41 protein-coding genes are annotated in these 50,428 nt (G+C 47.2%); 24 read left to right on the forward strand and 17 right to left on the reverse strand.

Annotated elements, in window-relative coordinates:
- Positions 1-98: 98 nt before the first annotated feature.
- On the forward strand, positions 99-890 hold the full coding sequence (locus KDK16_RS03560; RefSeq protein WP_257274709.1) for a hypothetical protein: 792 nt from the start codon (positions 99-101) through the stop codon (positions 888-890).
- A 143-nt stretch (positions 891-1,033) separates the two neighbouring features.
- Here the strand turns inward: KDK16_RS03560 and fabB are convergent, their stop codons facing one another.
- Both fabB and fabA read right to left on the reverse strand, forming a co-directional pair.
- Complete coding sequence (gene fabB, locus KDK16_RS03565; protein ID WP_257274710.1) at positions 1,034-2,251, reverse strand: beta-ketoacyl-ACP synthase I; 1,218 nt, start codon at positions 2,249-2,251, stop codon at positions 1,034-1,036.
- 27 nt (positions 2,252-2,278) lie between these two features.
- A complete protein-coding gene (fabA, locus tag KDK16_RS03570; RefSeq protein WP_257274732.1) occupies positions 2,279-2,791 on the reverse strand; it encodes a 3-hydroxyacyl-[acyl-carrier-protein] dehydratase FabA in 513 nt (170 codons plus the stop codon).
- Positions 2,792-3,139: 348 nt separating this feature from the next.
- On the opposite strand from fabA, the gene KDK16_RS03575 reads away from it, so the two are divergent.
- From KDK16_RS03575 to KDK16_RS03600, 6 genes are all read left to right on the forward strand, one after another.
- Positions 3,140-3,298 (forward strand): hypothetical protein, encoded by a 159-nt coding sequence (locus KDK16_RS03575; RefSeq protein ID WP_257274711.1) that lies wholly within the window; start codon positions 3,140-3,142, stop codon positions 3,296-3,298.
- A gap of 28 nt (positions 3,299-3,326) precedes the next feature.
- Positions 3,327-4,361 carry an NAD(P)H-dependent glycerol-3-phosphate dehydrogenase gene (locus KDK16_RS03580; protein ID WP_257274712.1) on the forward strand — a complete coding sequence of 345 codons (1,035 nt, stop codon included), beginning with the start codon at positions 3,327-3,329 and terminating at the stop codon, positions 4,359-4,361.
- A gap of 77 nt (positions 4,362-4,438) precedes the next feature.
- Entirely contained in the window at positions 4,439-4,744 is a 306-nt protein-coding gene (locus KDK16_RS03585) for a DUF4389 domain-containing protein (RefSeq protein WP_257252630.1), read from the forward strand.
- Between the two features lie 86 nt (positions 4,745-4,830).
- Positions 4,831-5,274 carry a phosphohistidine phosphatase SixA gene (gene sixA, locus KDK16_RS03590; protein WP_257252631.1) on the forward strand — a complete coding sequence of 148 codons (444 nt, stop codon included), beginning with the start codon at positions 4,831-4,833 and terminating at the stop codon, positions 5,272-5,274.
- Between the two features lie 237 nt (positions 5,275-5,511).
- Positions 5,512-7,407 carry an ATP-binding cassette domain-containing protein gene (locus KDK16_RS03595; protein ID WP_257274713.1) on the forward strand — a complete coding sequence of 632 codons (1,896 nt, stop codon included), beginning with the start codon at positions 5,512-5,514 and terminating at the stop codon, positions 7,405-7,407.
- A 444-nt stretch (positions 7,408-7,851) separates the two neighbouring features.
- A complete protein-coding gene (locus tag KDK16_RS03600; RefSeq protein ID WP_257274714.1) occupies positions 7,852-9,648 on the forward strand; it encodes a hypothetical protein in 1,797 nt (598 codons plus the stop codon).
- A 298-nt stretch (positions 9,649-9,946) separates the two neighbouring features.
- Here the strand turns inward: KDK16_RS03600 and KDK16_RS03605 are convergent, their stop codons facing one another.
- On the reverse strand, positions 9,947-10,150 hold the full coding sequence (locus KDK16_RS03605) for a hypothetical protein (protein WP_257274715.1): 204 nt from the start codon (positions 10,148-10,150) through the stop codon (positions 9,947-9,949).
- Between the two features lie 64 nt (positions 10,151-10,214).
- On the opposite strand from KDK16_RS03605, the gene KDK16_RS03610 reads away from it, so the two are divergent.
- Entirely contained in the window at positions 10,215-10,430 is a 216-nt protein-coding gene (locus KDK16_RS03610) for a hypothetical protein (protein ID WP_257274716.1), read from the forward strand.
- Between the two features lie 19 nt (positions 10,431-10,449).
- Positions 10,450-11,769 carry a hypothetical protein gene (locus tag KDK16_RS03615; RefSeq protein WP_257274717.1) on the forward strand — a complete coding sequence of 440 codons (1,320 nt, stop codon included), beginning with the start codon at positions 10,450-10,452 and terminating at the stop codon, positions 11,767-11,769.
- 337 nt (positions 11,770-12,106) lie between these two features.
- On the opposite strand, the gene KDK16_RS03620 is transcribed toward KDK16_RS03615, so the two are convergent.
- The gene (locus tag KDK16_RS03620; RefSeq protein ID WP_257254061.1) at positions 12,107-12,553 is read right to left on the reverse strand and encodes a universal stress protein; all 447 of its coding nucleotides are present in this window, start codon (positions 12,551-12,553) and stop codon (positions 12,107-12,109) included.
- A gap of 565 nt (positions 12,554-13,118) precedes the next feature.
- On the opposite strand from KDK16_RS03620, the gene fadB reads away from it, so the two are divergent.
- The 5 genes from fadB (at position 13,119) to KDK16_RS03645 (ending at position 20,786) form a co-directional block, all read left to right on the forward strand.
- Positions 13,119-15,272, forward strand: coding sequence for a fatty acid oxidation complex subunit alpha FadB (gene fadB, locus KDK16_RS03625; protein WP_257274718.1), 2,154 nt, complete (start codon positions 13,119-13,121; stop codon positions 15,270-15,272).
- A gap of 62 nt (positions 15,273-15,334) precedes the next feature.
- Positions 15,335-16,507 (forward strand): acetyl-CoA C-acyltransferase FadA, encoded by a 1,173-nt coding sequence (gene fadA, locus KDK16_RS03630; protein ID WP_257255010.1) that lies wholly within the window; start codon positions 15,335-15,337, stop codon positions 16,505-16,507.
- A 504-nt stretch (positions 16,508-17,011) separates the two neighbouring features.
- On the forward strand, positions 17,012-19,654 hold the full coding sequence (gene topA / locus KDK16_RS03635; RefSeq protein ID WP_257274719.1) for a type I DNA topoisomerase: 2,643 nt from the start codon (positions 17,012-17,014) through the stop codon (positions 19,652-19,654).
- Between the two features lie 67 nt (positions 19,655-19,721).
- Entirely contained in the window at positions 19,722-20,216 is a 495-nt protein-coding gene (locus KDK16_RS03640; protein ID WP_257255008.1) for a DUF6586 family protein, read from the forward strand.
- A gap of 177 nt (positions 20,217-20,393) precedes the next feature.
- Positions 20,394-20,786: a hypothetical protein gene (locus KDK16_RS03645; RefSeq protein WP_257255007.1), complete on the forward strand. Its 393-nt coding sequence runs from the start codon at positions 20,394-20,396 to the stop codon at positions 20,784-20,786.
- 27 nt (positions 20,787-20,813) lie between these two features.
- Here the strand turns inward: KDK16_RS03645 and KDK16_RS03650 are convergent, their stop codons facing one another.
- The 3 genes from KDK16_RS03650 to KDK16_RS03660 form a co-directional block, all read right to left on the reverse strand.
- Positions 20,814-21,308, reverse strand: a complete 495-nt coding sequence (locus tag KDK16_RS03650; protein WP_257255006.1) for a SulA-like leucine-rich domain-containing protein — start codon at positions 21,306-21,308, stop codon at positions 20,814-20,816.
- Positions 21,309-21,386: 78 nt separating this feature from the next.
- The gene (gene lexA, locus KDK16_RS03655; protein WP_306670710.1) at positions 21,387-21,989 is read right to left on the reverse strand and encodes a transcriptional repressor LexA; all 603 of its coding nucleotides are present in this window, start codon (positions 21,987-21,989) and stop codon (positions 21,387-21,389) included.
- Between the two features lie 262 nt (positions 21,990-22,251).
- Positions 22,252-24,639, reverse strand: a complete 2,388-nt coding sequence (locus KDK16_RS03660) for a serpin family protein (RefSeq protein WP_257274720.1) — start codon at positions 24,637-24,639, stop codon at positions 22,252-22,254.
- 112 nt (positions 24,640-24,751) lie between these two features.
- Here KDK16_RS03660 and KDK16_RS03665 point away from each other — a divergent pair, with 112 nt between their 5' ends.
- The 4 genes from KDK16_RS03665 to KDK16_RS03680 all read left to right on the forward strand — a co-directional run bounded on the left by KDK16_RS03665 (position 24,752) and on the right by KDK16_RS03680 (position 28,358).
- A complete protein-coding gene (locus tag KDK16_RS03665) occupies positions 24,752-25,399 on the forward strand; it encodes a TetR/AcrR family transcriptional regulator (protein WP_257274721.1) in 648 nt (215 codons plus the stop codon).
- Between the two features lie 66 nt (positions 25,400-25,465).
- Positions 25,466-25,948 carry a L,D-transpeptidase gene (locus KDK16_RS03670; RefSeq protein ID WP_257255003.1) on the forward strand — a complete coding sequence of 161 codons (483 nt, stop codon included), beginning with the start codon at positions 25,466-25,468 and terminating at the stop codon, positions 25,946-25,948.
- Positions 25,949-25,987: 39 nt separating this feature from the next.
- A complete protein-coding gene (gene nagZ, locus KDK16_RS03675) occupies positions 25,988-27,034 on the forward strand; it encodes a beta-N-acetylhexosaminidase (protein ID WP_257274722.1) in 1,047 nt (348 codons plus the stop codon).
- A 403-nt stretch (positions 27,035-27,437) separates the two neighbouring features.
- Positions 27,438-28,358: a WD40 repeat domain-containing protein gene (locus KDK16_RS03680; protein ID WP_257274723.1), complete on the forward strand. Its 921-nt coding sequence runs from the start codon at positions 27,438-27,440 to the stop codon at positions 28,356-28,358.
- A gap of 20 nt (positions 28,359-28,378) precedes the next feature.
- Here KDK16_RS03680 and KDK16_RS03685 read toward each other — a convergent pair whose 3' ends face one another.
- Positions 28,379-28,525 carry a hypothetical protein gene (locus tag KDK16_RS03685; protein WP_257274724.1) on the reverse strand — a complete coding sequence of 49 codons (147 nt, stop codon included), beginning with the start codon at positions 28,523-28,525 and terminating at the stop codon, positions 28,379-28,381.
- Between the two features lie 233 nt (positions 28,526-28,758).
- On the opposite strand from KDK16_RS03685, the gene KDK16_RS03690 reads away from it, so the two are divergent.
- The 5 genes from KDK16_RS03690 to KDK16_RS03710 all read left to right on the forward strand — a co-directional run bounded on the left by KDK16_RS03690 (position 28,759) and on the right by KDK16_RS03710 (position 33,127).
- Positions 28,759-29,868: a mechanosensitive ion channel family protein gene (locus KDK16_RS03690; RefSeq protein WP_257274725.1), complete on the forward strand. Its 1,110-nt coding sequence runs from the start codon at positions 28,759-28,761 to the stop codon at positions 29,866-29,868.
- Positions 29,869-30,039: 171 nt separating this feature from the next.
- A complete protein-coding gene (locus KDK16_RS03695; protein ID WP_257274726.1) occupies positions 30,040-31,116 on the forward strand; it encodes a mechanosensitive ion channel family protein in 1,077 nt (358 codons plus the stop codon).
- A 35-nt stretch (positions 31,117-31,151) separates the two neighbouring features.
- Complete coding sequence (locus tag KDK16_RS03700) at positions 31,152-32,345, forward strand: PP2C family protein-serine/threonine phosphatase (protein WP_257255240.1); 1,194 nt, start codon at positions 31,152-31,154, stop codon at positions 32,343-32,345.
- Positions 32,346-32,361: 16 nt separating this feature from the next.
- On the forward strand, positions 32,362-32,694 hold the full coding sequence (locus tag KDK16_RS03705) for an STAS domain-containing protein (RefSeq protein ID WP_257255239.1): 333 nt from the start codon (positions 32,362-32,364) through the stop codon (positions 32,692-32,694).
- A 1-nt stretch (position 32,695) separates the two neighbouring features.
- Positions 32,696-33,127 carry an ATP-binding protein gene (locus KDK16_RS03710; RefSeq protein ID WP_257255238.1) on the forward strand — a complete coding sequence of 144 codons (432 nt, stop codon included), beginning with the start codon at positions 32,696-32,698 and terminating at the stop codon, positions 33,125-33,127.
- A 20-nt stretch (positions 33,128-33,147) separates the two neighbouring features.
- Here the strand turns inward: KDK16_RS03710 and KDK16_RS03715 are convergent, their stop codons facing one another.
- Positions 33,148-34,065 (reverse strand): peptidoglycan binding protein CsiV, encoded by a 918-nt coding sequence (locus tag KDK16_RS03715; RefSeq protein ID WP_257274727.1) that lies wholly within the window; start codon positions 34,063-34,065, stop codon positions 33,148-33,150.
- Between the two features lie 185 nt (positions 34,066-34,250).
- On the reverse strand, positions 34,251-37,709 hold the full coding sequence (gene mfd, locus KDK16_RS03720) for a transcription-repair coupling factor (RefSeq protein ID WP_257255236.1): 3,459 nt from the start codon (positions 37,707-37,709) through the stop codon (positions 34,251-34,253).
- Between the two features lie 309 nt (positions 37,710-38,018).
- Between mfd and KDK16_RS03725 the strand changes: the two genes are divergently transcribed.
- Positions 38,019-39,455: a glyceraldehyde-3-phosphate dehydrogenase gene (locus KDK16_RS03725; protein ID WP_257255235.1), complete on the forward strand. Its 1,437-nt coding sequence runs from the start codon at positions 38,019-38,021 to the stop codon at positions 39,453-39,455.
- A gap of 79 nt (positions 39,456-39,534) precedes the next feature.
- Here KDK16_RS03725 and KDK16_RS03730 read toward each other — a convergent pair whose 3' ends face one another.
- From KDK16_RS03730 to KDK16_RS03760, 7 genes are all read right to left on the reverse strand, one after another.
- Positions 39,535-41,043, reverse strand: coding sequence for a SpoVR family protein (locus KDK16_RS03730; RefSeq protein WP_257255234.1), 1,509 nt, complete (start codon positions 41,041-41,043; stop codon positions 39,535-39,537).
- Between the two features lie 50 nt (positions 41,044-41,093).
- Positions 41,094-43,016: a PrkA family serine protein kinase gene (locus KDK16_RS03735; protein WP_257274729.1), complete on the reverse strand. Its 1,923-nt coding sequence runs from the start codon at positions 43,014-43,016 to the stop codon at positions 41,094-41,096.
- A gap of 164 nt (positions 43,017-43,180) precedes the next feature.
- Positions 43,181-44,773: an ABC transporter ATP-binding protein gene (locus KDK16_RS03740; RefSeq protein ID WP_257274730.1), complete on the reverse strand. Its 1,593-nt coding sequence runs from the start codon at positions 44,771-44,773 to the stop codon at positions 43,181-43,183.
- Between the two features lie 3 nt (positions 44,774-44,776).
- Entirely contained in the window at positions 44,777-45,829 is a 1,053-nt protein-coding gene (locus KDK16_RS03745) for an ABC transporter permease (protein ID WP_257255231.1), read from the reverse strand.
- Position 45,830: 1 nt separating this feature from the next.
- Positions 45,831-46,919: a microcin C ABC transporter permease YejB gene (locus KDK16_RS03750; protein WP_257255230.1), complete on the reverse strand. Its 1,089-nt coding sequence runs from the start codon at positions 46,917-46,919 to the stop codon at positions 45,831-45,833.
- A 2-nt stretch (positions 46,920-46,921) separates the two neighbouring features.
- Entirely contained in the window at positions 46,922-48,913 is a 1,992-nt protein-coding gene (locus tag KDK16_RS03755; protein ID WP_257255229.1) for an extracellular solute-binding protein, read from the reverse strand.
- A gap of 262 nt (positions 48,914-49,175) precedes the next feature.
- Positions 49,176-50,428 (reverse strand): ABC transporter substrate-binding protein (locus tag KDK16_RS03760; protein WP_257274731.1); only part of this gene is annotated, 1,253 nt, incomplete at its 5' end.

A 50,428-nucleotide genomic window follows, 5' to 3' on the forward strand; every position in this document is an offset into this window, starting at 1 on the left:
ATGTTGTTATGCCTTCTTACCCCTTAGTTAGAATTAGCTTCAATGAATTTATATTTTTACAGTCTAAATAGATATATAAATTCAGGGGCTGATATTTTATGAATTCAAGTATCAATCAAATAGCTCAAATTCAAAGAGCTGAATCAGGAGTGTTTTTTTCAATAACCGAAAAAGAAGTAGGCGTTTCTGCTTCCTGTCCTTCAGACTTAAATAGCTTATTTAATGAAAAGCTGCATGATGGAAAGTTATTGGCAAAAATGCTTGTCAATTCTATAGACGATGAAGGCTTTTCGAGATTAGATCGGGAGCTTGTTCAGCTTACTTCCCGTGATAAAGTTGTGAGGTGTGCTGCAACCTCACTTTTGGCCCCCTGCCCAAAGCAGAAGCTATATCGAAATATTGGCTTTCTCGTTGATGCAGAGAAAACGAAAATTCATGTCATCGCCGACAGTGATGTCGGTTCAATGCCTGTTGATAGTCAAGGTTATTGGTTGTTATGGGATAAAACAAAACAGGACTATGAGAAAATATCTATTCGAAAAGGTGAAATTGTCAATCCCGATTCTACTGGTCGATTCGTTTTGGACTGTGATCCTGAATGCAATAAATTATTTAAAACAACTAAACAACTAAAAGACTATATGGTTGAAAAAGCTCATTTAATTAAATCCAGATTAAATCATAATGAAGTCGTATGCGAATATACTACTGATTCAGTATTGGCTGTATTAATTACTTTTAATCGAACTGAGAAGCTTTACTATGAAAGAAACCAGATCATTCACGATGGATTTGTGTTTAAACAGAAAGCGGAGCAGTCATTAGGCTCGAAACTGCCAATATTCATTTTTGACTGTGAAGAAGGCACTCTCTATCAGCAGGAAGCGTAACCGTCGTTTATCTGAATTTGATACGAGCATTTAGCTTCGAAGCGGCTTTCCTGTTTCCCCGGGGTGATGGGAAGTAACCACAAAGCTACACCCCATCCCGCTTGTATTTTTCTGAAGCACCCGGAAATTTGAATCCCTTTCTATCAGTCTTCGTAGTTTTGGAATACCAGACAAGCGTTGGTGCCACCAAAACCGAAGCTGTTGGACATGATGCGGTTTAGCTTTTGTTCACGAGCTTCACCGACCAGAATCGGCAGATCCCGGGCTTCATCGTCCAGGGTTTCTACGTTGGCTGAAGCTGTAATGAAGCTGTGTTTCATCATCAGTAGGCAGTAGATAGCTTCCTGAACGCCAGCCGCTCCCAGTGAGTGACCGGAGAGGGACTTGGTCGAGCTGACAGTAGGCATCTTGTCGCCAAACACTTCTTTCAGTGCTTTCAGTTCTGCCACATCGCCAACAGGAGTCGATGTACCGTGGGTGTTGATGTAGTCAACCGGACCGTCAACGGTTTCCAGGGCCAGACGCATACAGCGGGAAGCTCCTTCACCGGAAGGAGCAACCATGTCATAACCGTCGGAAGTGGCGCCGTAGCCCACGACTTCAGCGTAAATTTTGGCACCACGGGCCTTTGCGTGTTCCAGTTCTTCCAGAACTACCATGCCACCACCGCCGGCTATGACAAAGCCGTCACGGTCAGCATCGTAAGCACGGGAGGCTTTGTCCGGGTTTTCATTGTACTTTGTGCTCAGGGCTCCCATGGCATCGAACAGACCGGTTTGTGACCAGTGCTCTTCTTCACCACCGCCGGCAAAGACAACATCCTGTTTACCCAGCTGGATTTGTTCTACTGCGTTACCGATGCAGTGAGCACTGGTGGCACAGGCAGAAGTAATGGAATAGTTCACGCCCTTGATCTTGAATGGGGTAGCCAGACAGGCAGATACTGTACTGCCCATAGTACGGGTTACACGGTATGGGCCTACACGTTTGACGCCTTTTTCGCGCATGATGTCTGCGGCTTCGACAATGTTTTCTGAAGAGGCACCGCCGGAAGCAGCAATGAGGCCGGTTCTTGGATTGGAAACTTGTTCTTCAGACAGGCCGGAATCTTCAAACGCCTGCTTCATGGCAATGTAGGCGTAAGAAGCCGCCATACCCATAAAGCGTTGGGTTTTGCGGTCGATATGCTCGCTCAGGTCAATGTCGACAGAGCCGGAAACCTGGCTACGAAAACCTTTTTCAGCGTAGCTTTCGTTAAAGCTGATGCCGGATTTTCCCTGTTTGAGGCTGTCGGCCACGTCGTTCTGGGTGTTACCCAGGCAGGAGGTGATGCCGATCCCTGTAACTACAACACGTTTCATTTATCTAACCTGAATTATCCGAATGAATCAGAATGCGTCGGTGCTCTGGAAAAGGCCTACCCGGAGCCCTTCGGCGGTGTAAATCTCACGTCCGTCGACGCTGACAATGCCATCAGCAATACCCAGCGCCAGCTTGCGACTGATAATACGCTTGATATTGATCTGGTAGGTCACTTTCTTGTTAGTCGGCAGGATCTGGCCGGTGAACTTGACTTCACCACTGCCCAGGGCTCTGCCGCGACCGGGATTACCCATCCAACCCAGATAAAAGCCGACCAGCTGCCACATGGCGTCCAGACCCAGGCAACCTGGCATGACCGGATCACCCGGAAAATGACAGTCAAAGAACCAGAGATCCGGAGTGATATCCAGCTCGGCAGTGATTTCGCCCTTGCCGTATTTACCGCCTTCCTCAGAGATCCGAACGATACGATCCAGCATCAGCATGTTGGGTGCTGGCAGTTGGGCATTGCCTGGCCCGAAAAGCTCACCCTGTGAACAGCGGAGCAGGTCGTCTTTATCGAAGGATTGTTGCTTCATTCGTTCATTATTCCTGGAAAATGCCATGGTCGCCCGCCAAGGCTGGGGTGACATGGGTATGTCGACTCCCTGTCAGGCTGACCACTGATCACGGGAATTCATTACTATCGTTCCGATGTGCACTATACCACCGGTCTCAGACTCTCATCAGCGTATTCTGCTGAAATTAACAAAAAAACAACAGATGTTGCGGATCCGGTGACATTAAATCAAGGCCTGGCTTGAGAGGTCAGGTTTTTTGTGCCTTGAGAAATGCATTACCCTTAATACACTAACCTTATGCACTATACGCTTCAGGTATTGTATTATTTGTCTGAAACATTTTTCATCGCTTTTAAGGCTTGAAAGATGATTATTTACTCCCGGCCTATCCAAAAGGCTGATTTGCAACGAATCAGAAAAGACAGCATTTCATTGCCTGGCAATGAGCTTTGCATCACGACCACGAACCCTTTGCCCTGGTGGCGGACCGTCACTGTGGGTGATGATAGCATTACTAACCAATAAACGAGTCAAGAGAAATACAGTCGGAAATATGATGATGACGCCGAATAACGATAGCAAGCAGTATACCATAGCCATTCTGGGTGGAGGCAGCTTTGGTACAGCACTGTCTGATATATCAGCTCATAACGGTCATCAGGTTAAACTCTGGATGCGCAGTGAAGAGCAGGTAAAGGGAATTAATCAGGATCATATCAATCACCGCTACCTGCCGGATTTTACCATTCATCCTTCCGTTCAGGCTTCGACCGATATCAAGGCCACTGTCTCATCTGCCGATCTGGTTCTGATTGCCATTCCCAGTAAATCCTTCCGTTCAGTGGTTCAGATGGCAGGTGATGCACTGGAAGGTAAAATGGTGATCAGCACCACCAAGGGGATTGAACCGGTCACCTTTGACTTGATGAGTGAAATTCTGAATGAGGAACTTAACTCAGTCAGAGTAGGTGTTCTCAGTGGCCCCAATCTGGCCAGGGAAATAGTTGCCAAGGCGGTAACGGCGACAGTGATTGCCAGTGAAGATGTTGAGTTGTGTGAGATTGTTCAGAAGGTGTTGCATTCGGATTATTTCAGGGTCTATTCCAACCAGGATGTCTACGGGGTCGAGCTGGCCGGTGCTCTGAAAAATATCTATGCCATTGTCTCAGGTATCGGGGCGGCTATGGGGATGGGTGAGAATACCAAAAGTATGCTCATAACTCGCAGCCTGGCAGAAATGAGTCGTTTTGCTGTCAAGCTCGGTGCGGATCCCATGACTTTCCTGGGGCTGTCCGGGGTAGGGGATCTGGTCGCCACCTGTACATCCAGCCTCAGTCGGAATTTCAGGGTAGGTTATGCTCTGGGTCAGGGGAAAACCCTGAAAGAGGCAGAAGCTGAGCTGGGTCAGGTAGCTGAGGGAGTGAACACTTTACAACAGGTCAGACAGAAAGCGGTTGAGCTTGAAGTCTATATGCCGATTGTTGAGGCATTGCACATGGTTATTTTCGAAGAGTTTAATGTCAATCAGCTGGTGCGCGGTATGATGCTCCGGGAGCAGAAAACCGACGTCGAGTTTATGGTCAGATGAAGGTCGGGAAGACTTTTCTTCCAGTTACTTTCAACTAATGGTGGATATCCATTAACAAAAACGGTGAGGGTTTTTATATGGATAAGAAAGTGTTTGATAATCTGAAATCAGAGTCTCGGTGGCTCAGGCTATTGTTCATGGTGTTGTTTTACATGTTGGCCTATATTGTCGGATTTCTGATTTTATTGATTGCCATTATTCAGGTGGTGCATGGGTTTATTAAATCTGAACCGAACTCACGATTACTGGATTTAAGTGCAGGTCTGAATCAATACTTTTATCAGATTATCCAGTTTGTTACTTACAATGATGACACCAAGCCTTATCCGTTCAGCGACTGGCCGGGAGAGAAAGAGCCAGTCAATGACCAGGAAGGTGTCTGAAATCGGCTTGAGTCACTCTGGTTTATCTATAGTCGTTCGTATACCTGGTCGTATATCAGCACTCATAAGCAGGCAGGTACCCAATAATGAAACTGATCGTAATGCGTCATGGGCAAGCCAGTTGGTCAGCGCCAAATGATCAGGAAAGGCCTTTAACGGAAGTGGGTCAGCAGGAAGTGCTCAGCACAGCTTCGAAGCTGACCCACCTCGGCATCAGCAGGGTACTGGCCAGTCCTTATCTCAGGGCTCAGCAATCTGGCAGGATTCTGGCTGAAACTCTGGAGTGTACTCTGGAAACACTGGATTGCATTACTCCCGACGCTGATCCGATGGCCGTGATCTCAGAACTGCCTGTGCAAGGGAATATCGCACTGGCCAGTCATATGCCTCTGGTGGGGGCTTTAACCAGTTTGCTCTGTGAAGGAGCGATTCATCAGGGACCTGGCTTTATGACCGGCAATGCAGCAGTACTTGAGATGGAGCTGCCAGGACCGGGGTTGGCAACATTGATTGAGATGGTGGCGCCCTGAAATCATTCTGTCCTGCGCCACTTAGGATGATCTTTCTCATAACCGATTTGGTTGTTTACGATCTACTCTAATTCTACCTTTTCGTGCTTCCCATGGCATGGGTGTCAGAAGTTTATTCTGCATTGTATTCACGACTGATTTTTTTGGCTCATGAGTCTTTAGCAGGTATGCTTGCGGCATTATTAATTCTGTGTCATTGCCGTTGCAGGACATTGAAAAGGACAGGTTAACCTGATAATGCCGTTACTGAGATTTGACAATATAAACCTTGCCTATGGTGATCAGCCCCTGATGGATGGAGCCGATTTTCAGATACGTAAAGGTGAACGGGTCTGTTTGTTGGGGCGAAATGGTGCGGGCAAGTCCACCATGATGAAACTGGTATCCGGCAAAATCGATGCGGATGATGGCAGCATCTGGCGAAAACCCGGGATGCGTATTGGCATTCTGAACCAGGATCTTCCTGAGCAGGATGAGAAAAAAGTCTACGATGTCGTGGCTTCTGGCCTTGAAGAAGTGGGGGAGTGGATCAGTCAGTTTCATGAACTGTCCCAGAATATCCAGTCTGATGAAGATATGAAGGCGCTGGAAAAAGTTCAGCAAAAACTGGAAGCGGCCGATGGCTGGAGTCTTCAGCAGAAGGTGGACAAAGTGATTCAGAAACTCGGTCTGCCTGAAGAGAAGAAGATGAAAGAACTCTCCGGTGGCTGGCGCAGAAGAGTTGAGCTGGCCCGGGCACTGGTGTGTGAACCTGATCTGTTATTGTTGGACGAGCCCACTAACCATCTGGATGTTGTTGCCATTGACTGGCTTGAGAAACAGCTGCTTGATTTTCAGGGGGCTCTTTTGTTTATCACCCACGATCGTTCATTCCTGCAGTCTCTCGCTACCCGAATCGTGGAGCTGGATCGAGGTATCCTGACCAGCTGGGATTGCGATTATAAAACTTACCTGGATAGAAAAGCTCACGCGCTGGAAGTGGAAGCGGAACAGAATGCTCTGTTTGATAAAAAACTGGCTCAGGAAGAGGCCTGGATTCGTCAGGGTATCAAAGCTCGAAGAACCCGTAATGAAGGCCGGGTCAGAGCGCTTAAAGCACTTCGAAGCGAAAGGATGGAGCGTCGGGTGGTTCAGGGTAAAGCGAGCTTCTCTCTGGAGCAGGGCGGCAGTTCCGGCAAGCTGGTGCTGGAAGCTAAGGACATTGCAAAGTCCTGGGAAGGTCAGCACATCATTAAAGACTTTGATCTCAGAGTGATCCGGGGAGACAAGATCGGTCTGATTGGTGCCAATGGTGCTGGCAAATCAACGCTATTGAGTATTTTGCTGGGGCAGCTTAAACCGGATTCCGGTTTCATTAAGGAAGGTACCAAGCTGGAAGTGGCCTATTTCGATCAGTTGAGAAATCAACTGGACCTTGAAAAAACAGTGATTGACAACGTTGCTGAAGGTCGTGAGAGCATCATGATCAACGGAGCCAGTCGACACGTAATCAGCTATCTCGGGGATTTCCTTTTCCCGGCTAATCGTTGTCGTGTTCCTGTTAAGGCGTTGTCCGGTGGAGAGCGAAACCGTTTGCTGTTGGCGAGACTCTTCAGTAAGCCGGCTAATCTGCTGGTGATGGACGAGCCTACCAACGATCTCGACGTCGAAACACTTGAGTTGCTTGAGTCACTGCTGGTGGACTTTCAGGGCACGGTGCTGCTGGTCAGTCACGATCGTGAATTCCTCGATAATGTGGTTTCCAGTACCCTCGTATTCCAGCCTGATGGCAAGATTAAAGAATATGTCGGCGGCTTTGAAGATTGGCTCAGACAGGGAGGGGAGGTAAATCAGCTGGTTGCTGAGCCTCAAACCAGTAAGCCACAAACGAAAGCTGAACCCAATATTCAAACTCAGCCAGAATCGAAAAAGAAAAAGCTCAGTTACAAGCTTCAGCGTGAGCTGGATGCTTTGCCGGGAGAGCTTGAAAAACTGGAAGAAGAGTTAATCCAGCTGGAAGAGGCTATCGCCGATCCGTCTTTCTATCAGGGTGATCAGGAGGTTGTGCAAACCACTCTGGCACGTCTGGAAACCGTCAATCAAGATATCGAAGAGAAGATGGAGCGTTGGGAAGAGCTCGAAAATATGAGTTAACAGGTGTTCCGTTTTCAATTGGGAGTTAGCAGATGTCATTGTGCAGCTAACCCCCAATGAAACGGTATTACTATCCTGCTATTTATCACAAGCCAGTATCATTAAAACTGGCTGATCAGCTCAATAATGTTTTCCGTGCGTGCAAAGTCGTGGGAGTATCCAGAGAGACTTTTTGCCGCGTTCAAAACGCATGTGGCGAAGGTGTTATTTAAGCCAGAGCGAACCCGTCAGGAAAAATGTGCTGTGATCGGACGCCCGTGTAAATTCTGGAATCAGGCAAAGTACACTTTAAATAGAGCAGGTCTTCTGAATCTGGCATGACGTTACAAACGACAATGAACGTGTGAGTGTCAGGTCAGATGCTGGTGGCTACAAAATAAAATTTGGCACTGCTGCAATTCCTGGACTACTTTTCGGGGGCATTCAAACACGGGCTTAAGTAAAATGATCGGCAGCTCCAAGCCTCAATCACTGAGAACGGCAAGTTCATCGATACATTCCCATCATAGCAAGACCAATCAACTATTTTCAGTTTCCCTCGGTCTCATTATGGTTTGCCCTTGCTCAACCTTGCTGGCATTAAACCCTTTACCAACGCCAGTAGATGAGAGGTTTTTTCAAGAAAAGGGAGCAAAAGGGTCTGACTTACTATCCGATTTAATTAACCATAATGCTCTTATGGGGGCATTCCCTTTGGTCACCCCGAATGATACTGAACTTATCTTTGCCATGAACCCCGTGAATGAGCAAGAAGTAAATAAGAGTCAGGAACAGCAAGAACCGCAGGGAGCTGGAGCACAACAGATGCAGCCTTTAACGGACCTTTCGCTCCCGCCAATGTCCCGTGAACAAATTGTTGAAATTATCCGGAAATTGAATTCAGGCCTCCCGGAAGACAGTATAACCGCTCTGCTGAACAACATCCCGGAAACGCCCCCCAGTGACAACCTGACAATTGCAGGCATGATCAAGCAAGTGGAGGCTACTCTTCAGGTTGACGTTGACCAAAGTCAGAATGCAATCCTGGAAACTCTATCTCATATCCAGAGTACCGAGTCTCCTGTCGATCCGAACAATTCGCAACATCAACAAAGCCTTGCATATTTGATGCTGGCTTACTATGCAGCCATAAATTCAAGTGATGCTTCCTCTCAAGGAGCCCATGTTTTTTTTAATTCGTTCCTGCTTCACGCCGCTTACATGGCTGGAATACCCAGACTCCATCTGCAAAAAGATGGGCTATTAGGTGAAGATGGACCGATAAAAGATCAAGATGTTTTAAAAGAAAATGTTGCAAAATCATCTTTAGTATTCTCTGGACTGAAATTTTTAGCAACAGAACGCATTAAATTTTTGCAACAATTGGAGGATTCCTTAGAATCTGAGCAAAGCAATACATCAGCCGAGGCATTACTAAGAGACGCTGCCAAGCTGCTCAACGATGGCATTGACAGGAACGGAATATCGATTTATAAGCGACAGCAAATAACAGCTGAGCGAATGCTCGCGCTTATAAAAGAATATGGTGAAAATGAACCTGAATTAGTAGCCTGGAATAATCAATTCTTGAATTTAATTGATCTCTTGGGCCTGATGCTTGATCCTTTCGCATCAGAATATGTAGATCTGAATGCACATATAGTTAAGATAGAGGATTACTTTAGAAAGTCAGGTAAGGGGACAACCTTTTATAACTATATGGACAAAAAAAGGAAATTACTTAAAGAAATAAAAAAACTAATAGCAGACGCAATGCGTGACCACGAAAATCAAGAGCATAAATCATTTCTAAAATTATTGGGACACCTGAAGTCGTATATAGCGCAACAATTACACGTAGCTTTTCCTGATAAAAATGATTATCAAGTGATACAGGTTACTCTCGGTACAGGATTCAGAGCCCTGCGGGATCAATCATATGATTTATTGTTAGTGCTTTATGATATAACGACTGGCTCCGATGTCGTTGAGCAAGCTGACGAAGTCACGCATGTCGAGGCTGTAAAGGAACAACAAGAGAAAGAGCTTGGCAAAGAAGAGAAGAAGAAAAAACACCTTCAAAGAAGGCTGAACTACTTGAATGAATTTGTGCAGTGGCTCGATTGGTTCTTTCGCAGGCGTGTATGTGTTCCTGACCATTGTTACGATAGTGATTCAGAGAGTGATGATACCAGGAGCTACTCTGATGGAAGTGATTCTGAGAGAGATGATGTTGACACGCCAGAAGGTGTGACTCAGTAATTGAAATATTCACACTTACGAAAAGAAAGTGCCATGCTGGAAGTGGCCTATTGTAATGGGTAAAAATTTCTTGCTCTGATCGGCCGCTCATGCAAATTTTTGAATCATGCAGGGCGTACTTTCAAGGAGGTTTGGTCTTCAGTATCTGGTCTGACACTACAAACGACAATGAACCGATGAGTGTCAGATCAGATATTGGTGACGACAGCTTAAAGTTGAGCATTGCTGCAATTCCTGGACTACTTTACGAGAGGCATTCAGATACTAAAGGAAGTAGAATGATCAGTAGCTCCGGGTCTCAATTACCAGAAACAACAGGGTCATCGATATTTTTCCATCTTGGCAGGGCTAGGCAGCTATTCTTAGCTTCCCTTGGTCTCATTATTATGGCTTGTCCCTGCTCAACATTGTTGGCAGCAACCCCTTTATTGACGCCAGCGGATGTGAAAATTTTTGAAGAAAAGGGAACAAAAGACTCTGACTTCCTATCCAATTTGATCAACCATAATACTCTTATAGGGAGGTTCCCTTTAGTCACTTCGAATGATACTGATCTTATCTTTGCCATGAACATTGGGAATGAGCATGACGTAAATAATCGTGAGGATCAGGAAGAACCGCAGGGTGCCGGAGCACCGCAGATGCAGCCTTTGACGGACCTTCCGCTTCCGCCAATGTCCCGGGAACAAATTGCTGAAATAATCCGAAACTTGAATTTAGGTCTTCCGGAAGACACTATGACCACTCTGTTGAGCAATATTCCGGAAATGCCCCCCCGGTGATAGCCTGACCATTGCAAGCATGATTGCGCAAGTGAAGGCGAGTCTTCAAATTAACGTTGACCAAAATCAGAATGCAATCTTAGAAACGCTATCTTATATCCAAGGTACCGAGTCGCCTGTTAATCCGGGCAGTTCACAACATCAACAGAGTCTTGCATATTTAATGCTGGCTTACTACACAGCCATAAATTCAAGTAGTGCTTCCTCACAAAGTGCCCATGCTTTTTTTACTTCATTCCTGCTTCACGCCGCTGACATGGCAGGAATGTGTGGATTTCTCCACCACCTGCACGCAGCTCAACTATTAGGCAGAGATAAGCCGATTAAAGATAAAGAGCTTTTAAAAGAAAATGTTGCAATATCATATTTAGTATTTTCTGGTCTAAAAGATTTAGTAACAGAACGCATTAAGTTTTTACAGCAATTGGAGGATTCCTTAGAGTCTGAGCAATCCGGTAAGTCAGTTGATGCATTACTTAGAGACGCTGCCAAACTGCTCAACGATGGCATTGATAGGAACGGAATGTCGAGTTATAAGCGACAGCTAAAATCAGCTGAACGAATGCTGGAACTTATAGAAAAATATGGTGAAGATGAACCAGGATTAGTAGCCTGGAACTATCAGTTTTTGAATTTAATTGATGTTATTAGACTCATAATTAACCCTTTTGCACCGGAATGCGAATATCCGAATGTAAATATTGAAAGCATAGAGAATTATTTTAGAGAATCAGGTAAGAGGACGAGTTTTTATTCCGGTAGAAGAAAAAGAAATGAGTTATTTAAAGAAATAAAAAAAGTTCTGGTTGATGCGACACTTGAACAAGGAAATCAAGATGTTAAATCATTTAAAAAATTGTTTGTATACCTAAAAATATATTTAGCGCAACAATTACACTTAACGTTTACTGTTGAAAATGATTGCGATGTCATAATGGAGACCCTCGCTATAGGATTTAGGGCCCTATTGGAACAATCATATGATTTATTGGCACTGCTTCCTGATACAGCTATTGGCTCCAATGACACTGGGCAGGGTGATCAAGTCATGCATGACATGGCAGCTAAGGGGCAAGGAGGCAAAGAGCCTGGCGAAGAAGAGAAGAGGAAAAAACATCAGGAAAAACGGATAAAGTACTTAAAAAAACTCGTCGTATGGCTCGAGTATTGCCTTTGTAGTAATGATCATTCTGACAGCAGTGAATCTGAAAAAACTGATACTGACAGCAGTGATTTTGAAAGTCTTCATGGTAAGAGTGATTTTGAAGTGACTGATTCTGACATGAATGATTTTGACGGGGATGACGTTGACATTCCGGAAGGCGTAACTCGTAATTGAAATAATCGCAGTCGAAACCGAAAAAGAAAAATCTCACTAACAAGCTTCATCGTGAGTTGTAAGCTTTACGAGGAGAGCTTGAAAAACTGGAAGAAGAACTGATTCAGTGGGAAAAGATCATCGCTGGATCTGCTTTCTATAAGGGCGATCATGACGTCATTCAATCCACGTTGGTGTGCCTGGCAGTCGCCAACCAGGACATCGAAGAAAAGATCGAACGTTGAGAAGTACTTGAAAATATGAGTTAACAGACGTTCCTTTTTTAGTTGGGAGTCAGCTGTCGTCAGTGTGCGGTCAGAACGGCTATCTGCCAACTGTTAACTCACCGCTTTTGTTCTTATTTGCTGTTGTTTTTTCCCACTCTTACCGCCAGAACATCACAGCATGCACCATGCAGGATGCTGGTGGATGTTGAGCCGAGAATCAGGGCCAAACCATGCCTGCCATGACTCCCAACCACGATCAGGTCAACGTCAGACTCGTCAGCGATGCGATGTACTTCTCTTTCCGGGCGCCCGTATACGACGTGCTGTTCACCCTTGTCCAGGTGAATGCTTTCAGCCAAACGTGATATACGCTCTCTGGCCTGCTGGGTGATTTCATCCTGAAGGGTTGTAAGATCCAGTGGAATATCGCTGCCATAAGCGACACTCAACGGCTCAACCACGTGCACCAGGGTCAGTCTGGCCTGATAGATTTCTGCAAGAGACTTGGCCTTATCCAATACATCGTCTGCTTCATCAGACAGGTCAATAGCAACGAGAATATGGTTATATTGACTCATAGACTGTTTCTCTCTTCCCGGATGTTTTATGAAGAAATGCAGCTCATTCCAGTTGCATAGCCATTTTTATCATCTGAGCCGGTGAGCTGCATTTCCGGATCATGGCTGTGTCGATGTTTTTATCATCGGGCCACGAGTAACTATCTTGTGTACTCATCGCCTTAAATGCTAAAGGGTGTTCGACCACCTGTGCTCTCTTTATATCAACCATAAGAAAATACGATTGATTGCAGGCATCATAGACCAAACGCTTACATTGTATGGCTGTACCTTGAGTTGTCCAAGTAAATTTCTGGTAAGTATTTGCTCTGAATCAGTATATTTGCGGATTTATTGGTGTTCATTTTCTTGACTTTGGCACAGAATTCAAAGAAGGTAGGCTCAAAAATTCAAACGGTTGTATGAATTTCTGGCGAGCACTGTCTAAGATGCATCCATCAGGAGCCAGACTGAGAATAAACTGCCATTATCCATAGGGCCGCTATTCTCAGTCTGGCTCCTGACGCCATTTGTACAGACGTCAGTCATTAACGCAACCTTTTTCAATCCGTCCGGAGAGAGATAAATGATATATCAGGGGAAAGCATTCAAGGTTCTGGCACTTGAAAGCGGCATCGCTGAGTTGAGGTTTGACCTGGAAGGGGAGTCGGTGAACAAGTTCAACCGGCTGGCCATAGAAGATCTGAATGGTGCAGTTCAGGCCATCAAGGCGGACGACTCCATCAAGGGTGTCGTTCTGACCAGTGGCAAGGAAGGCGTCTTCATTGTTGGTGCCGACATCAAGGAGTTTACCTCCAACTTCCGTCAGGAAGAAAGTGAGCTGCTGGAAATGGTCATGGGTGTTAACCAGGTCTTCAGCAGCTTTGAAGATCTGGATATGCCAACGGTTGCCGCTATCAATGGCAGCGCTCTGGGTGGTGGTTTTGAGATCTGCCTGTGCGCTGATTATCGTGTACTGTCCAACAAAGGTGGTGTCGGTCTGCCTGAAGTCAAACTGGGCATCTACCCGGGCTGGGGTGGGACTGTCCGTCTGCCACGTCTGATCGGCGTAGATAACGCTGTCGAGTGGATTGCTGCTGGTCGCGAGCAGAAGCCTGAAGCAGCTCTGAAAGTAGGGGCTGTAGATGCAGTGGTTGAAACCGAAAAGCTAGTGGATTCTGCTGTAGCCATTATCAAACGTTGTCTGGCAGGTGAACTGGACTTTAATGCCCGTAAAGATGAAAAACGTTCACCACTCAAGCTACCTTTGCTGGAATCTCTGATGGCTTTTGAAACAACCATGGCGGTTGTCAAGCAGCAGGCCGGTCCACATATGCCAGCGCCCGCGGCTTCTGTTAAAGCCATCAAAAAGCATGCTGAGCTGCCAAGAGATGAAGCTCTGAAAGTCGAAGCTGAAGGTTTCATTAAACTGGCCAAGACACCTGTCTCTGATGTTCTGGTGGGACTGTTCCTGAACGACCAGATGCTCAAGAAGAAGACCAAGGAACTGACCAGGCAGGCGGGTAAAGTTGAGAAGGCCGCTGTTCTGGGTGCCGGTATCATGGGCGGTGGCATTGCTTACCAGTCTGCTTACAAGGGCACTCCTATTCTGATGAAAGACATCGCTCAGGATGGTCTGAACCTGGGACTGGCCGAAGCCAGCAAACTGCTGTCCAAGCGAGTAGCCCGTGGTCGTATGGACCCTCTGAAAATGGGTGAGGTTCTCAATCACATTGTTCCAACTTTGTCGTACAGTGAGTTTGGTGATGTCGATGTCGTTGTGGAAGCGGTTGTCGAGAATGTCAATGTCAAGAAAGCGGTACTGGGTGAAGTAGAAAATCACGTCAGTGAAGACGCTGTTCTGGCTTCTAATACTTCAACCATTTCTATAACAGAACTGGCTAAGGATCTGAAAAGACCGGAAAAATTCTGTGGCATGCACTTCTTTAACCCGGTTCACGCCATGCCTCTGGTTGAAGTGATTCGTGGTGAGAAAACCAGCGAAGAAACGGTTGCAACCGTTGTCGCCTATGCCAAGAAGATGGGCAAAGTGCCTATCGTTGTTAACGACTGTCCCGGATTCCTGGTTAACCGTGTGCTTTTCCCATACTTCGGCGGCTTCGCTTCATTGGTGAAAGACGGTGCTGACTTCCAGAAAGTCGACAAAGTTATGGAGAAGTTTGGCTGGCCAATGGGTCCTGCCTACCTGCTTGATGTTGTCGGTATTGATACAGGCTCCCATGCTGAAAAAGTGATGGCTGAAGGCTTCCCGGATCGTATGTCCCGTGACTGGAAGAACGCTATTGATGTGATGTATGAGAAGGGGCGTTACGGACAGAAGACCAACGTCGGCTTTTACAAATACGAGCAGGACAAGAAAGGTAAGCCCAAGAAAGTGGTTGACGAAACGGCTTATCAGCTTCTCTCTGAAGTGGCAGGTGAAAGCCGTGAGTTTGAAACACAGGAAATTATTGATCGCATGATGATTCCACTGTGTATGGAAACCGTTCGCACACTGGAAGACGGCATTGTTGATACCCCAGCAGAGGCGGACCTGGCTCTGCTCAACGGCATCGGCTTCCCGATTTTCCGTGGCGGTGCCCTGAAGTACATCGATAGCATGGGTGTCGACAAGTTCGTAGAGCTGGCTGATCAGTACGCTCATATCAGTCCTCTGTACCAGCCTACTGAAAAGCTGCGGGAAATGGCCCGTGAAGGCAAAACGTTTTACGGCGCGTAAACAGCCTTGAGCCACAAAAAAAGTGGCTAATCACGATCAACAGATTTAAGAGAGAATTGACTATGAGCCTTAATCCGAGAGACGCCGTAATCGTAGACTATGGCCGGACCCCCATGGGTCGTTCCAAGGGTGGCATGTATCGAAATGTCCGTGCCGATGATCTGTCTGCAAACCTCATCACAGGGGTTCTGAACCGTAACCCTGGTGTTAACCCTGAAGAAGTTGAAGATGTCATCTGGGGTTGTGTTAACCAGACTCTGGAGCAGGGGTGGAACGTTGCCCGTATGGCATCCCTGATGACTCCGATCCCTCATACTTCTTCTGCCCAGACTGTCAGCCGTCTGTGTGGTTCTTCCATGAGTGCACTGCACACTGCTGCTCAGGCTATTCAAACCGGGAACGGTGATGTCTTTGTCGTAGGTGGTGTTGAGCACATGGGACATGTAGGCATGATGCATGGAGTGGATCCTAATCCACGTCTGTCAAAATATGCTGCCAAAGCGGCAGGCATGATGGGTCTGACCGCAGAAATGCTGGGGTTGATGCACGGTATTACTCGTGAAGCCCAGGATGAATTTGGTGTCAGATCTCATATGAGAGCCTGGGAAGCAACCAAAGCCGGTCACTTCAAGGATGAGATCATCCCCATGCAGGGGCATGATGATGATGGCAACCTGGCAGTCTTCACCGAAGATCAGACGATCCGTCCTGAAACCACGCTTGAAGGACTGGCTCAACTGAAGCCAGCCTTTAACCCGAAAGGTACAGTCACAGCTGGTACTTCTTCCCAGATTACCGATGGGGCTTCCTGCATGATCGTTATGTCCGCACAGCGTGCTCAGGATCTGGGTCTTCAACCAATGGCCGTGATTCGTTCCATGGCGGTTGCTGGTGTTGATCCGTCCATCATGGGTTATGGACCTGTACCCAGCACCAAAAAAGCACTGGAGCGTGCAGGCCTGACTATCGATGATATTGATCATGTTGAGCTGAATGAGGCGTTTGCTGCTCAGGCTCTGCCTGTTCTGAAAGACCTGAACCTGCTGGAGAAGATGGACGAGAAGGTGAACCTGAACGGTGGGGCAATAGCTCTGGGTCACCCCTTCGGATGCTCCGGTGCCCGAATCTCCGGTACCCTGCTGAACGTGATGAAGCAAAACAACGGTACGATCGGTGTGGCTACGATGTGTGTAGGACTGGGTCAGGGTATTACTACGGTCTTTGAGCGTCTGTAATACGTCGGCCTTTGCCAGGCGTGCCTGCCTGGCTTATCCTGCCTGAACGTATTTACCCCGGAATGTCATTTCGGGGTATCCTGCTTTTATGTATTTTTATGCAGAGGCTCTACTTCTCTGATGGGGATCTCTGACAAGGTTTGCTTGAGTCGCTTTGTCGACAAAAAAAGCCGGTTTTTTCCCGTGAATAATCATCCTGAAATCTGTCAGGCTTCGCAGTAATTAAATAATCTTTTGATATTCAAGGTAATTATTGCTTATAACCGGGTGGATTAATCATTGTGGCTGTGAAACGATAAATAAGAGGGTCGTTCAAGAAAAAATTGCCATCACTGAAGAGTTTTGCTTGACCGATGTTTTTCTTGACCTTATATATTGAAACAATTTTCAATTCCCGACCTTTCTTGTTTTGGTCGCAGGCAGCACTGAGTGTTTTTAATCTTTTTTCCAGGCTTGTCAGCATAACCGGAACAATGGAGCTGATTACAGGACGTGTAAGGTAGCATGGGTAAATCTCTAGTTATCGTCGAGTCGCCGGCCAAGGCGAAGACTATAAACAAATATCTGGGCAAGGACTTTGTTGTTAAGTCCAGTGTTGGTCACATTCGTGACCTGCCCACCGCGGGTGGCTCCAAGAAGCCTGTGGATCCCAAAGCTCGGGCAAGGGCCGCTGCTGAGACACGTAAGCTATCTCCTGAGCAGAAAATCATCCATAAGAAGCGCAAAGCCAAAGAACAGCTCATTGAAAGAATGGGCATTGACCCTGAAGAAGGGTGGAAAGCCCGTTACGAAATTTTGCCTGGCAAAGAGAAAGTGGTCGATGAGCTTCGACGCCTTGCCGAGTCTGCTGACAAAATCTACCTCGCAACGGATTTGGACCGTGAGGGAGAGGCTATAGCCTGGCATCTTCAGGAGGCCATAGGGGGAGAGCCTGATCGATATCGGCGGGTCGTTTTCAATGAAATTACCAAGAATGCCATCCAGGAAGCCTTCAAGGAGCCGGGTATTCTCAATATTGACCGGGTCAATGCCCAGCAGGCAAGGCGGTTCCTCGACCGCGTAGTGGGTTATATGGTTTCCCCATTGCTCTGGGCGAAAATTGCCCGTGGCCTGTCGGCAGGGCGAGTCCAGTCTGTAGCGGTTAAGTTAATTGTTGAGCGGGAGCGTGAAGTCAGAAGTTTTATCCCGGAAGAGTATTGGGAAGTCTATGCTGACCTGACTACCGGGAGTGGGGAAGTTATTCGCTTCCAAGTCGCCAAAGAAGCCGGTGACGCCTTCAGACCTACCAGTGAGGCCTCCACTGAAGTTGTTCTGGAAAAGCTGAGACGTGCTGATTACCAGCTGACAGAGCGAGAAGATAAGCCGACCCGCAGTCGTCCTTCTGCCCCTTTTATTACCTCAACGCTACAGCAGGCAGCCAGCACCCGTCTTGGATTCAGTGTCAAGAAAACCATGATGATGGCTCAACGCCTCTACGAAGCGGGTCATATTACCTATATGCGTACTGACTCCACCAATCTGAGTCAGGAAGCAGTGGAGAGTGCCCGGGAGTTTATTAATGGTACCTACGGTGCGAAGTATCTGCCAGAGGAGCCAAACCGGTATTCCAGCAAAGAAGGCGCTCAGGAGGCACACGAAGCAATACGTCCTTCCTCTGTGACTGCTCAGCCGGGTTCTATATCCGGACTTGAGAAGGATGCAGAGCGACTCTATGAGCTGATCTGGAGACAATTTGTTGCCTGTCAGATGACGCCCGCGGGGTACCTGAGCACTTCCCTGACGGTCAGAGTGGATGACTTTGATCTGAGGGCGAGAGGCAGAACCCTGAAGTTTGATGGCTACACTCGTGTCATGGCAGCTATTGCCAAGAAGGGTGAAGACATCATTCTGCCCGCCCTGAACAAAGGTGACCCCCTGGATCTGAAAAAACTGGACCCGAAACAACTCTTTACAAAGCCGCCGGCCCGTTTCAGTGAAGCGGCTCTGGTTAAGGAGCTGGAGAAGCGCGGAATTGGAAGACCCTCGACTTATGCTTCCATAATTTCGACCATTCAGGATCGTGGTTATGTATCTCTGAAAAATCGTCGTTTCTATGCCGAGAAAATGGGCGATATTGTCACAGACCGGCTGGTTGAAAATTTCCATGATCTTATGGATTACAACTTTACCGCCAATATGGAGTCAAATCTCGATGTGGTGGCTGAAGGTGGCAAGAACTGGAAGGATCTGCTGGACCATTTCTACAGTGATTTCAGCAACAAGCTGGAGCAGGCTGAAAACGACAGTGATGGCATGCGATCCAATGACCCTTCTCCCACCGACATCAAATGTCCTGAATGTGGCAGGGATATGATGATTCGTACAGCGAGTACTGGCGTCTTCCTGGGCTGTTCCGGTTACTCGCTCCCCCCGAAGGAGCGTTGTAAATGTACGATTAATCTGGTGCCTGGAGAAGAGGTTGAAGATGCTGACGATGAGAATGCTGAAGTTAACGCTTTGCGAGCTATGCATCGTTGTCCCAAGTGTTCTACAGCGATGGAAAGCTATCTGATTGATGAGCAGCGCAAGCTTCATGTCTGTGGTAATAACCCGGACTGCTCCGGCTATGAAGTGGAACAAGGTCAGTTCAAGCTCAAAGGTTATGATGGCCCTGTGCTTGAATGTGACAAATGTGGCTCCGAGATGCAGCTGAAATCGGGACGTTTTGGCAAATACTTTGGTTGCACCAACAGTGAGTGTAAAAACACCCGTAAACTGCTGAAGAGTGGGGAAGCGGCCCCCCCAAAAATGGATCCGGTGCCCATGCCCGAACTTAAGTGTCTGAAAGTGGATGATCACTACATTCTCAGGGACGGTGCCTCCGGACTTTTTCTGGCCGCCAGCCAATTTCCAAAGAATCGTGAGACCCGTGCTCCTCTGGTCAGTGAACTGATCCCTCATCAGGCGGCTATTGATCCTAAATATCATTATCTTCTGGATGCTCCGAGACAGGATGCTGAAGGCAATCCAGCGATAATCCGCTTTAGTCGTAAAACCAAGACTCAGTATGTTATGAGTGAGTCAGAAGGTAAGGCGACGGGGTGGAGTGCTACCTTCCAGGAAGGTAAGTGGGAAGAAAAAGTCACCAGAAAGCGCAAAAAATCCTGATCTGGCCTGTTCAAAAACAAGACCTTCGCGGTGATCCGTGAGGGTCTTTCTATTTGTGAGAATGATTATGTCTGAGCAGTGGCGAGCCTATACCAATAAGAAGTTGCACTATGCCCGTTTACAATTGGGTACTTGGGAAAGAGCAGAACCTTTCGAGCAGGAAGCTTTTCGCGAAGCATTTTTGTTGCATGCTCGTCAGGCATATTTCTCCATGCTGGCAGAGATATTGTCTCCTTATGGTCATCAGTTAAGCCGTCTGATGTCTCTGGAAGAAGCTTACAACTTGGTAAGTGAGCAGGAAGGTGATGTTTCTGAACTCGAGCAGCTAAAACAATTAGAGTTGTCTGACAGCTGGCTGGCAGATTTACTCAAAGCTTATGGCGAAATTTCACTTTTAGACGATGATATACAATCATATTCTAATAAAATCAATACTGCCATGATTGCTTCGGACAGTGCTGGAAGTACAAGAGGTGTTAAAACACCGGAAAGTGCCAAAAGTATTCTTGCTTCCCTCAAGGAATTGGTGGGCCACTTCAGAAATTTCAATCTCGAATGGTGACTTAATCATTTACTGCTCATTCTGCGTTCAACCGTTGGGATCGCCATAGACTGGGGAGTATCTTGTGCCCAGGGAGGGATATAGGTACAAAGTCTTATATAAGCCGGGGTCAACACTCAATGAGCCAGGGGGGGGGCTCTGTAGGTGCGATTCAGACAGGTTTGACAGAGGTACCCTATGACAAAGATCATGCTGTGCTGTTCTGCAGGTATGTCTACCAGTATGCTGGTTAATCATCCTTTCACATTACTCTGCATTGACCTGTTGCATCATGATGCACAATGCTGCATGATTTCCACCTCTTACTCGCTATTTATGGGACGAAATATGGCTGCATCGTTTTTGGAAATTGTGGAACTTCCAACAGGAGAGATTGTTTTGCGACGCAGTGATGAAGAGGGCGAGCCCCTGCTGACCATGAAATTTTCCGGGGAAGCCAAGGAGTATCTTGAAGGAGAGTATCTACAAGTGGCAAAGGTCATGTTTGACGCCGGAATGCGGGAAGTTGCTGAACTGACTCGTCCCCAATCCTCTGAAGAAGAGATTCCTGAGAACAGAGTGCTGCATTGACTCTATCTTCAAGGCAGTGACAGGTTTTCATGCAACCTGCCTGCTGCGAATAGCCAGTCCCTGACACTGTCCATTGCGGGCAGCGCTTTCAAGCTTGATTAGCCACCCTTTATCCAAGTGCCCCAGCCAACTAATGACGGTGTGGCTGGTTCCGGATGCCAGTGCTTTCCGGGTGAGTTCCAGTGTCTGGTGATCATCGTTAGCGCTAAAAATTTGCACCTTGTCATGGTTCAGGTTGCAATTCTTTAACCATTGCAAGGTTCTGGTATCCGATTTGTCTGCCAGAATCAGAGTCAACCAGCGTTCACTGTCACTGGAAAGCTGACTGAGCATTGGTGTCAGGAGTTGTTCGGCCTGCCAGGGTTGTCCTGACAGAATGAGCTCATTAATACTGGGACTGGGAGAGCTTTTATTTTTCTCTGGTAACGTTTTTTTCAGGCTGGAGCGGTTTATGCGAACTGTGTTGCTCTGAAAGCCTGATGTTGAAAAATTGTGCCTTTCACTGCTTGTTCGGTACAGCATGAATCCTTCCTCCTGGCATGGTCCGGTCGCTTTTCGGTGTTCTCACTCAAGTGTACAGGTGCTCATACAACATCCGTTTCAGGACTGATTTCTGATCACCCCGACGCTTAAACCTTCGACCGCGAAAATATCATGAGTGAGATCGACGACAATGGTTTCGAACTCGTCGTTTTCCGGATGGAGTAATACCTTGTTTTTCTGTTTCTCGAATCGTTTAACGGTGACTTCGTCTTCTATCCTGGCGACGACAACCTGACCGTTTCGAACCTCTGTAGTCTTGTGAACGGCCAGCAGGTCACCATCAAGAATCCCGATGTTTTTCATGCTCATCCCTTTGACTCTTAACAAGAAGTCAGCGGCTGGGGTGAAGAAGCCGGGGTTGAGCATCAGGTGGTCTTCGATATGTTCCTGGGCGAGGATCGGGTTACCGGCAGCCACCTGTCCAATGATCGGAAGGCCTTCAGGCTGGCTGTCTGGAATTCGGATACCTCGTGAAGCACCGGGGGTAATTTCGATGGCGCCTTTACGGGCCAGTGCCCTGAGATGTTCTTCTGCCGCATTGGGTGAACGAAAACCGAAGGTCTTGGCGATTTCTGCCCTGGTGGGTGGGAAACCTGTCTCTTCGATATGAGACTTGATCAGGTCCAGTATTTCGGATTGCCGTTTAGTCAGTTTGATCATGGTCACTCAATCTGTTTTTTTATACAGTATCTGTGATTATATACAGTAATATTGCTCTGGCAAGTCATTATGTTAGGTCGGGCCGCGCAGGTCGGGCCGCGATGATGAGCAGCAATTGAACTAAGGGCCGTCAATGATGCATGTGGCAAGCTTTACCTTCCTACTGGTGAATGGTTGACCGATATTCGCAAACTGATTCTGTGAGGCTTTTGTTAAAAAAAATCCGGAGGTGATTAATCTCCGGATTTAGCATTGTATTGATTCATGGTTGATTAAAAGTTAACTTCTCACGCAGCGCGTCCCAGGCTTGAAAAGAAACCTCTAATTGAAAAGGAGAATCACGACCAAAAATCCTGACAAATTTAAAATGTTTGTCTCCAATTGATTTTAATATTCTTTCTCTAAGCTTTTTAGCCTCTTCCAAAGAAGACATCGTGAGTGTTAGCTGCATATGATCTGATTTAGTATTCTGAATATCAAACTCCCCATTCGGATTATAGTTCTGTTGTATTAAAGTACTTACACTCCCCATTGGAGTTTGATCGGTTACTTCTTTTTTAGATGTGAATTGATCATCAGACGTATAAACTTTGCTATCAGAACTGTCATCTTCACTATCAGACATATCATAATCGTTAAAAGTTACCAGATTATCAGAGCTCGGTTTTTCAGCAGGGATAATTGTAGGATTATCTTTGCTGTCAGAAATATAAAAATCAGTGGATTCAGAAGTTATTTTATCAATCATTTTATCCCATTCTCTAATTGAAACATATACTTCAATAGAAAAAAAGCTTTTGTTAACCCGAATTAAATTCCCATTTTTTTCACCAATTGATTCTAATACACTTTCTTTAAACTTTTTAGCACTATCCAAAGAAGAAAAACTGACTGTTAAATTAGTATTGTTTGCATCAGCACTTTGAATATCTAAATACCCATTTGGATTATAAAATTTATTTATATAAGTGCTCACATCAACAGTTTCAAAAGTTCTAAAAGACAGATCTTTTATTAGAGATAAGTTTTTTTGTACTTCTTCCTGTTTATTTAAGAACGGGTTATTAGAACTATCATCATCGCTATCAGATATATCATCATCGCTATCAAATATATCATCTTCGCTATCATACATATCAAAAGGGTTGGAACTTGCCAGTTTTTTAGAATTAGAACTCTGTTTTCCAGCGGTGCTGATTACAGGATCACCATCAAACTCCAAAAAGCTGCCATCCTTTATGACCAGCTCAATTAACCGATTACCTTCTTTGTCTACAATGGCAATGTAGCCAGGGCAGTCAAAATCAAAATGAGAAGTTCCAGATACGCACCTTGTTAAAATTTTTGCAACAGTCGCCATCTTACCGCTAGCACCTTCTTCATCAACAGATAATACGATCTTCTGAAGCACCTCCAGATCCTGATCTGCCGGTAGGCCTAGTCTTGTCAGATCTCCTGCTACTATGTCGGTTCCTAATGCCTCACACATTTTCTCGAGTAACTGAGTGTCGCAACTGTCTTCTACTTTTATTTTGGGTAGCGATAGCTGATATTTCGCTTCTTTATAATTTAATTGTTTAGTCAGCTCATTAATCGTTTCAGAATCAAGATTGTTAATCGCTGTGGCACTTTCTTTACGCGGTTTTATTGCGACCAGTTTAAGATCTTCTCCATTCAAAGATTTGAATTCCTTGGCGATGGCAGCAAATTTGCTGTTAGAAGCACATTGAACCGTTTCAGTTTTAACCATCATTTTTACGTTGTTAATACGAGTTCCATCTGCGCATAGAAAGCTTTGAGGAGCGGTTTTATCTGGAGAAAAACTATCCTCCCAGACACCCCGGAATTCCATTACATTACCTATTGTCGCTGTAACTTCATTCATGCCATCAAACAAATTTTTAATTTTTCCTTTGGTTTTCTCCTTGACAAAATCTTCTGTGACTTCAGCTACGTTCCATTGATTACTTTCCAGCTTTTGAGTTTGATAACATTCAGAGAGTATTTTTTCTAATTGCTCATCCCTGACATGAAAAGCAGAAGCGATAAAGTTAGCGCAAGAGATTAACTGCTCAGGATGGCCTCCGTAAGGGTTGTCTTTGCTGAATTTACCGAGTTCTTTATGGATTTCAGTTTCCAGCTCTTCAGTCAAGGTTCCTTTGGGGATTCCCAAAATGGATTCCTTTTTGGCATTGTCATCTATGCACGCCAGAAGCATGCCCAAAACCGGAGTCAGGCTGGTAGGAGACGCCACCGTGCTTTTTTTGCCCTCACTGTTCAAAATCCCGAATGATACTTTATCAATGAGTTTTTTAGCAATATCAGAAGCCTGTAGTGTGGTCCCGGTGTGTGTGTCTTGCAGATTAAATGGCTGCGAAGACATTGATATTGATTTGATTGAGTGTCCAATAGGTGTCATAGTCGTTTCTCCATCACTTGATAATAATTGATTAGCGTGAATAAACTCACTGCTTCCATGCTTTGTGCTTCCCTGTTTTGCGGCAAGAACATGCTTTGCAGATTGCCGTAGATTATGGGTTGCCTGATTACTATTAGTTAAGTGTTTGTCGTCGATGAAATCACTAACCGATAAGTTAGTGATGGCAACAATTTGCACCCTGTAATAGTGTTGAGCAATGGTCCGTACCACTGACTCGTTGGGTTAACTCGATGAGGCTTTGCTACTAGTGGCCTTGACAGCTGAGGGTAAGAAACGTAGGTTCTAAACAGTCGTTTATTAATCTTATAAAATTCCCCGGATCATGGCACAACCTTCAACCGTAGAGAGAATTCTGGATTCAGCCGAGCTGCTCTTCGCCGAACATGGCTTCGCAGAAACCTCCTTAAGAACCATTACAAGACAGGCAGGGGTTAACCTGGCTGCAGTGAACTATCACTTTGGCTCCAAAAAAGCGTTGATACAGGCAGTATTTGCGCGTTTTCTGGCTCCCTTTATGGAGGGGCTGAATACCACTCTGGATCAGTGGTCAGATCACAGTGAACAACCTGATCTTGAAGCTGTGCTTCAGATACTGGTTGACCATATTCTTGCTGTGAAACCCAGAAGGCCGGATGACATCTCTATTTTCATGAAACTCATGGGGCTGGCATTCACCCAGAACCAGGGGCACTTGAAACGTTATCTGACCGAAACCTATGGAACTGTCTTCAGTCGATACTTTGAGTTACTGTTCAGGGCCTGTCCTGACCTTCCGATTGCCGATAAATTCTGGCGTACCTACTTTAGTCTCGGTTCTGCTGTCTTCTCTGTATCCGGTGCTGATGCGCTCCTGTCCATCGCCAAGAGAGACTACGACATTGATGACAATCTTGAGAATATCATGAGAAGAATGGTGCCGTTTATGGCAGCCGGTCTGCGTGCTCATGCCACCCATGATAGTGGCCGATAATGTTTATTCTGCATGCAGGCTCTTAAGCCTGAGGCACTGCGAAGCCAATCAATACGAGATTCAGCTGTGCATATTAATGTTCGAATTGCCTCACAGACTCTGGAGTTGATGCAGGAGGGGGTAGAAACGATCTGTTACTCTGTCTCCACTGCCAGTAAGGGGACAGGTCAGCAGGAAGGTAGCTGGCAGACTCCCCTTGGTCATCATATTATTCGAGCTAAAATAGGTGACGGCCTTCCTCTCAATGCAGTGTTTGTAGGAAGGCGATACACGGGTGAGATTTATTCTCCGGAACTACAACAACAATACTCTGAACGTCGGGACTGGATCTTAAGCCGCATTCTCTGGCTAAGTGGCCTGGAACCCGGTTACAACCGTTTGGGAAATGTCGATACTATGCGACGATATATCTATATCCATGGAGCGCCTGATTCCGCTGTGATGGGGGAGCCGGGTTCAAGAGGCTGCGTTAGGATGCATGGTCATGACATGATTGATTTATTTGACCGGGTTGTTCCGGGAACTACCATTGATATTCTGCCAGAGTAGTCTTATCGCATGCAGTCAGGTCAGGAGAACAGGAAAAGTATGAATACGCATGGTCAAAACGATGCGAAAAATAATGGTGTTCTGATCATTGACCTTGAAGGTCAGACACTCCAACCCGAAGAGCGGGAATTACTCCTGCATCCTGGCGTTGCTGGCGTATTGTTTTTCGCCAGAAATTTTCAAGATCGCAAACAGTTGTGTGACCTGGTCAGTGACATCAGAAGTATCCGGCAGAATCTGATTCTGATGGTCGATCAGGAAGGTGGCAGGGTGCAGCGTTTCAGGAACGACTTTACCCGTCTGCCGCCGGCAGAACATTACGCCAGATATTTCAATTGCGATCCTCAGAAAGCGCTCGAGTTGATTGAAGATTGCGGTTGGCTTATGGCAGAAGAGCTTCTTTCCAGCGGTCTTGACCTCAGTCTGGCTCCAGTACTGGATTTGAATCTTGGGCTGACCGAAATAGTGGGCGATCGTGCGTTAGGCAGTGAGACTGAAAACGTCATTAAACTGGCTACTGCATGGTGCAGCGGTGTCCATGAATCAGGAATGGCCTGTGTCGGTAAACATTTTCCAGGCCATGGCAGTGTCAACGAAGACTCTCACTTGACCCTGCCTCGGGACAACCGTTCGCTAAACGCCATCCGGCAGCAAGACATGGTGCCATTCAAAACGTTGATAGAGCAGGGTATAGAAGCGATTATGCCCGCTCACATTGTCTTTTCTGAAGTGGATGATCAGCCTTGTGGTTTTTCTTCAATCTGGTTGAAAGATATTCTTAGAGAGCAGATTGGTTTTAGTGGAGTAGTTATTAGCGACTGTTTGACTATGGAAGGTGCCGCTTCAGCGGGAAGTTATACTCTCCGGGTTGAAAAAGCCTTGAATGCGGGTTGTGATCTCTTGTTACTCAGCAATAGGAAGGGGGTCCGGGAAGTTCTGCCCTGGCTTGAACAGTCTTCTTTCTGTCCGCCTGATTTTTCTTCACTTGAGGCCAGCGGCGGTCGAGCTTTGGAAGAACTGGTTACTCTGGATCGATATTTGAGTTGTAAGGACAGACTGGACTACCTTTCTGAACGATTCAAATGATTGTTCATAATGCGTCATATGCAGTGGGTGTTGTCTTTGGTGTCCATGTTCATTCCTTTCTCTCTTTATTCACCATAACTATCGCTCAACCTCTGAAAATAGCTATGACCCTATGTCGGATAAAAAGCAGCACATTTTCAGTTTTATAACACCATGTGTGACTTTTTCAGGTGTTCCGACAGCGGCAGGACTCATTATCAAAATACTTGGCCAATTGACTTATGACGGTTTCTATCTTGCGGTGGATTCGAACACACTGTGAACGACTGGACATCGCAGGAAAAAGGTGAAGCCAGTATTGTTGAAAATAGTTCCAGATTGCTATATATGGGAAAAATTTGACTGAACGCGAAATCCTAACTTTAATCGCAAAATCTGGTTCTTTTTATAATGCGTTGTTTACATGAGCCTGTATAAATACGCTTTTTTTCCGGTTCTGGCTATTTCCCTTTTGTGCCCGGCACCGACCGCGATTGCGTCGGTACCCATCGACCCGGTTCTGATCCACACCCTTACCCTGGACCCCAATCAGCCACCCATCACACCGCCCACTCTTAACAAGAACCATTGCGCACCACACGGAGCTTTCAGCATTGTCTGGCGTCAGGACGGCAGGTACATGGCGGTGGGGGTAGGTTCAGGTTCAGGGGATCGCAAATGTGGTTATACAGGCCCTGTGCTGATCTTTGATATGACCGACCCTCAGAGCCCCCTGTTGGTGAACACTCTTAACGATGCAACAGACTGGATACGAAGCTTGGCCTACCACCCCGACGGCACCCTGCTGGCGGCTGGAGGGGATGACGGAAAAGTCAGACTCTATAATGGCACCCACCCGGCCATGCCTCTGTTTTCTCTGAACGATGCAACAGACTTGATAGCAATCCTGGCTTACCACCCCGACGGAACCCTGCTGGCGGCTGGAGAGGATGACAAAGTCAGAATCTATAATGGCACCCACCCGGCCATACCTCTGTACACCCTGGACGATGCAACAGACTGGGTACAAAGCCTGGCCTACCACCCCGACGGAACCCTGCTGGTGGCTGGAGGGGCTGATGGAAAGGTCAGGATCTATCAGGTGGCAGAAAAAAATAACGCCGTCAGCAGTACCTCTGTGACGCCTAAAGCCACCTCGGTTAACACCTTCAACGAAGCGATAAGCAGTACCTTTAGCGAAGCCATAAGCAGCACCTTCAGTGAAGTGATAAGCAGTACCTCCAGCGAAGCCATAAGCAGTACCTCCAGCGAAGCCATGCCCCCCAATACAGTACCCGTGTCGTTGGTGACGTCGGTGATCTTTACCGGCACCCATTCCCTGTAGAATCTGGCGACAGTGGTATGTCAGCGGGCGGCACGACCGGGGTTGTAATCGGCACACTGGCCGCTGTGAGCATTTTGGTGGCGGCTGTGACAGTGGGCGTAGTCGTTTACTTTAAGCGATTCAGATCCGTAGAATTGAATAAGGTTTAGGGCTTGGGAATTTTTCATCAAATTCTTCCAGTTGCTTCTGGCTTCGCAAACCAGCAAAAACTTCTCTCTGCAGTGCAGCTCGCACATCACTGTGAACAGTCATTACGAGATCAATTTTCTGTTGTATTCTGTGCTCCATAGGGTGGTTATTTTCCGCTCTCCAAGATACAGACTTGATAGAATGATTTCTCTCATAGGGATAGAATCATGCTCACTGTTAAGTGTGCTGTTTACTATCCGGAAGTCGAATAATGTCTTTTTCTCTCCCTTTTCTTAAGGAACTGGATATTCCTCAATGGGTTATCCAGGTCGTTATTGTCGTGCTCATTTCAGGTGTTATCAATCTAATCGCCTCCAGAGTGTTTGCCCATCTTTCAAGGGATGATCGCACTCATCTAACACCTTGGAATGATGCAGTTATCAGGGGGCTCAGAACCCCTGTGACACTGCTGATCTGGGTCATCGGTTTCTCCTGGGCTGTCGATGTTATTGCCAAGGCTACGGATGCTGTGTTGCTGGACGGACTGAGTAATCTGAGGGATGTCATTATCATCACTCTGGTGGGTTGGAGCATAATCCGTTTCATTCGTCAGCTGGAACGAAACTTCCTGAATCCTGATCTGACTTCTAATAAACCTAATGATCCAACCACCGTTGTAGCCATTGGCAGGTTAATCAGAATCGTGATCATCATTACCTGTGTTCTCTTTATATTACAGTCACTTGGCTACAGTATTTCAGGTCTTTTGGCGTTTGGTGGTGTGGGTGGTTTGGCGGTCGGTTACGCTGCCAAGGATATGCTGGCCAATTTTTTTGGTGGTCTGATGATCTATCTTGATAAACCCTTCCGCGTAGGTGACTGGATTCGTTCGCCGGATAAGAACATTGAAGGTTATGTGGAATACATTGGCTGGAGACAAACCCGCATCAAGACATTTGAAAAGCGACCACTCTATGTTCCCAATGCCACTTTCGCCAGCATTTCCGTTGAGAATCCTTCACGTATGGAGAATAGAAGAATCAAGGAAATTGTCGGTCTGAGGTATCAGGATGGTCATCAGGTGGAAGCTATTGTTGGGGAAATTCGTCAGTACCTGCAAGATAACAATGAAATCGCCAAAGACAAGATAGTCCTTGTGTCGTTTAATGCCTTTGGTCCTTCTAGTCTTGATATCTTTATCTATTGCTTTACCTGCACCACAGACTGGGCAGAGTACCTCAGGGTGAAACAGGAAGTTCTGGTCAGGATAATGGGTATTATCCATTCATATAATGCTGATATTGCCTTCCCGACCCAAACGCTTGATCTTCCGGAAGAGTGGCTCAGTTATTCAGAGCAGGCACCAGCAAAACCGGCTTAACCTGCTGAGTACGGCCAGTTAATTTCTTCTGTTTATGCAGTGAAATCAAGCGGGGTAAAATGCTTTCAGATTTTACCCCTCAAGAATAATTTCAATGGTCTAAATATAACTGGGAGGGTGACAGCCGATATTCCCCTTACCATTGGGTTTTTCTTGTACGAGGAGCAGGCAATGTTCTGGGAAGATCTTCTTAAGGGGGATAACGTCCATCTACTAACAGCGCCTTTAGCTGCACTTATCGTTTCCTGGTTTAGCCACATTTTCCTCAGGCGATGGGCTCAATCCGAGAATCAATCGGTAAGGGCTTGTCTGGCCTCGGCTTTTCGACCACCTCTGCTGCTTCTGCCCTGGCTACTTTGTTTTTTTTATTATGCTCACTGGTTTATTGATCACACTGAAGAGGAAGGCCATGACTGGCTGGAAATCTCAGAAACTGTCACCTCGGTATTACTCCCTCTCTGGATTGTCCTGAGACTCACCAGACAATTACCGGCCATCGCCATGATCTCAGGCGTTCAGGATAAAGATCTCGACCTGGCCAGAACCCTGTCCCGGTTTATTCATATCGTTCTGATTGTTCTGGCGGTAATGATTCTGGCACAAAAGTTAGGCTACTCCCTCTCTGCGCTACTGACCTTTGGGGGGGTGGGTGGCCTGATTGTAGGTATGGCTGCCCGGGAGTGGTTGGCAAACTTTTTTGGCGGTTTGATGTTGATGCTGGACAAACCCTTTAAGGAAGGCGATTGGATTCGTTCTCCGGACCGACAGATAGAAGGGCACGTAGAACATATTGGTTGGCGGTTAACCCAGATAAGAAATTTTGATCGCAGGCCCGTGTTTGTGCCGAATTCGGTCTTCACCAGTATTGTCCTGGAAAACCCATCCAGGATGCGTAACCGACGGGTTGTTGAAAACTTTGGTATTCGTTATGAGGATCTGGATAAGATTCCAGCCATCATGAATCAGGTCACGGAAGGTTTTCTACAGCATCCTGAGCTGGATTGCTCAGAGCCCTATTATGCGCGTTTTCTCAAATACGGAGATTCATCACTGGAGTGTCAAGTCAGAGTACATGTGATTCCCAAGGGAAGAGTTGACTTTGTCAGAGTTCAGGAAGGTGTCATGTTGATCATTGCTTCTGCGGTACAAAAAGCAGGGGCAGAGTTTGCCTATCCGGTAATGAAAGTGATTCATGAGGCGAATGTTGAAAAGGAAGTAAGCAAATCTCCAAATAAGGAGATCCGCTGATTAAGATGAAATAACAGCAGGCCGATAAGGACTGGATGAATATTCTTATTGTTGAAGATGCCCGTGACCAGCGTTTAATGCTCTCCATAGTGTTGAAAAAACAAGGGCATCAGGTGCTTGAAGCTGAGAATGGCATAAAAGCTCTGGAGATTCTTCAGGAATATCAGGATGTCAGAATCATCATCAGCGATTGGATGATGCCCGGGATGGATGGCCTGGAACTGCTCAGGCAGACCCGAAAAACAGATCTTGGTCGTTATATTTATTTCATTCTGCTCACTGGTAATGCCGATCATGAAGCTGTTGTCGAAGGTATGAATGATGGGGCGGACGACTTTCTTGCCAAACCGGTCAATTTTGATGAATTGGCTGCCCGCCTCAAAGCAGGGATTCGTATCATTGAACTTGAGAAGCAGCTTGAACAGCAGAATAAGCAATTGATTGAAGCGATTCAGACCGTTGAGAAAGATCTTGAATCAGCCGCCAAAGCTCAGGAAGTTCTGCTGGCTCAGCCGACAACTATTCAACATGTTGCCTTTGACTGGTTTTTCAAACCTAGCAAAATCCTGGGTGGGGATATGTTTGGTTACCAGGCCATAGACGGTGAAACTTTGGGGTTCTACCAACTGGACGTGGCTGGGCATGGCATTCCCTCAGCGCTCTTCTCATTTACCCTGAATAACATTCTTTCAGAAACATCGGGCAGGGGCTCCATCATCAAAGAAACACTGGATCATGAGCCTTTTTATAAAGTGCGTGCGCCCGAAAAGGTTTTGGCCTCTTTGAACAGGCGGTTTCAGGTGACACCGGAATCGATGCTTTATTTCACTATTGCCTATGGACTCATTAACAGTCGCACAGGTCAAGTCACCTTATCTCAGGCGGGTCACCCGAAACCTTTATGGATTCATCGTGAAAAGGCCTACGTAGAACCTGTAGCAGGTGGAGGAGTGCCTATCGGTATGATGCCCGACATGGAATACACCTCCTGCACTTTGCAGTTTCGGCCGGGTGACCGTCTGTTTCTGTACTCTGATGGCGTGACAGAATGTGAAAACGCTGAGAGTGAGCAGTTTGGTGAAACCCGATTGCTGCAATGTCTGCAAGATACTTTAAATGATGATTTAAAATCAGTTATTGACCAGGTAGAGAAAAATGTCAGAGACTGGAGTGAACTCGACCGTTTCGATGACGATGTAACTTACCTTTTACTGGAATGGAAACCCTGAAAGCCAGGAGGATGGCATGGCGTTTGAAAACCACGAGGAAGGCCACTTTACGGTGGTCCGGATTGATGAGTCCCGTCTTGACGCTTCCGTTGCCGAAGTGTTTAAAACCTATGTGTTTGATTTGATTGAAGAGGGCAGGTCCAACATAGTTGTCGATCTTGCTGAGGTGCGTTTCATGGACAGTACTGGCCTGAGTGTGCTGGTAGCGGGTCTCAAGAAATTGTCGGGTAATGGTTCATTCAGTCTGGCTTGTGCTCAGCCTGCGGTGAGAGATCTGTTTGATCTTACGTCCATGGATAAATTGTTCAAACTCCATGGTTCTGTGGCTGAGGCCGTTAAAGGGAGTTGACATGTCACAGGTGCTGAAGCTGGAAATCGACAGCCAGTTATCCAATACAAGACTGGTGGCTATGGCGGTCAGAGGAGTCTGCGCTATGACAACGCTTTCTCCTGTTGAAATAAACCGGTTAGAGTTGTGTCTGGTAGAAATTGTCAATAATGCCATTGAACATGCCTACGACAATGAAGCGGGTCATCCGGTAGAAGTATGTGTCAGTATGGACAAGACTACGATGAATATTTCTGTCAGTGATTGGGGGCAGAGCATTCCCGATGATGTCATGCAGAATAAGACTGAAATGGTGGTTGATCCGGAGCAGCCGGAAGTCTGGTTATGCAGCGGTCGGGGCCTGCATATTGTGAACAAGCTTATGGACCAGGTGACCTATGAGTCAAACCAGGACAAGAATAGCTTTATCATGAAAAAAGAGCTGCGCCACTGACAGCTCTTTTTTACTCTGGATCAGCTGTCTTTCTGTTCGAAGATTCCGGGTAAAATACCCAGCTCCGGGCTTTTATCCTGATCAGATTCCATTTCTGGCAGTGGAGGTTTGTCGGGCTTTTCATAGGGCGTCAGCTTGAAAAGAACACCGATGACAGGGCTGTCCAGGTACTGAACCTCGTCAATGTTTGTGATTCTGCGACTTTCCTGCATATGAAAATTTCGGGAAATTTTCATGGTTTGGCCGTCAGGCGTTTTGACCAGTTGTAACTTTCCATCTGTGGTCGGTTTCTTCTGAGAGTCTGGGTTCGACTGAGATCCTCCCATGTTTTTTGCCAGTGCTTCCCACGCCAATTCACTGTACCAGAGATTGACTTTTACGTGCAGATATCGACTGGAACTGACTGTAACGGTGCCTTCCAGCATACCGGGCTTTTTGCTTTGTGTAGTATAAGTTCTAATTGTGACAGGCTTCGTACTTTTGCCGTCCTTGATTGGCATCAGCCAGGCTTTTTGCTCCAGAATCCGGTAGCTGCCATTTCTGCTCAGGGCACTGCTTTCCTTTTGTAACAACTGTGATGGGTAGGGTAGGGAGACAAAGGCATCCCGTTCCAGATCTATCTCGGGCTTTTTTTCAGACTGACCCAGCCTATTGGTTAGGTTACCAGTGTCTGTTACAGAGTCGGACGATTTCAGTTTGACGGCGTTAGCGGGTAGAGAGTGAGTTGTTATTTCTGGCCATTTCTCACTGCTATTCATGCTTTGTTCGTTCAGAAATACAATCATGTCGGCCTGATACCACTGAGTCTCTGCCTTTTGACCTTCCGCCATGGCCATCATCGAGACCGAACTCAGAAGCAGACTACCGATCGCTCTTTGAATTCTGCAAAAGGCGACATTGTGATTAACACTCATTTTTTTTAGCTCAAGGCTTTTCATAAAATCCCCGCTCAATCCTGTGCCTCGTTGACCTTCAGTCTGGCGGGCTGCTATACGCCGCCGCTGAGATATCTGAGAGGTGGATTTCAAAAGTGTGATCATGCAGTTTCGTATACAGTTTTAAAGACTCAGAGACGCAGAAGCAATCATAGATCGAGAAAATTTAAGACTGCTTCCAGGGGCGATTATGTGGCCAGTCGATCCAGTAATTGTTCAAGCAGCTTGAATCGCGCTTCGGCTTTTTCCATTGGGCCACTGTACTTCAACACGCTACTACCTTCCAGTCTGTAAAGGTGCGGCTCTGACTGGATTAGCTGAATGATCGCAACGGGATCGATGGCTGGCTGACTGTTGAATTCAATTCGGGCACTGCCGGCACCGGCATCGATTTTAATAATACCCATTTTTTCAGCTTTTAACCTGAGACGGGTCTGTCGGAACAGGTTTTTGGCCTGGTCCGGTAACAGGCCGAAGCGGTCAATCAGTTCAACCTGAAGGTTTTTCAGGTCTTCGCCGTTACTCGCAGCGGCAATTCGTTTATAGAGAATCAGCCTGTTGTGGACATCATGGATATAGTCTTCTGGTAGCAAGGCCGGCAGCCGCAGGTTCACATCGCTGCCTTGATGCAGAGGTTTGTCCAGATCCGGTGTTTCACCGTTACGGATCGCTTCCACCGCTTTTTCAAGCATTTCGGTGTAAAGTGTAAAGCCAACATTCTGAATCTGCCCGCTCTGATCTTCACCCAGCAATTCTCCTGCTCCCCGAATTTCCAGGTCATTGGATGCCAGCATAAATCCAGCTCCCAGGTCCTGAGCTTCGGCAATGGCTTCCAGTCTTTTCAGTGCATCCCTGGTCATGGACTTTGGCGCAGGTGTCAGCAGATAAGCATAGGCCTGATGATGAGATCGGCCAACTCGTCCTCTCAACTGGTGCAGCTGTGCCAGACCGAACTTGTCCGAACGGTGGATGATAATGGTGTTGGCATTAGGTATATCAATGCCTGTCTCTATGATGGTGGTGCAGACAAGGATGTTATGTCGCTTGTGATAGAAGTCGGACATGACCTGCTCCAGCTCTCTTTCACGCATCTGACCGTGACCCACAGCAATACGCGCCTCAGGAATAAGTTCCTGCAGATCAGAAGCAGCCTTGTCGATACTGGAAACTTCGTTGTGCAGGTAATAGACCTGACCACCGCGCAGTAACTCACGAAGAATAGCCTCTTTGACCAGTAATTTGTCGCTTTGTCGAACAAAGGTTTTAACTGACAGGCGTCGTGCGGGTGGAGTTGCGATAATCGAGAGATCACGAATACCCGACATAGCCATATTGAGTGTCCGCGGGATAGGTGTTGCCGTCAGGGTCAGAATATCGACTTCGGAACGCATGGATTTCAGCATTTCCTTGTGCCTGACCCCGAAACGGTGCTCCTCATCAATAATCAACAGACCCAGATTCTTGAACTTGAAATCACCCTGAATCAGTTTGTGGGTACCTATAATAATATCCAGTTTGCCTTCCGTGACTTTCTCTTTGAGTGCCTGAACCTGTTTTGCTGACTTGAAGCGTGAAGCTACGTCGATTTCAACGGCCCAGTCGGCAAAACGGTCACGAAAGCTTTCATAATGCTGTTGAGCCAACAGGGTAGTCGGTACAAGAATCGCCACCTGCTTGCCACTTTGTACTGCCAGAAAGGCGGCTCTCATGGCCACTTCGGTCTTACCAAACCCGACATCACCACAGACCAGGCGATCCATGGGCTTACCTTTGGACATGTCTTTTATCACGTTGACAATAGCCTGCTGCTGATCAGGCGTTTCCTCAAAAGGAAAGCCGGCAGAGAATGCATGATATTGTTGATCCGGTGCCGAAAAGGCAAAACCCTTTCTGGCTTCTCGTCGGGCATAGATATCCAGCAGCTCTGCCGCGGCATCTCTGGCTTTCTCAGCCGCCTTGCGACGTGCCTTGGTCCATTGCTCGCTACCAAGACGATGCAGCGGAGCATGCTCATCATCTGTACCGGTGTAACGGGCAATGAGATGCAGAGAGGCTACCGGAATATAAAGCTTGGCTTCGCTGGCGTATTCCAGAGTCAGGAATTCTGTCTCCTGACCATCAACAGACAAGGTATCAAGACCACGATACCGTCCTACACCGTGATCAATATGCACCACTGGAGCACCTTCTCTCAGCTCGGTAAGATTACGGATGGTTTGATCGGTGTCGGTCTCTGTCTCTCCTTTTCGCCGACGGCGCTGCATGACCCTCTGACCCAGCAGCAGAGACTCTGGAATCAGGGCAATATTCAGGTCGTTGAGAAAAAAGCCTGACGCTAACGTACCTTCGGTAATACCCAGCGTCTCTTTTCTGCTCAGGAAGGTGGACCAGCTATTGAAAGTATTGGGGCGAATGTCAGACTGGGCGAGCATTTCCAGCAGAACTTCCCGACGACCCGCACTTTCAGCCACCAGAAGAATCCTTGGTCCCGATTCAATCAGATCTTCAAGAGGTTGCAAAGGGTGATCGGCACGGGCATTCAGAGTGAGCTCAGGTAATGGCTGGTGATTAAGGTTGAAGCCGTCAGAAGAATCAACGATCTGGTCTGACAGCACAATGCGAGGGTATTGTTTCAGAGCTCGATTGATTTCTTCAGAAGGCATTAAAACCTTTACGGGAGGCAGAAGCGGGCGGTTGGGATCGACTTTCCGGTTCTCGTAGCGTTCTGTCAGATCCTGCCAGAATTGCTCTATCGCTTCCTGCACGCCCTGATATTGAATGATCGTTGTTTCACTGGAAAGATGATCAAACAGGGTGGCTGTCTGCTCGAAAAACAGGGGCAGGTAGTATTCAATACCCGGGCTTGCCAGCCCCTGTCCTATATCCTGGTACACGGGGCACTCGCGGTGATCCACGTCAAACGCTTCCCTGAACAGGCTTCGGAAGCGATCCCTGGAGGTCTTGTCCATCGGGAATTCATGTCCCGGGAGCAGTTCTATGTGATCAACTTGATTAATGGAACGCTGGCTTTCCGGATCAAAGATTCTCAGCGTATCGATTTCGTCATCAAACAGGTCAATCCGGTAGGGGGTATCAGATCCCATGGGGAAGATATCCATGAGTGAACCCCGGATAGCGAACTCGCCATGCTCGTAGACTGTATCAACACAGCGATAACCCGCCTGTTCCAATTGTTGCCTTTTCTCGGCAATAAGAAAGGTTTCACCCCGTTTCAAAACCAGACAGTTGGATTCCAGGTAATCACGGGGACACAGACGGTGCAGCAAGGTGGAAACCGATATTATCAACAGGGTCTTTTCGCTGCGGGGTAGTCGGTACAGGGTTTTCAACCGCTGGGAAATGATGTCCTGATGGGGCGAAAAGGCATCGTAGGGTAATATCTCCCAGTCGGGAAAGTGCAGGATGCGGGTAGACTGATCATCTTTCAGGAAGAAACTCAGTTCTTCTTCAAGAGCATTTGCCTGAGCGGAGTCAGGTGTAATAACCAGTAGCGGGCGACGGGTTAACCGGGCGGCACTGGCTATGGCGAATGAGCTGGTTGATTGGCTCAGCTGACCCCAGAAGGTTTTATGCCCCGGAGTCTCTGGAAGCTGGAAGGAAGATGAGTTCAAATTGGCCTGCGACATGAAAGGTGTTTTGTTCTGGATACGCTAAACCCGCAATTGTAGCTGTTCAGAACGGCATATACCATGCAATAGCGTCTTTGCAGCCTCGTACAAACAAAGAATGATTAAATGAAGTGTTAAAGTTTGTTGTACTTTGTTGCCAAGTGAGGATGAACTCTGGATAATAGCCCCGAAGCCTAAGGGCATATAAACGTGACCTGTGCCGCCTGAAGTAACCAGCCAGTTGCTTGAGAGTGGCAGTCTGACAGAAGTGAACAGCCTTGAGCTGATTAACAGCCTTGAGCACATAAAAAATACAGGATTGGAACCATGGAAAAAGACCATTTTCAGGACTGGAGAGAACGTGAAGCCTTAGCCGAATCCATGATTCCATTGATCGGCCGCTTGTATCGTGAAAATAACGTTGTGACTTCGGTCTATGGCCGCTCAATCATCAATCGTTCTGTAATTGATATCCTCAAATCTCACAAGTACGTTCGCCAGGTAGAAGGCTCTGCCTTGTGTGTACGTCAAACATTCCCCGTCATTGAAGTGCTGAGCAAGCTGAACCTGGCTCCGGGCCGCATTGATATTGGCAAGCTTGCATCCGGCTACGAGAAGAGTGAAGGCAAGCAGACTCTGGAAAATTACGTTCGCAGTCAGGTTTCCGAACTGGTGGATGGCAAAAATGGCCATGGCCATGATGACAGAGATGTTGTCCTCTATGGTTTTGGTCGTATCGGTCGCCTCATGGCCCGTATTCTTATTGAACGGGCAGGTGGCTCCGGTTTGAACCTGAGAGCGGTTGTCGTTCGGAAGGGGAAAGCTGAAAACGATCTGCAAAAGCGTGCCAGTTTGCTGAGACGTGATTCGGTGCACGGTTCTTTCAATGGCACCATCAGCGTAGATGAAGAGAGCAACATCATCTACGCCAACGGTGTAGCTATCAAGTTTATCTATGCCAACTCTCCGGATTCTATCGATTACACAAGCTATGGTATTAACAATGCCATCGTCGTAGACAATACTGGTGTGTGGCGTGATCAGGAGGGTTTGAGTCAGCACCTTCAGTCTACCGGGGCTAGCAGGGTTCTGCTGACAGCGCCTGGCAAGGGCGACCTGAAAAATGTTGTGTTTGGCGTTAACCATGACATCATCAATGATGAAGATCAGATCATTTCTGCTGCCTCCTGCACCACCAATGCGATCACTCCGGTACTGAAAGCGATCTGTGACAAGTTTGGTGTTGAGAACGGTCATGTCGAAACCGTTCACTCCTACACCAATGACCAGAACCTGATTGACAACTACCATAAAGGTTCTCGCCGCGGTCGCAGTGCAGCCTTGAATATGGTGATCACCGAAACCGGAGCGGCCAAGGCTGTTTCGAAGGCACTGCCGCAGTTGCAAGGCAAGTTGACTGGTAATGCCATCCGGGTGCCAACACCCAACGTGTCCATGGCCATTCTGAACCTGAATCTGTCTAAGGACACCACTGTAGACGAGCTAAACAGCTATCTCCGTGAGATGGCGCTGTACTCTGATCTGAAGAAGCAGATCGATTATGTGAACTCTTTTGAAGTGGTATCCAGTGATTTTGTCGGCAACCGTCATGCGGGCATTGTTGACAGTCAGGCCACCATTGTTGATGGCAACCGCTGTGTACTTTACGTCTGGTATGATAATGAGTTTGGATACAGCTGTCAGGTTAACCGTATTTTGCAGCATATGACCGGAAATCATCACAAAACAGTGCCTGTTCAGTAGCAGGCATTGGCCATCCGTCATTCATGGCAATAGCTGATGGAATGGACCCTATCCTGAAAAAGCCATCATATGCGCTTTTTCAGGATGCATCGTGTATTTCCGAGGTGCAGTAACTGTGCTGAACTTCGCCTTTAGTGTCCAGAGAATTCAGTCGTACGTCAAATCCCCATAACAGGTGCAGGTGTTTGAGGATTTCCATGGCGCTATCAGCGTGAAGGTTCTGACCCCTATGCATGGAATGAATCAGTGTCAGGGAGCGGTCTCCTCTTACATCAACATCAAAAACCTGAATATTAGGCTCCTGATTACCCAGATTATACTGGTTGGACAGTGACTGTCTGAGTGCTTTGTAACCTGACTCATCGTGTATGGCGCTGACTTCGAGAAAGGCTTTTGAATGGTCGTCGTGAATGCAGAAGAGCTTCATATCCCGCATCACTTTGGGAGAAAGAAACTGAAGGATAAAGCTTTCATCCTTGTACTGGGCCATGGCGTGATGAAGGGCCTTCAGCCAGTCGCTGTCCGTGAGGTCAGGAAACCATAGCCGGTCTTCCTGAGTAGGATTTTCGCATATCCGGCGAATGTCGCGATAGATATTGAAGCCCAGAGTATAAGGGTTTATGCCGGAATAACGTGGATCATCAAAATCCGGCTGAAACACGACATTACTGTGAGAATGCAGAAACTCGAGCACATAGCCTTCGTTGATCAGACCTTTTGCATAGAGTTCATGCATCAGCGTGTAATGCCAGAAGCTGGCCCAACCTTCGTTCATCACCTGGGTCTGCCGCTGAGGATAAAAATACTGGGCTATTTTACGGACAATTCGAATCAGTTCCCGTTGCCAGGTTTTCAACAGTGGTGCATTTTTTTCAACAAAGTAGAGAATGTTTTCTTCCGGCTCTGAAGGGAATCGTTTTCTCACTTTGGCAGGGTCTTCCTTTTTGCTTGGGACCGTTCGCCAGAGATCATTGATGTTTCTCTGAATATATTCTTCTCTCTCCCTCGCCTGGTTCTTTTCCATTTCTGCTGAAATGGCGGAAGGGCGCATATATCGATTGACTCCTTGATTCATCAACGCATGGCAGGCATCCAGAATCACTTCAACAGCGTCAACACCGTATTTTTCCTCGCACTGATTAATGTAGTTCCTGGCAAACAGCAGATAATCGACAATCGAGTCTGCATTGGTCCACTGACGGAATAGATAGTTACCTTTAAAAAAAGAGTTATGACCGTAACAGGCATGGGCAATCACCAGAGCCTGCATGGCCATGGAATTTTCCTCCATCAAGTAGGCGATGCAGGGGTTTGAATTGATGACAATTTCATAGGCAAGCCCCATTCGACCACGCCTGTAGTTTTGAAGATTCGTAAGAAATTTTTTACCAAAACTCCAGTGATGGTACATGAGCGGCATGCCTAACGAAGTGTAGGCATCAATCATTTGTTCCGAGTTTATGACTTCAATCTGGTTTGGGTAAGTATCCAATTCAAACTTTTCTGCCAGCTGACCAATGGCCCTGTCATAAGCGTCAAGTAGCTCAAAGGTCCACTCGGAGCCGGTTGAAAGGTACTGGCTATTCATGGCTATTTCACTTCCTTTTCGAAAAGACGACGGAAGACCCGGTAGACAGGTTACTGGGACTTCCTGACCCTGATGTACCACTCAGACAGCAGTCTGACCTGCTTTTCGGTGTAGCCGTGCTGTACCATGCGGTCCACAAAGTCGGCATGTTTCTTCTGATCGTCATGGGAAGCCTTTGCATTAAATGAGATGACAGGCAGCAGGTCTTCTGTGTTGGAGAACATCTTTTTCTCAATCACGGCTCTCATCTTTTCGTAACTGAGCCAGATGGGATTCTTGCCCTGCATATCAGCCCTGGCTCTGAGCACAAAATTGACCACCTCATTGCGAAAGTCTTTCGGGTTGGCTATTCCGGCGGGCTTCTCAATTTTTTCCAGCTCATCATTGAGAGCTATCCGATCGAGTATCTGTCCGGTATCAGGATCTCTGAACTCCTGATCCTGAATCCAGAAATCGGCGTAGGTGATGTAGCGATCAAAAATATTCTGACCGTACTCTGAGTACGATTCCAGATACGCTGTCTGAATCTCTTTACCCAGAAACTCCACGTATCTTGGCGTCAGATACCCCTTGATGAAGCTGATGTATCGCTCTTCAATGGCTTCGGGGAACTGTTGTTGTTCAATCTGTTGCTCAAGAACGTACAACAGGTGAACCGGGTTAGCAGCTATTTCGGTAGGGTCAAAATTAAAGACCTTTGAGAGTATCTTGAAAGCAAATCGGGTCGATAATCCTTCCATCCCTTCGTCGACGCCAGCCGCATCCTTGTATTCCTGAAGCGATTTGGCGTTAGGATCGGTGTCTTTGAGATTCTCACCGTCGTAGACCCGCATCTTGGAGTAGATAGAGGAATTTTCCGTGTCGGCTATCCGGGAAAGGACACTGAACTGAGCAAGCATCCGCAATGTATCCGGGGCACAGGGAGCTTTGTTAAGAGAACTGTGTTCAAGCAGCTTCTCATAAATTCTGATTTCCTCACTCATGCGGGTGCAATAGGGCACTTTGATAATGTTGACGCGATCAATAAAAGCTTCATTGGTTTTGTTGTTTCTGAATGCTTGCCACTCCGATTCGTTCGAGTGAGCGAGAATAATGCCTTCATAGGGAATAGAGCCCAAGCCTTCAGTGCTGTTGTAATTACCTTCCTGGGTGGCTGTCAGCAAAGGGTGGAGTACCTTGATCGGGGCCTTGAACATTTCGACAAACTCCATAATGCCCTGATTGGCCCTGCAGAGTGCCCCCGAGAAACTATAGGCATCGGGATCATCCTGCGAATATTCTTCCAGTTGTCGTATATCCACCTTGCCCACCAGGCTGGAGATATCCTGATTGTTTTCATCGCCGGGTTCGGTTTTGGCAACGGCAATCTGCTTCAGTCGGTTAGGATAGAGTTTGATGACCCTGAACTGAGTAATGTCACCTTTGTATTCCTCGAGGCGCTTAACGGCCCACGGGGACATAATGTATCTCAGACAGCGGTCGGGTATACCGAATTCTTTCGCAAGTAGCTCTCCGTCCTGCTCCGGGTTGAAAAGACCGAGAGGTGATTCAAACACTGGCGATCCTTTGATGGCGTAGAAGGGTACTTTTTCAATCAGTTCTTTCAGTTTTTCCGCCAGCGAGGATTTACCACCACCAACCGGGCCAAGCAGATAGAGAATCTGCTTCTTTTCTTCCAGCCCCTGGGCAGCATACTGAAAATAAGAAACAATCTGTTCAATGGATTCTTCCATACCAAAGAACCCGCTGAACGCTGGATACCGTTTGATCAACTTGTTGGAAAATATTCTGCTGAGTCTCGGGTTTCTTGAAGTATCGACAAGTTCTGGCTCGCCAATCGCTTCAAGCACGCGCTCGGCTGCGCTGGCATAGGTTCCGGGTTCTTGCTTGCATAGCTCCAGGAAAGCCTGAAGGCTCATCTCTTCTTCCAGGGTTGAGTCATATCTTTGCTGGTAATGTTCAAACAGGGACATGTTGCTCACTCCAACGGAATTCGTCTGCAGGTGAAGTGAAGATAGTTGAAAAGCGACTGATAACAATTAATTAATGAGAGAAGTATTTCACCCGCTCGATGGGAGAATGATGAAATACCCTCAACATGCAGACATTATCTAGCAGCCTGTCGGACTTAAGGCTGCTAGTAGCTTTCGAAAGCGGCTTCAAGCAGCTCGCAGGTGTATTCCGTTTGAGGATGGTGAAAGATCTGTTCGGTTGAGCCCTGCTCAATAATCTCACCGTCCTTCATCACCAGAATCCTGTGGCTCATGGCTTTTACAACCGCAAGGTCGTGGCTGATAAAGATATAGCTAAGATTGTGTTTTTTCTGCAGGTCTCTTAACAGCTTTATGACTTGAGACTGGACAGTCCTGTCCAGAGCAGAGGTGGGCTCATCAAGAATAATCAGTCTGGGCTTGAGGACCAGAGCTCTGGCTATGGCGATGCGCTGTCTCTGTCCGCCAGAAAACTCATGGGGATAACGGTGTCGCCATTGAGGATTAAGGCCGACCTCTGTCATGGCTTTTATGATCAGCTCGTCTCGTTCTCCGTTGCTGGCGAGCTGATGGATATCCAGTCCTTCGCCAATGATGTCAGCGATGGTCATTCTCGGGCTCAGACTGCCGTATGGGTCCTGAAAAACAACCTGCATCTGTCGTCGGTAAGGACGACACTGTTTTTGGCTCAGGGAGTGAAGGGCATCACCTTTAAAGTAGATCTGACCCTGACTCTCCTGCAGTTTCAGAAGCGCCATCCCGAGTGTGGTTTTTCCGGAACCGGATTCACCTACAATACCCAGTGTTTCACCTTCAGCGACTGAGATAGAGAGGTCCGTTACAGCTTTGATATGGTCGACGGTTTTGCGGAAGAATCCGGCTTTTACCGGAAACCAGACCCTTATATCCCGCCCCTCAATGATTTTATTCTGCGCCCGGGACACAGGTTCCGGTTCACCGGATGGCTCGGCATTGAGCAGTTCTATGGTGTAAGGATGCTTTGGTTGACTGAACACTTCTCCCGTGGCACCGGTTTCCACCAGTTCTCCGTTTTTCATGACACAGATTCGATGAGCAACATGGTGAATCAGGTTTAGATCATGACTGATAAACAAAATGGCCATACCCATTTTCTGCTGTAGTTCGGCCAGCAGCGACAGAATCTGTCTTTGTACCGTCACGTCCAGTGCAGTTGTGGGCTCATCGGCAATCAGGACTTTTGGCTCGCAGGCCAGAGCCATAGCAATCATGGCTCTTTGACGCTGACCACCCGACAGTTCGTGGGGATAGGCTGAAAGCTTTTTGGCTGGCTCCTGAATGCCCACCAGTTCAAGCAGCTCCAAAGCACGCTGACTGGCCTGTTCAGGATGCATGCCCAGGTGCAGACTGAGTACTTCACAGATCTGTTTATCTATCGTGTGCAGAGGGTTAAGGGCGGTCATGGGTTCCTGAAAAATCATACCGATCTGGTTTCCACGAACGCCTCTGATCTCCCTTTCTGATAAGGCCAACAGGTTTGTACCATCAAACAGAATCTCACCCTGGTGACTGGCATTTTCAGGAAGCAGTTGCAGTATGCTCAGGGCAGAAATGGATTTACCGGAGCCGGACTCGCCCACCAGACCCAGCGTCTCTCCCGGAAACAGTTCAAAACTGATGCTTTTTACCGCATCGCTGCTGCCGCCGCCCTGATTGAAGCGAATTTTCAGGTCTTTGATCTCGAGCAGGGAACTTGTCATTGTTTAGTGACCTGTAACGTATTTGCGTGGATCAAGGGCGTCACGGGTAGCTTCCCCAATAAACACCAGCAGGGTCAGCATCACTGACATCACCATGAAGGCTGTAATTCCCAGCCATGGTGCTTGAAGGTTGTTCTTGCCCTGGGCGATCAGCTCACCCAATGAAGGCGATCCGGCTGGCAGGCCAAAACCCAGGAAGTCCAGTGACGTCAGGGTGGTGATGGCTCCGGTGAGAATAAAGGGCATGAAAGTGATCGTTGCTATCATGGCGTTGGGTAGAATATGGCGGAACATAAGTCTGCCATCGGTCATCCCAAGTGCCCTGGCGGCCCGGACGTATTCCAGATTTCGTCCGCGCAAGAATTCCGCACGAACCACATCGACCAGAGCCATCCAGGAAAACATCAGCATAATCCCAAGCAACCACCAGAAGCCGGGTTCGACAAAACTGGAAAGAATGATCAGCAGATACAGGCTGGGCATACCTGACCAGACTTCAATAAACCGTTGCCCGATAAGATCTGTTCTTCCGCCGTAAAATCCCTGCATAGCGCCAACGGCAACCCCTATGAGAGAGCTGAACAGCGTTAGAATCAGTCCAAAAAGCACAGAAATTCTAAAACCGTAAATGACTCGGGCCAGAACATCTCTGCCCTGGTCATCGGTCCCCAGCAAATTCTCTGGCGTGGGAGGTGCCGGGGCAACACGGGCATAGTTGATCGTGTCGTAGCTGTAATGAATCGGTGGCCAGAGCATCCAGCCGTGGGGCTCGATCAGTTCTTTTGCGTAGTCCTGACGATAATCCATTTCCAGTTCAAACTCGCCACCAAACGCTGTTTCTGGGTAGATATGGAAAATAGGGGTATAGATTTCACCTTTGAAATAAACCAGAAGCGGCTTATCGTTGGCAATCAGCTCGGCAAATAAAGTGGTGAAAAACAGGAAACCGAAAATCCAGAGAGAGTAATAGCCCCGTCGATTGCTTTTGAAGCTTTTCCAGCGTCGCTGGTTAAGAGGGCTTATACGGGAAGGTTTTATGATTTGAGACGATGCCATCTTAATCCCTCGCCTCAAAATCAATTCTCGGGTCAACCAGCATGTAGGTCAGATCTCCCAGCAGTTTTACCACCATGCCTATCAGGGTGAAGATAAAGAGAGATCCGAAGACCACGGGGTAATCTCGATTAATGGCGGCTTCATATCCGAGCAGGCCAAGGCCATCCAGTGAAAAAATAATTTCAATCAGCAGCGAGCTGGTGAACAGAATGCCAATGAGAGCCGCCGGGAATCCGGATATCACCAGCAGCATGGCGTTTCTGAAAACATGGCCGTACAGTACTTGATGATCATCCAGACCCTTGGCCCGGGCTGTCTGTACATACTGGCGATGAATCTCATCGAGAAAAGAGTTTTTAGTCAGCATTGTTAATGTTGCAAAGCCACCAATAACAATACAGAAAACCGGAAGAACCATATGCCAGGCATAATCTGCCAGTTTGCCAATAAGGCTAAGCTGGTCAAAGTTTTCCGATGTTAATCCGCGCAATGGAAAGAAATTCCAGTAACTGCCACCGGCAAAGAGCACGATGAGCAGGATTGCCAGTAGAAAGCTCGGAATGGCATACCCCGTAGTGATGACCGCGCTGGTCCAGACATCGAACGGGCTACCATGTTTTAATGCTTTTCGAATCCCCATAGGAATGGAGATCAGATAGATCAGCAAGGTACTCCATAATCCAAGAGAGATGGAGACAGGTAATTTCTCTTTGATGAGGTCAACGACTTTCGCATCTCTGAAAAAAGAGTCGCCAAACTCAAAGCGAGCATAGTTGAGTACCATCTGGATAAAACGCTCATAGGCCGGTTTGTCAAAGCCGTAAAGCTTTTCAATGTCTTTGATCAGTTCCGGATCCAGTCCCCGCCGTCCGCGGTACTCACCGGATTCGTCCACGCTTACCTGTTGGATCTCAGCACTGCCTGAACCTCCGATACGGCTGATGGCATTGATTTCAAAACCTTCCAGTTTGGCAATCATCTGCTCAACAGGTCCACCCGGTGCGGCCTGAATGATGACAAAGTTCAATAACAAAATACCGAATAGTGTCGGAATCATTAACGCCAGTCGGCGCAGAATATAGCTTTTCATAATCAGATCTGACGTTTTGAACGACGTATCAACCAACCCAGAATCAGGATGGCTAACAGAATGCCAGCAGGCCAGACCGGCATGCCTTTATTGTCCTCATCTTTGTTTGAGCCATCGTCGGTTGTGTCTGAAGCCCTGATGATTGTTGGTTCCATCCACCAGGAGTCCAGGTCAAACTGGTAAAGTGGTTCCTGATCAGGAGTGCTCAGGGGATGCTTGAGCGGTTTCCAATAGGCGATTCTGTTACTGGCCAGATACCATTGGGGAATCATGTATGCATTCCAGAGCAAAACCCTATCCAGAGCTTTAACGGCGGCAACGAGATTTTCTCTGGACCCGGCATTAATCACTTCCTTGATCAGACCATCGACCACCGGGTTTTTAATGCCTATCAGATTTCGGCTTCCTGGCTGATCCGCTGATTCGCTGCTCCAGAAGTCCTTTTGCTCATTTCCGGGCGAACTGGATTGAGGAATGCGACTGACCAGCATGTCGAAGTCGAAGCTTCTGAGCCGGTTTATATATTGTGAAATATCCACGATTCGCAGACTAGCATTGATCCCCATGGCCTCAAGGTTTTTCTTCAGAGGCAGGGCTACTTTCTCCATACTTGAATCGTATAGAAGAATCTCAAATTCGAAAGGCTTGCCATTTTTCCTGAGAGAACCGTTTTCCAGTTTCCAGCCTGCCTGTGCCATCAAAGAGAGAGCTTGGCTCAGCTGACTTCGGATTCTGCCACTGCCATCCGTGTTGGGCAGTTTGAAGGACTCGCTGAATAACTCAGCGGGCAGTTGATCTCGCCAGGGCTCAAGGTAAGCCAGTTCTTTACCCTCGGGAATACCCGTTGCTTCCATATCAGAGTTGGCAAAATAACTCTGTGTCCTGGTGTAGCTGTTGTAGAACAGATTCTTGTTAAGCCACTCGAAGTCCATAGCGTAATTCAAAGCTTTTCGAACTCTCACGTCCTCGAAAATATCTCTGCGCAGGTTAAAAACAAATCCCTGCATCCCCTGAGGGGCTTTGGTTGGAAAGGACTCCTGAATCAGGTCACCTTTTTTAACCGCCGGAGAGTCGTAGGCGGTGGCCCAGTTCCTGGCAATATTTTCAAAGCGAAGATCGTATTCGCCGGCTTTCAGGGCTTGCAGTGCTACGTTGGCATCCCGGTAATAGTCGTAACGACGCACATCAAAGTTGTAACGGCCTCTGCTGACCGGCAGATCTTTACCCCAGTAGTCATCAACTCTTTCGTAGACAATGCTGCGACCCGCTTCGGCAGAACGGATTTTGTAGGGGCCACTGCCCAAAGGTTGAGTCAGGTTGGCCTCTTCAAAGTTATTCGATTGTGTTTCCCAGAAGTGTTTTGGAAGTACCGGGAGTTGGGAAATGATCAGGGGAAGTTCAGGGTTACGGTTGTGTTTGAAAACGAAGCGGACACTGCGTTTGGACAAGCTCTCTGCCTTGGCAATATCGCCATAGTAAGCCCGGTAAAACGGTGAGCCTTTATCCCTGAGCAGTTCAAAGCTGTAAACGACATCGTTAGCGGTGATCGGTTGTCCGTCGTGAAACCGGGCTTTAGAATTCAAATGGAAAGTGATGCCACTGTTATCAGTGGCAGGCTCTGCATATTCAGCCACCAGGGCATACATGGAGAAAGGTTCATCCGCACTGCTGGTCATCAAAGTGTCGTAAATCAGACCTATCCCCTCAGCCGGAGTCCCTTTTTCTATGAAAGGATTCAGGCTGTCGAAAGTCCCCATGCTGGCCATCCGCAGTGTCCCCCCCTTGGGAGCATTGGGATTCACATAGTCAAAATACTTGAAATCTTTTGAGTATTTACCGTCGCCATATAAGGAAAGGGAAGGGGATTTATTAACTGCGTTCTCTGCCTCTGCCAGGACAGGCATCATGGACAGGGAAAGAAAGAGGGTCGCAATGGGAAGGGCTTGGAAAATCGTTGTCTTTAACGATTTTTTTATCATCACTGTATGATTCATGGTTCGCCTGGATCGCATTGTTATAACTTTTGCCTCTAAACTATAGTCGGCTCCTTGACTATAGGTATTGCTTGTTGCGGAGTTATTTCGATTCCTGACAGTATTTTAAACACCGATCAATCCCTGCAGGCAAGGTCTAATTCAACAGAAAAAAATTATTGATATCTTTGGATGGCATTTAAAGTTGTAATGTGACCTAAAAGCAATCTTTCAGGCCGGATACCCAGCCGATTCACACTCTAAAAAAGTCGTCTTCAGACTATTAGTGATGGTTCGGACCATCATTAGCAGAGGCTGTTGGTGGTTTTTCTGTCTCATGCCACCATGTAGTCAGATCCAGAGCATAGAGCGGTGTAATCACAGGATGCCTCAGGGTGTCCCGGTAGAGGACATTCCAGGAAGGAGAGTACCAGAGAGGCAGAGAATAGTGTCCCCATAACAGAACTCTGTCCAGGGCATGAACCATGGAAAGCAGTTCTTTACGGCTGGTAGCCGATGGAATCAGGTTAGTTAATTGATCGACTACCGGTGAATGCACGCCCGAGAGATTTCTGGTTCCTGGTTGCTGAACGGTTTCCGATCCCCAGAAAGATGCTTGTTCAGTTCCGGGTGACGCGGTGTGTCGATAGGTGTGCAGTATGATTTCAAAATCCAGTTCACGTAATCTGGCTACCATCTGAAGTGGGTCTGTACGCTGAACATTCAAGGTAATACCAAGATGACTCAGTCCATCCTTAATGGAAAGCAGAACTTTTTCGTGCTCTTCACTGGCCACCAGAGCATTGAGAACCAGTGGTTCACCCCTGGCATTAACCTGCTGATTATTCTTTATCTGCCAGCCCGCCTGTTTTAACAACGTGAGCGCTTTTGCCTTGTTCAATCGGTCGCCCGATGCCAGTCGACTATCAGGTACTTTGAAAGGTTCATGGAAGAGAGCTTTCGGAAGTTCTTGTTGCCAGGGAGTCAGCCATTTGAGTTCATCAGCAGAAGGGGTACCACTGGCCGCCAGTTCAGAGCCTGCAAAAAAACTTTCAGCAGGTCGATACATCCCAAAGAAAAGATGGTTGTTGATCTGCTCGAAGTTAAAAGCATATCCCAGACTTTCCCTGACTCTGGCATCTTTTAGATAAGGTCGCCGTGTATTGTAGGTTAACGTCAGGGTTTGGGGGTTATGGTTCTTTATAACTTCTTGTATCAGACGGTATTTTTTAATGCGGTTCTCGCTCAGCTGAGTATTCCAGATCGTTGGATCTGTGATCAGTCTGAAATCATATTGATTACTGAAGAGTGACTCGAGGAGCACAGATTCGTTTCCGTAATATTCGTACACCATACGGTCAAAATTATACCGACCCCGGTTAACAGCCAGTTCACGAGCCCAATAATCCTTGTTTCTCTTGTAAGTGATGGATCGTCCGGGATTGATTTTAGCCACTTGATAAGGGCCGCTGGTGATGGGGACTTCAAGCCCGGGCGCCGGAAAAACCCTGTCTTTCCAGTAGTGTTCGGGAAGTA

The sequence above is a fragment of the Endozoicomonas sp. SESOKO4 genome (assembly GCF_024606275.1).

What these genes read in the sequence shown, in the direction of transcription:
- KDK16_RS03735 (WP_257274729.1), bottom strand. Translation starts at nt 43,016, where the DNA reads ATGTCCCTGTTTGAACATTACCAGCAAAGATATGACTCAACCCTGGAA.
- KDK16_RS03705 (WP_257255239.1), top strand. Translation starts at nt 32,362, where the DNA reads ATGGCGTTTGAAAACCACGAGGAAGGCCACTTTACGGTGGTCCGGATT.
- KDK16_RS03685 (WP_257274724.1), bottom strand. Translation starts at nt 28,525, where the DNA reads ATGAAAAATTCCCAAGCCCTAAACCTTATTCAATTCTACGGATCTGAA.
- KDK16_RS03640 (WP_257255008.1), top strand. Translation starts at nt 19,722, where the DNA reads ATGTCTGAGCAGTGGCGAGCCTATACCAATAAGAAGTTGCACTATGCC.
- fadB (WP_257274718.1), top strand. Translation starts at nt 13,119, where the DNA reads ATGATATATCAGGGGAAAGCATTCAAGGTTCTGGCACTTGAAAGCGGC.
- sixA (WP_257252631.1), top strand. Translation starts at nt 4,831, where the DNA reads ATGAAACTGATCGTAATGCGTCATGGGCAAGCCAGTTGGTCAGCGCCA.
- nagZ (WP_257274722.1), top strand. Translation starts at nt 25,988, where the DNA reads ATGAATACGCATGGTCAAAACGATGCGAAAAATAATGGTGTTCTGATC.
- KDK16_RS03715 (WP_257274727.1), bottom strand. Translation starts at nt 34,065, where the DNA reads ATGAAAAGCCTTGAGCTAAAAAAAATGAGTGTTAATCACAATGTCGCC.
- KDK16_RS03560 (WP_257274709.1), top strand. Translation starts at nt 99, where the DNA reads ATGAATTCAAGTATCAATCAAATAGCTCAAATTCAAAGAGCTGAATCA.
- KDK16_RS03580 (WP_257274712.1), top strand. Translation starts at nt 3,327, where the DNA reads ATGATGATGACGCCGAATAACGATAGCAAGCAGTATACCATAGCCATT.
- KDK16_RS03745 (WP_257255231.1), bottom strand. Translation starts at nt 45,829, where the DNA reads ATGGCATCGTCTCAAATCATAAAACCTTCCCGTATAAGCCCTCTTAAC.
- KDK16_RS03730 (WP_257255234.1), bottom strand. Translation starts at nt 41,043, where the DNA reads ATGAATAGCCAGTACCTTTCAACCGGCTCCGAGTGGACCTTTGAGCTA.
- KDK16_RS03615 (WP_257274717.1), top strand. Translation starts at nt 10,450, where the DNA reads ATGATTGCGCAAGTGAAGGCGAGTCTTCAAATTAACGTTGACCAAAAT.
- KDK16_RS03680 (WP_257274723.1), top strand. Translation starts at nt 27,438, where the DNA reads ATGAGCCTGTATAAATACGCTTTTTTTCCGGTTCTGGCTATTTCCCTT.
- KDK16_RS03585 (WP_257252630.1), top strand. Translation starts at nt 4,439, where the DNA reads ATGGATAAGAAAGTGTTTGATAATCTGAAATCAGAGTCTCGGTGGCTC.
- KDK16_RS03595 (WP_257274713.1), top strand. Translation starts at nt 5,512, where the DNA reads ATGCCGTTACTGAGATTTGACAATATAAACCTTGCCTATGGTGATCAG.
- KDK16_RS03755 (WP_257255229.1), bottom strand. Translation starts at nt 48,913, where the DNA reads ATGAATCATACAGTGATGATAAAAAAATCGTTAAAGACAACGATTTTC.
- KDK16_RS03695 (WP_257274726.1), top strand. Translation starts at nt 30,040, where the DNA reads ATGTTCTGGGAAGATCTTCTTAAGGGGGATAACGTCCATCTACTAACA.
- KDK16_RS03710 (WP_257255238.1), top strand. Translation starts at nt 32,696, where the DNA reads ATGTCACAGGTGCTGAAGCTGGAAATCGACAGCCAGTTATCCAATACA.
- KDK16_RS03575 (WP_257274711.1), top strand. Translation starts at nt 3,140, where the DNA reads ATGATTATTTACTCCCGGCCTATCCAAAAGGCTGATTTGCAACGAATC.
- fabB (WP_257274710.1), bottom strand. Translation starts at nt 2,251, where the DNA reads ATGAAACGTGTTGTAGTTACAGGGATCGGCATCACCTCCTGCCTGGGT.
- KDK16_RS03600 (WP_257274714.1), top strand. Translation starts at nt 7,852, where the DNA reads ATGATCGGCAGCTCCAAGCCTCAATCACTGAGAACGGCAAGTTCATCG.
- KDK16_RS03690 (WP_257274725.1), top strand. Translation starts at nt 28,759, where the DNA reads ATGTCTTTTTCTCTCCCTTTTCTTAAGGAACTGGATATTCCTCAATGG.
- KDK16_RS03725 (WP_257255235.1), top strand. Translation starts at nt 38,019, where the DNA reads ATGGAAAAAGACCATTTTCAGGACTGGAGAGAACGTGAAGCCTTAGCC.
- fabA (WP_257274732.1), bottom strand. Translation starts at nt 2,791, where the DNA reads ATGAAGCAACAATCCTTCGATAAAGACGACCTGCTCCGCTGTTCACAG.
- KDK16_RS03610 (WP_257274716.1), top strand. Translation starts at nt 10,215, where the DNA reads ATGAACATTGGGAATGAGCATGACGTAAATAATCGTGAGGATCAGGAA.
- KDK16_RS03645 (WP_257255007.1), top strand. Translation starts at nt 20,394, where the DNA reads ATGACAAAGATCATGCTGTGCTGTTCTGCAGGTATGTCTACCAGTATG.
- KDK16_RS03750 (WP_257255230.1), bottom strand. Translation starts at nt 46,919, where the DNA reads ATGAAAAGCTATATTCTGCGCCGACTGGCGTTAATGATTCCGACACTA.
- KDK16_RS03620 (WP_257254061.1), bottom strand. Translation starts at nt 12,553, where the DNA reads ATGAGTCAATATAACCATATTCTCGTTGCTATTGACCTGTCTGATGAA.
- KDK16_RS03740 (WP_257274730.1), bottom strand. Translation starts at nt 44,773, where the DNA reads ATGACAAGTTCCCTGCTCGAGATCAAAGACCTGAAAATTCGCTTCAAT.
- topA (WP_257274719.1), top strand. Translation starts at nt 17,012, where the DNA reads ATGGGTAAATCTCTAGTTATCGTCGAGTCGCCGGCCAAGGCGAAGACT.
- fadA (WP_257255010.1), top strand. Translation starts at nt 15,335, where the DNA reads ATGAGCCTTAATCCGAGAGACGCCGTAATCGTAGACTATGGCCGGACC.
- KDK16_RS03700 (WP_257255240.1), top strand. Translation starts at nt 31,152, where the DNA reads ATGAATATTCTTATTGTTGAAGATGCCCGTGACCAGCGTTTAATGCTC.
- KDK16_RS03650 (WP_257255006.1), bottom strand. Translation starts at nt 21,308, where the DNA reads ATGCTGTACCGAACAAGCAGTGAAAGGCACAATTTTTCAACATCAGGC.
- mfd (WP_257255236.1), bottom strand. Translation starts at nt 37,709, where the DNA reads ATGTCGCAGGCCAATTTGAACTCATCTTCCTTCCAGCTTCCAGAGACT.
- KDK16_RS03665 (WP_257274721.1), top strand. Translation starts at nt 24,752, where the DNA reads ATGGCACAACCTTCAACCGTAGAGAGAATTCTGGATTCAGCCGAGCTG.
- lexA (WP_306670710.1), bottom strand. Translation starts at nt 21,989, where the DNA reads ATGATCAAACTGACTAAACGGCAATCCGAAATACTGGACCTGATCAAG.